Raw genomic sequence first — 57,671 nt, 5'->3', positions numbered from 1 at the left:
ATTTTCCCTGTAGAAGCCGTTGGATTTTCATTCATGATTTCTGATGTATGATTCGTAACTTGTGCTGTATAAATGGTTACCACTACAGCTGTTCCGACCGCTCCTGCAAGTTGACGTACAGTATTAACAACTGCAGAGCCATGTGACCCTAACTGTCTAGGTAATGCGTTCAATGCAGATGTATTGAGTGGCATCGTAATGAAACTTAAACCAATACGTAAAATGATGGTACGTATCATTAAATACATGAAAGAGGTCGAAGCTGTTAAATCCGTTACAGCCCACATCGATGGAATCATAAATAAAAGCCCAATAATAAATAATGGTTTTGCACCAATTCTGTCATATAACTTACCAGTGACTGGAGACAACATGGCATTGATGATAGCCCCAGGTAATAATAAAAGACCTGCTTCAAATGCTGTAAAACCTCTACCCGTTTGGAGGTATATAGGTAATAAGATCAAATCCGCATACATGATCATGGTTACTAACACATTGAGTAATGATGTTAAAGTAAATACTTTGAACTTGAATACTGATAAATTTAATACTGGATCCTTTGATTTTATTTGGCGAATACAGAAGAAAATCGTAAACAACAATCCAATGATTAATGAAAAGATAACAATCGAAGCACTCCAGCCTTTATCACCAGCACTACTGAAACCATATAATATAAAGCCAAAACCAATAGTTGATAAAATCACACTGGGGAAATCCAGTTTTGATTTTTCTGTTTCGGATACATTCACTAAAAACTTTAATGCTAATAAAATAACAATGAATATAAGTGGTGCCAAACCAATAAATAACCATCGCCATGATACATAATCAATAATAAAACCGGCTAAGGACGGAGCAATGGCAGGGGCAAATATCATAGCAAACCCAATAAATCCCATTGCACTACCTCTTTTTTCAGGGGGGTAAATAAACAGAATCACACTCATCATCAGAGGAATGATAATCCCTGCTCCAACGGCTTGAATCATCCGTCCGATTAATAAAATTGTAAAGTTAGGGGCTATTGCACAAATAACGGTGCCCAATAATAAAAACAGCATGGAGCTGATAAATAATTGTCTCGTCGTAAAACGTTTCATTAAAAATGCTGTTGTTGGAATCAACACGCCGTTTACAAGCAGAAAGCCTGTTGAAAGCCATTGAACAGTTGTGGCTGTCACATCAAATACATCCATTAAATTACTTAATGCCACATTTAACAATGTTTGATTCAATACCGATAAAAAACAACCCGATATGAGTACAAATAATAATATTCCTTTTTTTATTTCTTTTCTCTCGTTTTCCACAAATAAACTCCATTTCTATCATTGCTTGACTTTTTAACTTTGCTTTCCCTGTAATCACATTTGGAACATCATACTTGGGACAAGCTACATACGCCTGCATTTTCTAAATCTATTGATTTTATCCTCACAAAATCTGCCATTCCTTGATCCTCCTTAATGAAAGAAAAAAATCTTTATATTTAGATTTGCATTCTCAACACTGTGTCGATAAGATTAATACTAACAAAACAACACGTTCCTGACCATGAACAGTTTTATTAAAAATGTTCACTAATCGACATATGAAATATATGATGTTGATAAAGTCGGATAATAATCTATAAAGGAGTTTGAAATGTCTATACAAAAGAAAGAAGATCCTCGTATCATTCGTTCAAGAGAAATGTTTAAAAATGCTGTCATTTCTCTTCTAAGCGAGGATTCCACTATTTCAAATTTAACAGTTCAAAAAGTCGCAGCCAAAGCAGGATTAAATAGGACAACATTTTACCTGCATTATCATGATATTCAAGATTTACTAACACAAATAAACGATGGGATTTTAAATGAGCTTTCAGATAAAATTATTGCTTTAATACATGCAAAAAATTTATCTGAAAAACAGCAGCTAACACAATTACTAGATTATTTATATACCCAACGGAATCATTTATTTACTTTATTTAATATAAGTCAGTTTGAGGAGCAATTGTTTTTATTTATAAAGGAGTTAGTAGAAACAAGAAGGGAGAATACCATGGAGGAATTGCCTGCTGATTATGTTGCTATTGAGATTAAAACAGCCTCATTGGTAGGTATTATCATGTGGTGGATAAAGAAGGGGATGCATTTTAGTTCAGATTATATTACAAATCAAATTTATTTAATGTACAAGGTATATTGATCCGAAATCATTCGATAATAAATTGAATTATTTTATTACTTTCTTATTAATGGGAAGGTTTTTAAACCGATCTGCAAAAGCTGAACAAGTGAGAACAAATAAGATCATCAAATGGTGGTCTTTTTCTTTTGTTATTAATTTCAGAAGTTTACAATTATTCCGTTGGGATTATGTTATTATTTGTTTATAGATACTGAACTAACGTAAGCAGGATAATGGAATAGTAAGACAGAAATAAAATTATTATTTGGGGCGTGGCCATATGTTAAGTGTTCATGATAATAAAATCATTTCCTATAATGTAAATCTTAAAAATAAAGTTATAAAACTACAAACTCAATCAGAGGAAGGTAAACTGATAAATATTGTTTTTTCAGATGTATTAACACATGTGTTTGAAGACCAACTATACGGCAGTATTATTTTAGACATAGAGAAACAAGACCTTGAGCAGTTTTTTTACAAATATAAGGATTTGCTAGAGGATAAAAAAGCTTACTGTTGGCCGATTGATTATAATGAAAGCACAGAGTTAGAACGTAAGCTAATAGAAGAAAAATATGCTTATTACATCATTTTTGCCTCCTATGGATTGAATGGATGGGTTTTAGCAAAAAAACTTGATATTTCAGAAGGTTAGTATGTATGTTGCGTTACCGGAGTATGCAAGGAACTTTGCTTTATTTGCATGAAAAGACCATATTCTGGAATATTAAGTATCGTACACCAAGGAAGCTTCACCCAATTAAAAATCAAGTAAATAAGTTATTCATACTTTAGAGAGAGAAAAAGGAAGTGCGATATGAAAGATTATGGACTTATGGTGTTGGGTACTTTTTTCTTTGCTTTTTCAGTAGCAATATTTTCAATGCCTAACTCGCTCGCAGAGGGCGGTATCCCCGGATTATCCCTTTTACTTTATTTTGGGTTAGGTTGGTCTCCTGCATTGGTGACATTCACCCTGAATGGACTCATTTTATTAATTGGTTATCGCTACTTACCCAAGGCGATGATCATAAAGTCGATTGCTGCCGTTCCTTTATTTTCAATTTTTCTGTTCATAATGGAGGACTTTGGATCTGCAATGGAGGATCCTCTTCTTGCTGCGCTTTATGCAGGAGTGTTTACAGGAGTTGGTTTTGGTTTTATCTTTCGTTCGGGAAGTACTATTGGTGGAACATCCACAATTGCAAAAATGCTTAATTATAAATTTGGTTGGGAGCTAACAGGAACAAACTTTGTATTAGATGCTTTAGTTGTTGCAGGTGGGATATTAGTTATTGGTCCAATTTTAACATTATACACTGTAGTGGCTTTATTTATTGGAAAACGAGTGACTGACTATGTCTTAGAAGGCTTTGAGTCAAAAAAGATCGTTCATATATTCTCGGATTACAGTGAATCAATAGCTCGTTCTATCAGAGAGAATCTTGGTGCCCATACTACGATCCTGCAAGGTAAAAATGATGGGAATGGAAACGATGAGAATCTTATTTATGTTGCAGTTCCAAAACAGCAATTATTTTATTTAAAAAAATTGATCCGTGAGGTTGATGAAGATGCGTTTACTGTTGTTAATACAGTAAAAGATGTGAGTGGTGGTTCGCTTGCAAAAGCTCACTATCCAACACAAAAAACGTTTAGTAGTGCAAAGGAAGAAAAACAGTACTATAAAGAAAAAGCTGAAGAATGACTTCAGTAGCATCATCAGTCTGACATAGACTATGATGCTTTTTTATATTCCTTATAAAATCCCCGGGTTACTAAGAAAAGAAGTATAATACCGATCAATGCTACAACTATTCTGTTTATCACATTAGGTTCACCAAATATAAAAGCTAATACGTCTGAACCAGAGGGTAGACCGAGCCAGTTTAATATTGCTGGCAGAATAAATAACCCAATGATTAAACTCAAAGTTGAATAAAGAATTAAGCTTTTTTTACTCATATCTATTCTCCTTGTAATGATTTTTAATGTCCCGATTATCTGGCTTAATCTTACCAGACAATTCAATCAACTAAAACATATTTGTGGAATTCAGAAGAGATCATGCAGTCACTCTTTTTTCAGATTTGATTTAAGTCACAGCGCTTTTATTAGCCTAACTATATAATGATGGAAACAATGTTAGAGGTGATTCTGATGGTGCTGCATATTAAGACAAATAATTTACAAGCTTATCTAGAGGAAACAAGTATTATAGATTACAGTCATCCAATTATTCAAGCAAAGGTTGAAGATTTTAAACGAATGGAAAAAACAAAAAAAGAACTTGCAGAAATTGCATTTTATTTTGTCAGAGATGAGATTGGGCATTCTTTTGATTTGAATAGCACTCTAGTTACGATTACCGCTTCAGAAACTTTAGAGCAAAAAGAGGGTATCTGTTTTGCGAAATCTCATTTACTTGCAGCTTTTTTGAGAGCAATGAATATACCTGCTGGCTTTTGTTATCAACGGGTTACACGTAATGGAACAAAAGAATCCGGCTACGCATTACACGGGTTAAATGCAATTTATTTAGAGGAAGAAGATATTTGGTTTCGGATTGATCCACGTGGAAATAAAGCTGGAATTTCCTCGGAGTTTAGCATCAATCCGGAAAAACTTGCCTATCCGATTCGACCGAAATTGGAGGAGATAGATTACCAACATGTTTATAGTGACCCATTAGAAAAAGTGATTACTGCTATGAAGGAATCAGCAGAATGCAAGGAGTTATTTTATAGCCGACCTGCGTTTATATAATAGAGTTAAACAGTAAAAACATGGTGTGCAATTTGATGTACACCATGTTTTTTTATTTATTAAGCTCAACTTCGATATCGATTTCTTCACCAATATAGTCATCGCTACATGCGAATAAAAATCAATTTTCACGATCTTTTATTAACTTATAGATTTATCAAATGATTAAGAGTATTAATAAACAGTTATAAATTAACGGAAAATTAGTATAAATAGACTAAGCTCCTAATTTGTTTTCATTAAAACAACACGATATGCTTTTTTCTTTAATATATAAGCGCCAATACAAGGAGTGATAAATACAGTTTTAAAAAGGGGAAAATTTATGAGCAAAAAGAAATTATTAAATTTCACTACATTATTGTTGAGCATGATCCTGTTACTTGCAGCTTGTGGCGATGGTGAAAAAAATATTGCAATTGGGCCACCTGCCAGTGAGACAAATTCAATTTCTACGTTAATTTTAGAAGCATATGGGATAGGTGAGGATGATTATAGTGCATATCAGGAAGGATTTGGTGATGCTGCTGATGGGGTTCAAGATGGAAATATAGATATTTCAATTGGGGTTCTTGGTTTACCAGCTGGTAGCATTGAGGCACTACAAGCATCAGCTGGTGATGTGAAAATGTTAGATCTTTCGGATGAAGCAATTTCCTATATAGAAGAAAATAGTGGGTACATGCGTCATACGATTCCGCAGGATACGTATGACTTTCTTGAATCAGATGTAGAGACAGTTACTGCATATGCTATTTTAATGGCAAGCACAGATACGATTGACGAAGAGCTTGGTTATGAGCTTGCTAAAAGTATGGTAGAGGATGCAAGTGAAAATACACATGCACAGGCAGCACAAATGACATTGGAAAATGCGCTCAAGGGTTCAGAAGGATTACCAATTCACCCAGGTGCGAAACGTTATTATGAAGAACAAGGACTGACAGTTGATAATCCTGTAGCTGAATTAGCTGCAAATGAACGAAAAAGTGAACTTATTTTAGGAACAGGAAGTCAGGGTGGTACCTATTATCCACTTGGTGGAGAGATGGCAACCATCTGGGGCAACAATATTGAAGGAATAAATGTAACGAATACAGAAACCGGTGCATCCATAGAAAATTTGGCTAGTATCCGTGATGGTAATATGGATCTTGGCATGGCTGTCCACGTTCCAGCGCAAGATGCTGTAAATGGAGCAGGCGACTTTGAAGGTAATGAAGTTCAAAATACTGCATTTATTGGACATATTTATCCTGAGGTTATTCAAATTGTTACACGAGAAAACACTGAAATCGAAAGCTTAGACGATTTGAAATAGGGTTTTCAAACAGGGAAGGGGTTCAAGTAAATTGAATTCCCTTTCCTTCAATTATTATTAAGGGATGTGGTTAGATGGAAGAAAATCAAAAAGTGGATGCAAAGGAAGTCCTGGAAAAATACGATAAAGAAAGTAACTATCGTGTAAATATTGGGAAGTGGGCTATCATTGTTACATTTCTTGGAGTTGGTTTAACATTCTTCCATTTATATACAGGTTATTTTGGAACACTGCCTTCCCAACAGCAAGGAGCTGTCCATTTAGGAACAGCACTTGGAATTATCTTTCTGCTTTTTCCTGCAAAAAAAGGTCTGCATAAAAAGCAAAAGAACATTCCGTGGTATGATGTGATTCTGGCATTTACTGCGATATATGTAACCTATCACAAAATCATCTTTTTTGAATCAATCCTGCAAAGCCGTATATCCGGATATGGTGCCATTGATGTGATTGTATCTGTTCTTGGGATATTGTTATTGCTTGAGGCAACACGTAGAACCGTTGGTGTACCTATTGTTATCGTTGCAAGCATTACAATCTTATATGCTATTTTCGGAAATTTTATTCCAACACAAATTCTGTCACACCCCGGTTTTGATGTTGACCGAATTACAACTAATCTATGGTTCCGTGAGAGTGGTGTATTTGGTACACCTATCCAAATTTCATCCAAGTTTATTTTCCTATTCTTATTTTTTGGTGTAATTCTTGTACATACGAAAGTCGGTAAGTTTTTTAATGATTTAGCCTTTGCGCTTACAGGAAGATATACTGGTGGGACAGCGAAAGCGGCAGTAGCAGCAAGTGCCCTGCAAGGTATGGTATCGGGCAGTTCGGTTGGAAATACAGTAGCGTCGGGGTCATTTACAATTCCAATGATGAAAAAAGCGAGGTTTAAGCCGGAATTTGCGGCGGCAACAGAGGCCTCTGCTTCTACAGGTGGACAAATCATGCCACCACTCATGGGTGCTGCAGCGTTTATTATGATGGAATACCTTGGTGTATCCTATGGTGCCATTATGCTGGCAGCTATAGTACCTGCAATATTATATTTTTTCGGAATTTTTGTTGGTACTCATTTTGAAGCAAAAAAACTGGGTATTTTTGGATTGCCGAAGTCTGAACTTCCAAGTTTTACTAAATTAATGATTCATTATGGATATATGCTACTTCCATTATTCATCATTATTGGAACAATTATGGTAGGTTTTACACCTCAACGGGCTGCCATAATGGGTATTGTAGCTGCTTATCTGGTAAGTTTAGTCCGAAAAGAATCCCGGATGAATTTTAAAAAAACAATATATGTGCTGGAACAAGGAGCGCGAGTTGCACTTCCTGTTATTGCGGCAGTTGCAACAGCTGGAATTATTGCAGGTGTGATAAGTATTACAGGTCTTGGGGCAAAGTTTGCTTCCGGTATTATCGCATTGTCGAGTGGTCATTTATTTTTGGCTCTTTTCTTTACGATGATTGCTTGTATTATTTTAGGAATGGGATTACCGACAACAGCAAATTACGTTGTTACAGCAACGGTTGCTGCACCTGCTCTTATTAATGAGTTTGGAGTCACCCCAATTGCTGCCCACATGTTTGTCTTTTATTTTGGTATTGTAGCTGATATTACACCACCTGTTTGTTTAGCTGCATATGCCGGTGCAGGGATTGCTCGGGCAAATCCATTTAAATCCGGGGTTAATGCTGTCAAACTCTCAATAGCAGCCTTTATTATTCCATATGTATTTGTCTACAATGATATTTTAGTTTTAGTTGATGTTACGCCTATCCCTCTCATTATAGCTTTAACAACAGCAATACTGGGAATGACTGCAGTAAGTAGTTCAGTCATTGGATTCTTCATTCGAAACTCGTATTCATGGGAAAGACTCATTCTGTTCGCTGCAGGAATCCTGTTAATTGTTCCAAACATAGTTAGTAGTTTAACCGGACTATTATTAGTAGTAGGAATCTGGTTCATTCAAAAACAACGGAAAGATGATGCGGGGAAAATGGAGTTAAATGCTTCTATGTAACTAGCAGTTTTAAATTAAAAGCAGATTAGGAGTAATCATTCCGTGTGATTGCTCCTAATCTGCTTTTGAGAGACTTTCCCGGTATGCTGTCAATAAATCTGTACGGATGCATCTCTCATAACTAAGTAGAATGTAGTAAAAAGGCCTACATCATATATCTTTTCCTCAGGCATTAAGACACCACTCCTTATGATCTCCAATAATATATGACAATATTTAAACGATATTAATAATTATATTATATAAATGGTAATCAAATAACAAATTAATGTAAACAAAAATTGAAAATTGTATTATATTTACTTTTTAAAAATTCTAAATACGATTGACATCAACATAATAGAGATCTATTATTATAGATAACGAATTTATTACGTTGTTTAAATTTTATGTCATACTAAATCTGTCAGGTTTGGGATTGCAATAGTAATAGATGGTTGCACAAGAGAAAACTTTAGAAGAGGGGAATGTTGCTTAAGATGGCAAATTTTAAAATGAGTGATTTCCAAAAGGTTGCTGACCGGAAAATAAAGCCACCACCTTGTGACGATACGATGCAAATCACGGTACATGAATCCTTTGATGGAATTGCCTATGGGACCTGGAAGGTTGATCGTAAATATATCAATGGAATTGGTGTAGCAATGGGGGGCTTTTTGTCGTCCGCAGCGGATATTATGATGGCCTATGCGATTTCATCTAAATTAACAGATCAGTATGGATTTGCGTCTATTAATCTCGATACAACGTTCCATCGACCGGTTGTAGAGGGAGAAGTGGACATAACTGCAAGGGTAGAAAGACTTGGCCGAACATTGGCTTATGTGGTGTCAGAATTAAAGCAAAACAATAAAATAGCAGCAACATGCATTTCCTCCATACTTATTAAAAAGTTGGAAGAATGAGAACGCTAGTTAAAAGGTTATCGTACTTTGTTTAATGCCAGCTGGCTCACGATACCGCTATAAAAGAAAGGATGTTTTTACGGATGATTTATCGTTACAAAGATCACACACCGGTTATTCATGATACGGTTTTTATTGCTGACGGTGCCAAAATTATTGGAGATGTAAAGATTGGAGCTCACTCGAGTATCTGGTTTAATGTGGTGCTTCGGGGTGATGAAGGGCCGATTAGGATTGGTGAGCGTTGCAACATACAGGAAAACAGTATGTGTCACCTGTATGAGCAGTTTCCTTTAACACTGGAAGATGAAGTGTCGATAGGGCATCATGCAATTGTTCATGGTTGTACACTCCGAAAAGGTGTATTGGTCGGGATGGGGACAACCGTTTTGGATGGAGCTGAAATTGGTGAGTATTCGATTATTGGTGCAAATAGTCTTGTTCCGTCCGGCAAAAAGATTCCACCACGCTCTTTAGTCTTAGGATCCCCGGGGAAAGTAGTCAGAACTTTAACAGATAAAGACATGGCCATGATTGAAGAAGCGATTACTACATATGCAGATAAAGGCCAGGAGTTCCAGCAGAAAAAATTATTCGAAAAGATTAGATAAGAAATTATCCTGAAACAAAGCAGGAAATCTAGAATACACTCCAACCTTGAAGAAGTATCACTTTATCTAAAGCACTATCTACACTAACAAAAAATGGTCAGCCTCTTTAAGCAAGGAGCTGACCATATTTCACTTTATTATTTATTAATTGTTGGAACGTTACCAAGTTCAAATACAGATTCAAAAAAACGGGTGGCAGGTGTTTGAAGTAATTGATTATAATCCGTAAACAGAGAAGCTGCTGAATCTCCCAGCCATTTCATTGGCAGCAGTTCTTCGGGAAGGTTTGGGTCAATAAATAGGAATTTTCTATATTGATGTACAAGTAATGCGCTCTCAACAAAACAGCTTCCATCACTCATTTCCCCTTTTTCAATTTTATTTCGATCAATGACAAACTTTTGGCTATACTCCTGGATGAACTGGTAGTAGCGATCATTTACATCATCAATGTCCCAGCATTTCGTGACAAGGTCTGAATGTTCACTCATCCCTTCATATGTTGACAAGAAGAAAGAAACATAATCACTGATGTCATATTTTTCAATTAATCGATTGACTTGTTCCTCTAATGGATTTGGTGTAATCCAACAGCTATTGGAGAGAAGTCCGAATCCACTCCAGACCAATTCTTTACGCAATTCATCACGTAGATGGCGCTTTTCTTCAGGTATACTGTAAACAAGCATGCGCCACTTGCCATCCCATGTGGGGGATTTTGATTTATAAATTCTTTTTGAGGCTTCCTCCATACGGGCTGTTCCCCGTTCAGTCAATGAGTAATAGCTTTTGTTTCCAATCTTTTCCGATTGCACCCATCCCTGTTTGTTCATACGGGAAATAGCTGCTCGTACGGATTGTTCATTATGACCGAATTCCTCCAGCAACCGAATCAAACTACCAATCCAGATGACATTGCCATAATGACGTATGTAATCCCCATATAGGGTAAAAATCATTGAACGTGTATTAAATTGTTTTTCCATGGAACGATCCTTTCCCTCATGTACTACACTGTTTTTTATTGTGTTAGATAAATAATTGCCCATTTATATGTAATAAAAAATAAACGATAAATATAAATATGTAATATAAATAGTATATTTTATCAACGATTCTGTCAATAAAATAAATGTTCATAGGTTACTCACTTATCCTTACTTTCCAGGTGATTAATGAATTGCGAATGATAAGTATTATTAAAATTATTTGAAAATTGACTTGAACATAATATAACGAATTGGTATAATGACGTTAATAAAACGTAATGAGGAGTTGTTGCGATGTATAACTACATTCCTGATGGAGACTCCGTAGCTAAAGCGTACACAGAGGAAGACCAGGGGAAATATGAGGTCTTTATGGAGCGTATCAACAATGGGGAAAAAATAGAGGCAGATGACTGGATGCCGGAGGACTATCGTCAAGCACTTATCAAACTAATTTCCATGCATGGGATTAGCGAAATTATGGGAGCATTGCCGGAAAAAGAATGGGTTCCAAAGGCCCCAACCTTGAAACGTAAACTTGGTATTATGGCAAAAGTACAGGATGAAATGGGGCATGGTCAATTACTTCTCCGGGTGGCGGAAGATTTAATGAAGCCATATGGGAGAACAAGGGAAAATTTAATAGAAGATCTATTAAATGGAGATTTGAAGTTTCATAATGTTTTTCATATGCCAACAAAAACCTGGGCTGATGCAGGGATGGTGGGCTGGATGGTAGATGGGGCTGCCATCATTTCACAAACTAATATGCTTGATGCATCCTATGGTCCATACCAAAGAGCACTTCAGCGCATATGTGCGGAAGAGGTCTTTCATGCACAGCATGGGGAAGCGATTATTATGGCACTTGCGGAAGGAACTAAAGAACAACGGGAAATATTGCAGGAGTCATTCAGTCGCTGGTGGCCCTCATTGTTGATGTTTTTCGGACCAGCTTCTGCAGAAACAACTGGTTCTTCTAAACAGGATATTATGATTAAATACCGCATTCGTAAAAGCAATAATGAAGAATTGCGCCAGGTATTTTTAAATAAGTATTTGCCTCGTGCGTTTTCACTTGGATTAACTGTTCCTGATGAAACTGTCCACTATGACAAGGAAAATGAACGGTGGATCTACCAGCAGCCGGACTGGAATGAATTCAAACAAATTATTAAAAATAAAGGGCCTATGTCAAAAGAGCGGTTGCGATTACGGGAAATTGCCTATGAGAAAAACCGCTGGGTTAGGCAGGCGTTGGCACCACAGGTAATTAGCTCATAATGTTTTGATGGGAGGGGGGATTAGGATGACAGCACAGGACGAGTCAAATTTTTATAAAGAATATGAAGTTTTTAGTAAGCGAAGTACAAAAGCACCAATCCAGCATCAATTCAGTCTATTGGCACCAAATGATGAATTAGCAATGATGATGGCACAGGAAAACTTTATGCGCAGGGAAGATGTAATCGATGTATGGGTTGTACCGAGAGCGCATATCCGCTCCATGACAAGTGAGGAACGATCAACATGGACAAAGCGGTTGGATAATAAATCATATCGAACAACAAAAGGCTATGGATACTTAAGAAAAAAATGGCGTGAAAAGGAGCAGGGTATGCTCGATGAAAAAGAAATCATGTCCTGGAAAGAGGTGAATAAGTCATGACAAAACGAATCGAAACAGCAGATGAAGCAAAGCAGGATGCTGCATATTCAGAAGCTTTGAAGGAATTGATTTATCAAATGGCTGACGATGATTTCATTGTTTCGTTTCGTGGGTCTGAATGGCTTGGTTTAGCACCACATATCGAAGAGGATGTTGCTTTTTCGTCCATTACACAAAACACGATGGGGCATGCTGTCATGTACTACAACCTTCTGGAGGAACTGGGAGAAGGTGACGCGGACGCCCTCGCACATGCACGTCCCTTGGAAAAAAGGCGAAATGCTGTTTACCTGGAAAAACAAAATGGAGATGGATCATATCTCAAGGAACCATACTTTGATTGGGCACTCACTGTTGTGCGTCACTATTTCTATGAAGTGTTAAAAAAAGTTAAGCTGGAGGCACTGACAAAAAGCTCTTATGTACCTCTGGCAAATATTGCCCAAAAAGTATTGATGGAACAGCCTTATCATTTGGCACATTGGAAATTGTGGATCCGGCAGCTGCAAAATTCAAACGAAGATGCAAAGTCCCGGATTAACATGAGAATAGTAGAAGCCTGGAAGGAATTCGGTGATGCTCTGGAACTCGGTACGAAATCCTCAGAAATGGTACAACATGAGCTGATTGCCGGTGAAGAATTTTTGCAAAAACAATGGCTGAACGAAGTGAAAGCAACTGTCATGTCTTTGCCGACTTATCCTTTAGAGAAGGGGCTGGGCAATGGGAGAAATGGTAAACATTCCGCAGACCTCAAGCAGGCGATAAAGATATTTTCCGAAGTGTATGAAAGTGATAGAGAAGCAGTTTGGTAGGGTGCAAATAGCCAAAATTTGAAGTTGAGCGGGGAGCAGCGCGAAGTTGAGAGACAGCATCGCGAAGTTGAGAGACAGCATCGCGAAGTTGAGAGACGGCATCGTGAAGTTGAGAGACAGCATCGCGAAGTTGAGAGACGGCACCGAGAAGTTGAGAGACGGCACCGAGAAGTTGAGAGACGGCACCGAGAAGTTGAGAGACAGCACCGAGAAGTTGAGAGACGGCACTGCGAAGTTGAGAGACAGCACCACACGGGAGGGGGGAGTGGAATGCAAGGAAAAAGTAAGGAGGATGAGATTCTCGCTATCCTTAGAACGGTTGATGATCCGGAGCTTCCAACGGTTAGTGTTTATGACCTGGGAATGGTTCATGAAATTAAGATAGTCCTTAATAATGTTGCTATTACGATGGTACCAACATTTGCAGGCTGTCCTGCCCTGGATTTCATTGAAAAAGATGTTAAAGAAGCTGTTGAAGCGTTGGACTGGGTTGATGGATGTCAGGTGGAATTTTCATTTCAGCTCAGATGGACAACAGATAGCATTACAGATAAAGGGAGGGAAAATCTGAAAAAGCTTGGGATTGCAGCTCCTCCAGAAACCTATCAGCCAGGGGATTCCTGGACTGTAAGTTGTCCATATTGTGACTCAGCATATACTTCGATGGAGAATGTGTTTGGACCGACAGCTTGCCGCAGTATTTTATATTGCATGGAATGCAGAAACCCATTTGAGGCAATGAAACCAGTTGTGGAGTATTCCATTTCTTAATAAAAAGCATAATTGTAAGTGCCTTCAATGGAATTCAGCTTCCAACTTTAGTGCAGCAAAAAGTTGAAAGGCAATACCACAGAATTGAGAGAGTGCACCGCGAAGTTGAGAGACAACACCACAAAGTTGAGAGGCAACACCACAGAGTTGAGAGAGCGCACTACAAAGTTGAGAGACCGACTCGCAAAGTCGAGAGACCACAACATCACAAAGTACAACTAAACAATTAACTATACAAAAAAGAAAGGATGATTTAGATGGTTAAATTAATAGCTTTGTATAAACAGCCGGAGGATCCAGCAAAATTCGATGAACATTATTTCAATGTACACACACCAATTACAAAGAAAATACCTGGTCTGAAGGATATGAAAGTAACTAAAGTTGTTGGGTCACCAATGGGTAAAAGCGATTATTATCTTTTATGTGAAATGTTTTACGATACCCATGAATCATTGCAAAAAGCGATGAAAACAGATGAAGGAAAGGCGTCTGGAAAAGATGTAATGCAATTCGCTGGTGATATTGTAACACTCATGATTGGTGAGGAAGTCGATGACTGATCGATCCTATATTAAGGTTTCCAGGGAGAACGGTGTAGGTGTGATTCAGCTTCATCGTCCTGAGGTTGCTAATGCTTTGAACCGAAAAATGGTCGATGAAATTGTTGAAGAAATGGAAGCTTTTGATCGAGATGCCTCCATTCGTGTCATTGTGGTGAAAGGGAATAATAAGGCGTTTGCTGCTGGTGCGGATATTGAAGAGATGTTGGAAGATACGCCGTTATCGATCGAGCTTTTGGACCCATTTGCAATTTGGGATCGCTTGACATTGATAAAGAAGCCGGTGATCGCGAGCGTCAACGGTTTTGCCTTAGGGGGCGGATTTGAGCTGGCCCTTCATTGTGATCTCATCATTGCCGGTGAAGATGTCCGGTTTGGTTTTCCTGAAGTAAAGCTAGGAGTCATGCCAGGGGCTGGGGGTACACAGTTTTTAACAAAGGCAATGGGAAAGCGGAAAGCACTTGAATGGATTTGGCTTGGTGAATTTATGGATGCAAAGGAAGCCATGAATTATGGTGTTATCAATCGGGTTGTTGCACCTGAAATGGTTGTGGAAGAGACGATGCGATTGGCAGAGAAACTCTCAAAACAGCCTCCGATCTCTTTACGCCTTATTAAGGAAGCAGTGGGTAAAGCCGAGGAATTATCCTTAATGGATGGGATGAAACTGGAACGGAAAAACTTTTACCTTGCTTTTGACTCACAGGATCAAAAAGAGGGAATGAATGCTTTTATTGAAAAAAGATCCCCTTTTTTCAGGGGGGTGTGAGAAATGGAATCTATTGATTATCAAACAATTACTTATGAACATAAAAATGGTGTTGCAACAATCGCACTGAATCGGCCGACAGCCTACAATGCATTTACAGCTGAAATGAATAAGGAAATTATAAAGGCATTGAAGGTGGCGAGTAAAGATAGAGACGTACGGTGTATTGTCATGACGGGAACCGGGAAAGCATTTTGTGCGGGTGAGGATTTGGGTGGAGTCGATGAAAATACGGACCATGCTGCATTCCTTCGTAAGCGCTATCATCCGATGATGAAGGCAATTAAAGAGGTGCCAAAGCCGATTGTGGCTGCGGTTAATGGTACTGCTGCGGGGGCAGGGATGAGCCTGGCGCTGGCAGCTGATTTCAGGCTTGTTCAACCAAAAACTAAGTTTGTTAGTGCATTTATGAATATCGGTTTAATACCTGATTCGGGTTTTATGTATGTACTTCCCCGCCTGATTGGTTATGCTAAAGCACTTGAAATCGCTGTTTTAGGAAAACCGATCACAGGAGAAGAAGCATATAAATTAGGACTTGCAACGAAAATGATCGAGCCTACCGAATGGGATGAGAAGGTGCATGAGTTTGCGTTATCCATGGCCGGATTATCGACCAAAGCATTTGGGTTAATCAAACGGTATATGATGGACGGAATGAACCTGTCGTTTGATGAAGTATTGGAGCAAGAAGCACAAGCGCAGCGAATTGCCGGTATGTCTCAGGATCATCTGGAAGGATTAAATGCTTTTAAAGAAAAAAGAAGGGCCGAATTCTCAGGAAATTAAGCAGATATTACGCTGGAAATTGATGATGATTTTACAATATGGGGAGGAAATATAGACCATGACACAAACAGTAAACAAGGAAATAATTACTGAGGTTGGACCACTGAAGCGTGAACATTATTCAATGATTATTAATGGAGAGCGTGTTGAAAGCAGTTCGGACGAAATATATCAGACATTCAACCCTGCCAAAGGAGAAGTTTTGGCTACTATAGCAAAGGCAAACGAGGAAGATGCGGAAAAAGCTGTACAAGCGGCAAGAAACGCTTTCGATCATGGAAAATGGCGTAAATACCCAGTTGGAAAACGTTCCCGTGTGTTAAATAAAATCGCAGAAATTATGCGAGGAAGATTTAAGGAATTGGTGGAAGTGGAAGTCCTGAATAGTGGGAAGTCAATTGGGGCAGCTCAGGTTCAGGTCAATCAGGCGATCGAGGATTTTGAATTTTATGCGGGAGCAATTGTTGGACACCGTGGAACAGTGAATAATATGCCATATGGATTTTTCAACTATACACATAAAGAACCAGTCGGGGTATGTGCACAGATTATTCCATGGAATTATCCAATGATGATGGCCGCTTGGAAAATAGCACCAGCGATTGCTGCAGGCTGCTCGGTTGTTATTAAGCCGGCAAGTCTCACACCGGTTACGGCAATCCTGTTAAATGAAATCTGCCACGAAGCAGGAGTTCCGGAAGGGGTTGTCAATACGATTCCGGGTTCCGGTCAAGTGGTAGGTGATTACCTTGTAAAACATGAAGCAATCAATAAGGTTGCTTTTACAGGATCGACACCAACAGGGAAAAATATTATGGGGAAAGCTTCAGAAACATTGAAGCGCATAACACTGGAGCTTGGTGGAAAATCACCAAACATTGTCTTTGAAGATGCAGATTTGGAGGCGGCAGTCCCGGGATCCTTGTTTGGTATTTTCTTTAATACAGGACAATCCTGTGAAGCGAGGTCACGTATGTTTGTTCATGAATCAATCTATGATACATTCATGGAACAATTCATTGCAAAGACGGAAAAGCTGAAGTCCGGTGACCCATTTGATAAAGGAACACACTTAGGTTCGATAATCAGCAAGGAGCAGGTGGATGTAATCGATGGCTATGTCCAATCAGCCAAAGCCGATGGAGCTACAATCGCCACAGGTGGGAAAATCATGCAAATTGAAGGATTTGAAAACGGCCATTGGTATGAACCAACTGTCATAACGGACGTAACTCCCGATATGAAAGCAGTGAAGGAAGAGATTTTTGGTCCTGTCGTTGTTGTTGAAAAATTCACAGATGAAAAAGATGTCATCAAGCGTGCCAATGATACTAAATATGGATTGGGTTCAGCAATCTGGACGACAAACCAGGCCAGGGCAACCCGTGTAGCACACCGGATTCAAGCTGGAATCGTTATGGTGAACAGTCCATTTTCTGCGTTTCCGGGAACTCCTTTTGGCGGCTATAAAGAATCGGGATTCGGCAGGGAGCTTGCCGTGGAATCGCTGGATCTTTATATGGAAGACAAAAGTGTTCTTTCATACTACGGATCTAAACCGTTAAATCCGTTTGGAGTTTAATTTTTTCTATTTAATTCGGGGGTCATCATAAAAACAGGCAGCAGTCAAAGAAAAATCAGCTGGTCCACGGAAATCTTTGGCTGCTGGAAATTGGTGGGAAATGTCTTTTCATCAATTTGGAAGTAAAGGAGGAAGTTAAGTGAATCCCATTTGCAAACTGCTCAATATAAGCTATCCAATCATTCAGGGAGGAATGGGCAATATCAGTAATGCACCACTTGCAGCAGCAGTTTCAGATGCCGGTGGACTGGGAATGATTGGCTGTGGAACAATGACACCGGATGAAGTTGAAAAAATAATTATTGAAACAAAGGGACTTACGAATAAACCATTTGGAATCAATATTGCTATTAATGTGACAGCCCATGTTGATCAATTAATAAAACTGGTAATTAAACATCAAATCCCTGCAGTTTCATTATCTGCTGGAAATCCTGCAAATTATATTCCAATTCTCCATGATAATAATGTAAAGGTGCTTACCGTTGTTGCTTCTGTCAAGCATGCAAAAAAAGCGGAGATTGCCGGTGCAGATATTATTGTAGCGGAAGGATTTGAAGCGGCAGGCATTAATTCCGGTCTGGAATTGACTACGTTTACATTGGTTCCTCAAATTTCTAACCATGTCACTATACCCATCCTTGCTGCCGGTGGCATTGGTGACGGAAAAGGCCTGGCAGCGGCTTTAATGCTTGGGGCAAGTGGTGTTCAGCTTGGAACTATTCTGATTGCAACAAAGGAATCACCTTTTCATGATGTCTATAAACAGCAGTTAATTGAATCGGATGGAACTGGAACTGCTATCGTTGGCAGATCCTTAGGAAGAACCAGACGTATCCTGAACACACCGTATGCAAAAAAGCTTGAAGCGCTTGAGAACAGTGGTATAACGCTGGAACAATATAGTTCATTTACTTCTGAGGCTCACCACCGAATAGGAGCGCTCAATGGAGACCTTGAGAATGGCTTCATGAATGCCGGGCAAGTGATAGGACTAATCACACGTATAGCCAGTGTGAAAGAAGTCATCGAAGGAATGGTCCATGATGCAAATAAACAAATGAACCGTAAAATGGATTTATTAAATGGAAATTCAAATGTAACCCATTCATAGGCTAGTTGTTAGGGTTTTTGTAATAGATATACTTTTCTAAATATATTGACTACATTATACCCCAATGCTAAAATGACGAATAAATATGGGCATAAAACATCATTTAAATGTAAGCGCTTTACTATCGGTCGAGTTTGTCTTGAAATTCACTTTTGATCGACTATAAATACTATACATACAGTGAAAATAGAATTTTAGTAAGGCTGTATGATCAATTAAATTTCAAACAATATAAATGAATAGACAGGAAACAGGTAAATACTCCCAAAAAGTTATTCGGAAAAACTTTGGAGGAAAAGGAAGATGTTATTCCTGAGTAGATCTCTTTCATATCAAAATTTCACCTTTTTAGGAGGATTTTTATGGGATTAGTTAAAGAGTCATCGATCACTGATGATTTTGCTTTGCTTGATAAAATGTCAGAACATGAACAAGTGGTATTTTGTAATGATCCTTCCACCGGACTGCAAGCAATCATTGCAATACATAACACAACACTTGGCCCTGCACTTGGTGGATGCCGGATGGAAGCATATCAGAGTCTTGATGAAGCGCTTGAAGATGTGCTTCGCCTGTCAAAAGGAATGACGTATAAATGTGCTGCAGCTGATGTCGACTTTGGTGGTGGAAAAGCAGTTATTATCGGGGATCCCAATACAGATAAAACCCCTGAGCTTTTTCGCAGTTTTGGCCAATTTGTCGATTCACTTGGTGGACGTTTTTATACAGGAACAGACATGGGGACAACGATGGATGATTTTGTGCATGCAATGCGGGAAACGACTAACATTGTTGGTATTCCTGAAGCCTATGGGGGTGGCGGTGACTCTTCTATTCCTACATCCAAGGGTATTTTGTATGGAATAATGGCTACAAATAAAATGCTTTTTGGAAATGATGATTTAAACCAAGCAACATATGCTGTACAAGGTCTTGGCAAGGTAGGTTTCAAAGTTGCTGAAGGTCTTTTGCAGGCAGGAGCGAAAATTTATGTGACAGATATTGATGAGGAAAATGTAGCTGAAATCCTGGAAAAGGCTAAAGAAACATCTGGATCTGCTCACCCCGTTTCAAGTGAAGGGATCTATTCACAGAATGTTGATATATTTGTACCATGTGCATTTGGTGGTGTTATTAATGATCGTACAATTGAAGAACTAAATGTAAAAGCGATAGCTGGTTCAGCAAACAATCAATTACTATCAGAACAGCATGGGGTGGAGCTGGCTGAAAAAGGTATCCTTTATGCCCCTGATTACATTATTAATTCAGGTGGACTTATCCAGGTTGCAGATGAATTATATGGTGCAAATAAAGAAAGAGTCCTAATAAAAACAAAGGAAATTTACAATGTACTTCTGAATGTGTATCGACAAGCAAAGCTCAAGCAACAATCAACAATGGAAGCAGCAAATCACATATGTGAAAACGTGTTGGAAAACAGAAAACGGAGAAACAGCTTTTATACTCGTTCCACCAAGCCTAAATGGGATATTCGTAATTAATAGGGAGGGAAGCTGATGGAAGCTAACTATCCAATAAAAACAATCATCGATGATCAAGGAGATTTTATCGATGATTTGTACAAGGATCAAATTGACGAGCAACTTGTGGAAAATATGTATTACCATATGTACCGGATTAGGACATTTGATAAAAAAGCAATCAGTCTCCAGCGGCAGGGACGGATTGGAACATACCCGCCATTTGGAGGGCAGGAAGCAGCCCAGGTTGGCAGTGCACTCGCACTTGGGGAGAATGACTGGATTTTTCCAACGTACCGTGATCATGGAGCAACACTGACCTATGGTGCTGACATGACAAGCATGTTCCTTTATTGGAACGGCCGGGTGGAAGGATGTATCCCGCCAGAAGGAAAAAACATATTCCCTGCAGCGGTACCAATAGCAACCCAGATTCCGCATGCGGTTGGAGCATCCTGGGCAGAGAAAAGGAAGGGAACAGACCGGATTGCAGTTGCCTATTTTGGGGATGGTGCAACATCCGAAGGTGATTTCCATGAAGGTCTTAATTTTGCAAGTGTGTTTAAAACACCAACAGTCTTTTTTAATCAAAATAACGGTTATGCCATTTCTGTGCCGATAGAAAAGCAAATGAACTCTGAAACAATTGCACAAAAGGCTGTCGCCTATGGAATGAGAAGTGTCCGTATCGATGGTAATGATTGTTTTGCCGTTTACTTTGAGACGAAAAAGGCAGTCGATTTAGCACGTGCAGGGAAAGGACCTACGTTAATTGAAGCTGTTACCTGGCGAACAGGTGCACATACGACAGCAGATGACCCAACTAAATACCGTCCGGCTGATAAGGGTAAGGATATTGTTGAGCCATTGAGCCGCCTGGAGCAATTCATGAAAAAGAATGGCTTCTGGAAAGAGGGGAAAATATCTGAAATGCAGGCTCAATTGAAAGAAGAGGTTGATGCAGCGGTTGATGCAATGGAAAATTATCCGGAAGCTAATGTGGAAGACTTGTTCGATCATGTATTTGCCGAGTTACCTGAGGAGCTTGTTAAGCAAAAGGAAACTTATCTTGAGCTGCTGGAGGAATACTAGAGTGGAGGTTTTATAGACTTGCAATGTGGACATTTTTAAATGCTCATTTCGTGAGTTTTGTTGTTTTAATCCTCGCAGTGGATATAAAGTGCAGCGTAAACTGCTATAAGTATTTGCTATAATCACCGTTCGGGATCGCTCCGGGCGGATGCTTTCCGCGGGCACGGCCTTAGCCTCCTCGAGAAAATCACTCTGCGGGGTCTTCGGACACGTGCTATTCCCGCAGGACAAGGAAATCTGCGACAGCGTTACATCGCACGAAGAAAATGGATCTGTATTTTCGAGGAGTCACCGCCCTTCGCTCACCCGAACTGGTTAGGTGGTTCGATGTTTTGAATATTGATTACTAATGCAGTTCATTAGCAGTAACCGGAATACCAGCGGAAGAAATACACGGAGACTCCAGCGGGAGGATAGGCCTAGGTGAGACCCCACAGTGCGTAGCACGAGGAGGCTCACCAGCCGCCCGCGGAAAGCGTAGTGTGTTTCTGGAGCGCTGAATTAGCACTCATCTTCTAAAGGGTGGGAGGAAGTCACACTAAAGTTACGTTATCTTTTATATCTTTTATGGCAAAACAACAGATCTTTTTGGTGGGGTGAGTAATCGCAGTCCCAATCTTTTAGAAAACAGTCTTTCAAAAATATGTAAGGGGGGATTATCTTGGCGGTAGAGTTGAGAAGGAAGACACGGCAAAATATAACAGCAAAAAACCTGACCATGATTCAAGCGATTAATGATGGAATGAAAACAATGCTGGAATTGGACGATACGACGTTAGTTTTGGGTGAGGATGTTGGGAAAAACGGTGGTGTTTTCAGGGCAACAGAAGGACTTTATGAAGAATTTGGTGAAGACAGGGTTGTTGATACACCGCTTTCGGAATCAGGTATTATTGGAACGTCAGTTGGTCTTGCTGTAAATGGCTTCAAACCAATTGCTGAGATTCAATTTATGGGATTCATTTATCCGGCATATAATCAAATAATGACACATGTATCCAGAATCCGCATGAAAACAAGAGGACATTTTTCAGTGCCAATGGTTATTAGAGCACCATATGGAGCGGGAATAAGAGCACCTGAAGTGCATTCGGACAGCACGGAAGCACTATTCACTCATATGCCCGGCTTGAAGGTTGTATGTCCATCCTCGCCTTATAATGCAAAAGGATTACTAATTTCAGCTATTGAAGATCCTGATCCTGTACTATTTCTGGAACCGATGCGTAATTATCGTGCAACACGTGAAGAAGTTCCTGCTCAAAAATATACAGTAGAAATTGGAAAAGGAAGAAAATTACATGAAGGGGAAGAAGTCAGTATCATCGCATGGGGAGCGATGATTCCGGTTGCAGAGGAGGCCAGGGAGCAAGCAGAACAAAAAGGAATTTCCTGTGATCTCATTGATTTACAGACATTATATCCACTGGATCGGGAAATGATTTCTGAATCTGTAAAAAAAACGGGAAGAGCGGTCATTGTTCATGAAGCACAAGCAACAGGCGGACTTGGAGAGACAATTGTTTCCACCATTAATGATACATCATTCCTGTATTTACGAGCACCGATTGAGCGTGTCACAGGTTTTGATGTACCGGTACCATTTTTTGCACTGGAAGATTATTTTCTCCCAACTGCTAAACGTGTTTTGAAAAGTATTGAAAAGGCTTTTAATTTCTAGGGGGTGCTAGCATGTTGGAAGTAAAACTGCATGATATCGGGGAGGGAATGACAGAAGGAGAAATCATCCATTATTTGATCAAAGAAGGGGATAATGTCACAGCTGACCAGCCGCTTGTTGAAGTACAGACAGATAAAATGGTTGCTGAACTCCCCTCTCCCGGAACTGGAAAGATAAAAGAAATAGTTGTTAATACAGGTGAGACAGTTCAAGTTGGAACAACCCTCCTTTACATTGAGGCAGAAGGAAATAATAAGATAAAAAAGCTGACCACTCAAGCGAAAGAGGGTAATGCTCCAATGATAACTGTAACGAATCAAAAAGAAGTCCAAAAATCACCTGTCCGTTTGATTAATCGTATTTTAGCAACACCATACACACGAAAAATTGCACGTGACAACAATATTAATATCGAAGACGTTCAAGCGTCCGATCCTTCAGGAAGAGTAACAGAGGATGATGTATACCGGTTTATAAAAGTCCGACAAAAACCGATAAAATCAACTGCTGTATCCCAATCAAAAAATACTGCAAAAGAAGAAATGAACAAACCCACTCAAACTACACATCCAGATGAAATTCCATTTCGTGGTATCCGAAAACAAATTGCGAAGAACATGACGAAGTCTTTATTTACGATTCCACATGTCACTCATTTTGATGAGGTTGATATGACGAATTTATTCAAGCTTCGTGAAGAATTAAAGGCTGATAATATGTACGTTTCTGTTCCAGCCTTTCTCGTTAAGGCACTTGTCATTGCATTAAAAGATTTTCCGGTATTCAATGCAGAGCTGGACGAAGAAAACGAAAAAATCCTTTTGAAAAAAGACTATCATATTGGCATGGCAACAGATACGGAAGATGGTTTGATGGTTCCTGTTGTGCATGAAGCAGACAAAAAAACAATTCAAACAATCCACAAAGAGATCAAGCACCTAACCACGAAGGCAAAAAATAGTGACTTAAAGCCGGCAGATATACAAAAAAGTACATTTACAGTTAGTAATGTAGGTCCACTTGGGAGCACAGGGGCAACGCCAATTATTAACTACCCGGAAACAGCACTAATCGCTTTTCATAAAACGAAGAAAATGCCTGTTGTGAATGAAAATGATGATATTGTTATCAGACAAATCATGACACTTTCCCTATCCTTTGATCATCGTGTTGCAGATGGTGCAACTGCTGTTATGTTTACGAACCGTTTTTCCAAATTGATCGAACAACCTTATAAATTAATGCTGGAGATGATGTAAATGGTTGTAGGTGAAATTAGCCAGGAAAGGGATCTTGTTATTATTGGTGGTGGCCCTGGTGGTTACAGTGCTGCCATACGAGCTGCACAGCTGGGCATTCAGGTTACATTGATCGAGCAGGGGAACTTGGGAGGTGTCTGTTTAAACAAAGGCTGTATTCCATCAAAGATTTGGACATATGCAGCAAAGAAACGTTCTGAAATACAGCATATGGAAGAACTTGGCATAGAATCCTCAGGTGAGGGGTTTCATGTGGGAAAATTGCTTGATTATCAAACAAAGGTAACCAAGCAACTTCGAATGGGTGTTGAAAAACTATGTAGTGAAAATCAGGTGGAAGTGATTAAGGGGAAAGCCACGTTTACGAGAAGTGATCGTATTGGTGTAGAAAATGGTCATCAATTTGACACATACACATTTAAACAAGCAATTATTGCAACAGGAAGTTTTGCAGAATTACAGGCGAACATTCCTCGTGAAAGTAATCGGATTTTACTATCGGATGAAATTTTTAAGCTGGCAAAAATACCGGATCATCTTATCGTCTATGGCAATGATTATATTGCATTTGAAATTGCATCCACCTACAGGGAATTCGGATCAAAGGTTACTTTGCTGCTTGAGAATGAAAGGGATTTCCCTTATGATTCTGCCATCAACAAGGAACTAACCCGTCAATTTAAAAAGAAAAAGATTCAAATCATCAAGAATGCTCAACTTAACTCCGTAAAGGAAATGAATGATAGCATTATTACTATAACTTATGAAAAAGATGATGATACTGAGCATCTATTGGAAGGTACACATCTATTCACACCTGGTATAAGAAAACCAAATGTTCAATCATTGGGTATTAATCGATTAGGAGTAAAACAAAATGAAGAAGGTTTTATTACTGTAAATAAAAACCTGCAGACAACGATACCTTCCATCTACGCAATTGGGGATGTGGTAAAAGGGCCTATGCTTGCCGTAAAAGCAATCAAGCAGGGAAAAGTGACTGCAGAGTTGATTGCAGGTGGTAAACCTGAAGTTGATTTAACCTTTCTGCCAGCTGTTGCCCATACAATTCCACCGATTGCTTCTGTTGGATTAACGGAAGAAGAAGCAGTGGAACATGATTTAGATATCCGTATTAGTCAATTTCCGTTCGGAAGTAATGGTTATGCTATGATCTCGGGTAAAAAGGATGGTTTTATTAAAGTTATTTCGGATAAAAGTAATGACATTATTCTGGGCATTCACATGATTGGCGAGGGGGCAATTGAGCTTTCCGCCAGTTTTGCTCAATTACTGGAAATGGCTGCAAAGGAGGAGGACGTGAAGTTTCCTTTATATGCTCACCCAAGTATGAATGAAGGATTACTGGAAGCAGTGGAAGGATTAATTGGTGAATCAATACACATGGTACCAAAAAGAAAAGATGAGCGAGTTTCTCACGTATTCACATGAAATTAGGATAACAATTGAAAATTTTTGATAAAATATTTATCTAATTATTCAGATGAGTACTTGACTAATTAGCTGGATATGTTATAATTTCTCAAATTTCAAAAAGTTTAAAAGGGAGGAATACGTTATGAAGAAATGGCTATTAATGGTAATCGCAGTACTGACAATATTTGTACTAGCTGCTTGTGGTTCAAATGATTCATCCGATGCTCAGGAGCCTGATGACAGTGGTGAAAAAGCAGAAGATACAGAAGAGGAAACTTATCAGGTTGGAGCAACCCAGATTTTGGAACATCCCTCACTTGATGCAGCATACGAAGGTTTCAAGGCTGCGATAGATGAGGCTGGATTAAAAGTGGAATATGACTTTCAAAGTGCACAAAACGATCAGAATAATGTAAGTACAATCAGCAATAAATTTGTTGCAGATGGCGTTGATTTGATTTTTGCAAATTCAACACCCAGTGCTCTAGGTGCATTACAAGCTACCAGTGAGATTCCAATCCTGTTTACATCGGTAACAGATCCGATTGGTGCTGGTTTGGTGGAAGCTATGGATAAACCCGGAGAAAATATAACGGGTGTAACGGATCTTCATCCGGACGCAATCAAGGAAACAGTTGGGTTCATCGATAAAAATTTTGAAGGTGCTTCTGTAGGCTTGATTTATAATGCAGGTGAACAAAATTCTGTTTCACAGATTGATACAGTCAAAGAAGCTGCTGAAGGAACTTCCATCAGTTTTGTTGAGCGTACAGTTGCTAATTCTGCAGAGGTTCAGCAAGCTGCAGTAACAATAGTAAGTGAAGTGGATGTAATCTACATTGTAACTGATAATACAGTTGTATCTGCATTGGAAACAGTTGTTGGAGTTGCAAATGAACAGGATATTCCATTGATTGTCGGGGAGCCCGATTCAGTAGCATTAGGTGGATTTGCAACATATGGAATTGACTACTATACAATCGGTTACCGGACAGGTGAAATGGCTGTTGAAATTTTAACAGGTGAAAAATCACCAAAGGACATTCCAGCTGAATACCCGCCGAAAATCGAATTATTCATTAATAAGCAAGCTGCTGAGGAACAGGGTATCGAGTGGCAGAGCGAATGGGATGAAGCAAAATTAGTAGAGCAAGATTAGGATAATTTAGAGAATTATATATTGTTTGACATAAGGCAGACGGTTGTCTGTCTTATTATTCCTATTATTAATCGGGATAAAAGCCTGATTTTCGTTTTTAAATTAGGCTGTTTTCACATAGATTGGGACTACGCACTGCTCATCCCACCAAAAGGCTTGTTGTTATCTGATTCGTAGTCGATGTAAAATGCGACATAGTGAAAATTCATTTGCAAACGTTGGTTGAGAGCAGGGATTCGCTACGAAAACACATTTCGCTTTTCCGCGGGCGGCTGGTGAGCCTCCTCGTGCTCCGCACTGCGGGGTCTCACCGATGCCTTTCCTCCCGCAGGAGTCTTCATGTGTTTCCTCCGCTGGACTTCCGGTTACTGCCGATGACCTACATTAGTAATCAATATTCAAAATATCGAACTACCTCACCAGTCCGGGTGAGCGTAGGGCGGTGACTCCTGCGGGAACAGCACGTGTCCGAAGACCCCACAGAGTGGTTTTCTCGAGGAGACTAAGGCCGTGCCCGCGGAAAGCATCCGCCCGCAGCGATCCCGGACGGCGGCAATAGCACATGTTATTGGAATCAATCTCGATTTACGTCGCAGTCTATAGAAACTATGAAAGTTAATAAAGCGACAATATTTTGATGGGGCGAACGAGGTGCAGTCCCAAAGTTTTGAAAAGGGCCTTTACTAAAGATTTGTTGCGACAAGGAGGAAAATATGCTTTTATCATTATTTAATGCAGTAGAACTGGGTATTATTTATGCAATCATGGCTTTAGGGGTCTACCTATCCTTTCGCATTTTGGATTTTCCCGATTTAACTGTTGATGGTAGTTTTGTAACAGGGGCTGCAGTCGCAGCAATTTTAATTATGAATGGTGTATCTCCCATAACGGCAAGCTTTTTGGCGGCACTGGCCGGATTCCTTGCAGGCTGTGTCACGGGTATACTTCATACGAAAGGGAAAATTAATGCCCTGCTGGCAGGGATTCTCATGATGATTGCTCTATACTCTATTAATCTAAGAATCATGGGACAACCTACTTTATCCCTTTTAAATGAATCAACCATTTTTAAGCAGCTTGAATCAATTTGGGAAGCAACAGGAATTGATGCAGCATTGAATGGCATGTTAACATTCTTTGGCGCGGACCGTCTTCCACCTACCTGGAGTGTTGTTATTGTTATGATTCTGGTAACACTGGCTATCAAACTACTGACAGATTATTTGTTAAAAACAGAGGTTGGCCTTGCACTACGGGCTACAGGTGATAATCAGGTGATGATCCGGAGCCTTTCTGCAAATACAGATTTTTTAATAATTGTCGGCATCGGTTTTTCAAACGCACTTGTAGCTTTTTCGGGAGGTCTGATTGCCCAACATGGGGGATTCGCAGATGTAAATATGGGAATTGGAATGATTATAATTGGTCTGGCTTCCGTTATAATAGGCGAAGCATTATTTGGGGTCAAAACCATCGCCATAGCTACATTAGCTGTAGTTGGTGGTGCAATCATTTACCGAATTGTTGTAGCTATGGCGCTACGGGTTGAATTTTTGGAAACGGGCGATATGAAAATGATAACTGCATTGCTTGTAATTATTGCTTTGGTTGCCCCAAAACTATTGCAGGCAAGAAAAGAGAAAAAGCGTAGGCTGGAAAAACGTGCCAGGCTGAACCAAGAAAAGGTGGGAGAGGTGTAGCTATTGCTTAAAATGAAGAATATATCCATTACATTCAATGAAGGTACCCCGGATGAAAAAATAGCATTGAGAGATACCGATTTGGAACTGGGAAAAGGGGAATTTGTTACGGTAATTGGAAGTAATGGGGCAGGAAAATCCACACTAATGAATGTTGTATCTGGGAATCTTATACCCGATATTGGTGATGTGTTTATAAATGACAAGCAGGTTGTTCACTTGCCTGAATACAATCGCTCAGCATTTATCGGCCGTGTTTTTCAGGATCCAATGGCAGGTACAGCACCATCCATGACTATTGAGGAAAATCTGGCGATGGCATATGCCCGTAACAAAAAAAGAAAGCTTAAACCAGGTGTTACGAAACAAAGAAAGGAATTGTTCAGGGAATTCTTAGCGACTCTGAATTTAGGTCTGGAAGATCGTTTGAACGCTAAAGTTGGTTTTCTTTCCGGTGGTGAACGCCAAGCACTCTCATTATTAATGGCTACTTTTACAGAACCGAATATTTTACTGCTTGATGAGCATACAGCAGCACTTGATCCTTCCCGTGCGGAGTTAATCACCAAGCTCACTGGTGACGTCATTCGTAAATTTGATTTAACGACATTAATGGTTACGCACAACATGCAACAAGCACTCGATCTGGGAAATCGACTGATCATGATGGATAAAGGTCAAATCATTCTAGATATAGATGGAGAAGAAAAACAGAAGCTGACAATAGAAGATCTGTTAAAAGAATTTCAACGTATACGTGGAACACAATTTGAAAATGATCGTGCTGTGTTGGGGTGAGCTTAGCTGCAATATTACTAAGGAATAGAAGTAATCGCTTGATCTTTCCAGGTTGAGCGATTACTTCTTTTGGCGTTATTATAATCACTTCCAGTAATGTTGTTCAGCTGGATAATGTTTTGGTTTCTTTATTTGTAAACAATTCAATAAAACGACCTGCACTTTTTGAAAGATAACGATCTTTTAACCATATAAGGGAGGATTCCGAAATTATCGTTACACCTTCTAATTTCAGTACTTTGATATTTTGCTGGTGCAGCCTTGTAATAGCAGATTCCGGTACGATTGTTGCACCAATTTCTTCATTTACCAGCCCTATAATCATATCTACGTCAGGGCATTCACAAACGATGTTTGGTTTTAATCCACTATTTTCAAATTGATCCATAATAAGCTCATATTGTCCGATACCACTAATTCGATGAAGAAGCAGTAAAGGCATTTTGGCCAGTTCCTTCAAAGATATGTAATCTTCTTTTTTGTGGGAAATCCAGCTTTCAGGAACTATCGCCACATATTTTTCATTTGGCAGAGGATAAAATGAAAATGGCTTCAATTCAAGTGGCAGGCGAACAATTGCCAAATCAATGTTACGGTTATGCAGTTGTTCAGTAAGTCTGAATGTATCTCCTTCTCTTAATTCAATGGAAACGTTTGGGTACAGATCCCGAAAAAGTTTTAAGCGTTTAGGCAAAAGTGAAAAACATGATTTGACACATCCAATGGAAAGCTTTCCTTTTATGCCTTTTCCCGTTTCTTTTACCTCGGTTTTCGTCTCATCCAAAAAGTGGAGTAGTCGTTCCGTTTTTCTGTACAATATCAATCCCGCTTCTGTAAGTTCCATTTTTCTCCCATTTCTATCAAACAATTTCACACCTAAATTATCTTCAAGCGATTTCAGGGACTGACTTAACGGAGGTTGGGCCATATGAAGTTCTTTGGCAGCACGGGTTATTTGCCCTGTTTTTGCAATGGTATAGAAATAACGCAACTGTCTTATATCCATAGGTTTCTTCCTCCTATATATTTTACATATACAAAAGCAAATAAATAAATGATTTACATATTGTATTATAACATAGCAACTATATGAATAGTTAAAATAGTCAAAAACCATTTCAATTATTTTAGGCCAACAATTTCGTGTTTTTAGCAATATTTTATTTGAATTCAAATGACGCATAGGTGTTTGCCCTAAATTAAGTATATCTATTTCATATAGCTGGACAACAAAATAAATATTATTCATATAACTACGGTGATGATAGTATAAAGATAATACACATAATTCTAAAAATTATAAAAGGGAGAAGGTAATATGTCCGTGTATGAAGAAATTAAACAGCGCTTACGTGGTGTGTCCATCGTCCCGGTAATTACGCCATTTAATGAAAATGGTTCCATTGATTTTACAACACTTGAAAATTTAATCGACTGGCAAATTAAAAGTGGAAGTCATGCGATTTCTGTTTGTGGTACAAGTGGCGAGCCAAGCTCACTGACGATTGAAGAGCGTGTCAGTGTAATGGAAGCAGCGATGAAGGCGATTGATGGCAGGGTACCTTTTCTGCCAGGAACAGGGTCAACAAATCATGATGAAACGATGTATCTGACCAAAAAAGCAGTAGAAATTGGGGCAGATGCTGCAATGGTCATTGTTCCATATTATAACAAACCAAATCAAGGAGCACTTTACAAGCATTATAAAACAGTTGCTGATTCTGTGGATCTACCGATTATTGTTTACAACATTCCAGGTAGAACAGCTGTAAATCTTGAAGTGGATACATTAGCAAAATTAAGCAAAGATTGTCCAAATATTATTGGTGTTAAGGAATCAAACAAAGACTTTGAACATGTTAATCGCGTTTTACTTAACTGCGGCAGAGACTTCCTATTATTTTCCGGTATTGAGTTATTGTGTTACCCGATGCTAGCAATTGGAGGGGCTGGATCGATCAGCGCAACAGCAAATGTTGTCCCTGACAAGGTAGCTGAAATGCACAATGCATGGAATAAAGGGGATTTAAAACGTGCGCAGGATTTACATTATGAATTGATGCCACTTAATGATGTGTTATTTAAAGATACAAATCCGGCCCCGGTGAAAGCAGCATTAGGTATACTTGGCAAGATCAGCCCTACATTACGGATGCCAATGGATATACCGTCAAAAGAGCTAAAGGCTGAAATAAAGAATGTCCTGAAAAATTATGCCGATATAAATGAAAGCGTTACGAATAAGTAATGTAAAGAAATAAAACTTTTTACTAAAAGCTGTAAGGCTTACCAAAAAGGAGTGAATCATTCGAATGACTGCAAAGCAACTCGATAAAGAGCAACTGGTAAACGACCTGGAAACGAAGGATATTTCTCTCTATATCAATGGAGAATTCATTGATGCAGAATCTGGCAAGCGATTCGAAAATTTAAATCCATTTACAAATGAAGTGATTAACCATGTTGCAGAAGGTGACAAAGCTGATATTAATAAAGCAGTTGATGCTGCGAAAAGAGCGTTTAAAGGGCCATGGGGCAAGATGAAGGCAGCAGATCGATTGGAACTGATCGGGAAAATTGCAGATGTGATCGATGAACATGTGGATGAAATTGCACTGCTTGAATCTTATGATACAGGATTACCGTTAAGTCAAACTAAAAAAATGGCAGGCCGTGCTGCGAAAAACTTTCGATTTTATGCAGAAATGGTTGCAAGCAGAATGGTCGGTGAAGCATATCAGGTTGATGATGAATTTATTAATTATACGATTCATAAACCACTTGGTGTAGCAGGTTTAATTACACCATGGAATGCGCCATTCATGCTTGAAACATGGAAAATTGCCCCTGCACTGGCAACAGGAAATACAGTTGTTTTAAAACCCGCAGAATGGTCTCCGTTAACTGCTAGTAAACTTGCGGAGCTAATTGATTCAGTCGGGCTTCCTGAAGGAGTCTTCAATGTCGTGCACGGTTTTGGTGAAACAGCAGGAGCATCCCTTGTTGCACACAAAGATGTCAAATTAATTTCATTTACAGGGGAAACAAAGACTGGTTCGGAAATTAACAAAAATGGCGCAGATACATTAAAACGGGTTTCCATGGAACTGGGAGGAAAATCACCAATTATTGTTTTTGAAGATGCTGATTTTGAACGTGCGCTTGATGCCTGTACATGGGGGATCTTCTCGTTTAATGGGGAGCGGTGTACAGCAAATTCACGCCTGTTTTTACAGGAAAACATTTACGAAGAATTTGTGGAAGCTTTAAAGGAACGGGTGGATAACATCATTGTTGGGGATCCAATGGATGAAAGTACTGAAGTGGGGCCGCTAATTCATACAACACATTTTAATCATGTAAAGCGTTACCTGGAAATTGCCAAAGAAGAGGGTGCAACGCTTTATAGCGGGGAAGTGCCAAGGGAGTTTGAACAAGGCAATTTTGTAGCACCAACAATTATTTTAAACGTTACAAATGATAAAACTGTTGCACAGGAGGAAGTATTTGGTCCTGTTCTAACGGTGATGAAATTTAAGGATGAGGATGAAGTTATCGAGTTAGCTAATGATGTTATTTATGGTCTTGCCGGATATGTATGGACAAAAGATATTCAGCGGGCCCACCGTGTTGCGCAAGCGGTTGATTCCGGAATGCTATGGATTAATTCGCAAAATGTTCGGGATTTAAGGATTCCATTCGGTGGTTCCAAATCAAGTGGAATTGGCAGAGAAGGTGGTCATTATGCGTTTGATTTTTATACGGAAACACAAGTAATCCATGTAGCACTCAAAGACCATCATATTCCACAATTCGGGAAGAAAAAGGATTAAATAAAGGAGGTTATCAAATGCCAGCTAAAACAGGCAAACAATATATAGACCGCTTAAAGAAGGCAAATAATAATGTCTACATTCATGGGGAACGGGTGGGAGACGTGACAACACATCCAGCATTTAAAAATATCATTGGATCTATGGCGAAGTTGTATGATATTCAATATGAAAAACCGGATAAAATGCTTTATACCAGTCCGACGACAGGGAACAAAGTTGGTAAAACATTTATGGTTCCAAAAACCATCGAAGATTTAATTGCGAGACGTGAAGCCATGATGGAGTGGCAGGAGTTTACAAATGGATTAATGGGCCGTTCCCCGGATTATCTCAATGCTGACGTGATGGCAATGGGGGAAGCCAGTGCGTTTTTTGCAGAAGGAGATCCGATGTTTGCTGATAATGCAAAGAAATATGCTGAATATGCACGGGAAAATGATGTCAGTTTAACCCATACACTAATCCATCCACAGGTTAACCGTGCAAAAATCCAGGCTGAACAAAAGGATGCAAATGTTGCCCTTCATCTTGTGAAGAAAACAGATGAAGGAATTATTGTTGACGGGATCAGACTGTTGGCAACGCAAGGCGGCATAACAGATGAGATTCTTGTATTTCCATCAACTGTTAAAAAATCCGGTGAGTTGGATGATCCTTATTCACTGGCATTTGCATTGCCAAATAATACCCCAGGGCTCAAATTCCTATCACGGGAATCATTTGATTATGGGAAAAATAAATATGATCATCCACTTGGCTCAACATTTGAAGAAGGTGATACAATTGTCGCTTTTGATCATGTACTTGTACCTTGGGATCGCGTATTTGTTTGTGGGAATTCGTCTATTTGCAATCGGGCATTTGCCGAAACGAATGCTGTTGCCCATATGTCCCATCAGGTTATTGCAAAAGATGTTGCCAAAACAGAATTTTTGCTTGGTGTTGTGCTTACACTGATGGACTCCATTGGCATCGATGGTTTTCAGCATGTCAAAGATAAGGGAACGGAAATTATGCTGACATTGGAAGCGATGAAATCCCACCTGTTTCGTGCAGAATATAATGCGAAGGTTGATAAATGGGGAATGATGACACCTGACTTTGAAGCGCTTGATGCGGCCCGTAACTGGTACCCACGTGTTTATCCGCGGATGGCGGAAATTTTACGAATCCTTGGTGCATCAGGATTGATGGGAATTCCTTCTTATGATGACTTTAATCACGAAGAAATCGGTCCAATTCTGCATAGGGCAATGCAAGGTAAAAATGTGGAAGGGTATGAACGTGTTCAGATTTTCCGGTTAGCATGGGATTTAACAATGAGTGCATTCGGTAGCCGACAGACACATTATGAATACTACTTCTTTGGCGATCCGGTCAAAATGGGAATGGCTTATTTTGATAAGTACGATAAGGATCCATATAAAGAGAGAGTTCGCGATTTTCTTAATGGTTTAAATGTTGCGAAACCAGGCCTTGTGAAGGCATAGGGAGGGGGGATCCTGGTGCATGATTTTAATATAACAAGGGCAGCTCGTGCAGTTGTCAGGGTGACCGATTTAAATACAGCCAGGAATTTTTATGTTAATGGATTAGGGTTCATTGAAACAGAATCAGATGAAAATCATATCTATTTAAGAGGGCTGGAAGAACGGGGGCATCATAGTTATGTTCTTAAAAAAGCTGAACAGCCGGGTGTTGAGGTTATTAGCTATAAAGTAGAACAGGATCGGGATTTGGATAGCTTGGCAGCATTATTTGAGGGAAAGGGAATGAAGCTAAAGTGGTTTGCAAAAGGAAGCCAGCAAGCACTTGGTCGTGCTTTTCGTGTACAGGATATTTCCGGTATTCCTGTTGAATTCTTCTGCAGTATGGATACGGTCGAACGCCTGCTGCAGCGTTATGATTTATATAGGGGTGCCAGAATGCAACGGATCGATCATTTTAATTGTATGGTACCGGATGTGCAAAATGCGTATGATTTCTATCGTAATGAACTTGGTTATGCCTGCTCGGAATATACTATGACAAAGAATAATGACATTTGGGCGGCATGGCTTCACCGCAAGCCTGCCGTTCACGATATTGCGTTTATGAATGGCAAAGGCCCAAGGCTTCATCATGTAGGATTTTGGTTAAGTGACCCGATGAGTGTGATTCATACATGTGACGTACTTGCATCATTGGGGTATGCAAAGAGTATTGAAAGAGGACCTGGCCGTCATGGGTTATCCAATGCCTTTTTCCTTTATTTACGTGACCCTGATGGTAACCGTATTGAATTGTATACAGGGGATTATTTTACAGGCGATGCTGATTTTGAACCTATACGTTGGGATTTGGATGACCCACAGCGTGCGACATTTTGGGGACATGAGCCGCCCGACAGCTGGTTCAATGAGGCCATGCCTTTTGTTGATTTCAATACAGGTAAACCTGTTGTTGTTCAGGAAGCAAAGCTGGAACAAAGAAAGCCAGATTTTATTGTATAGATTCTAGCTAAATTATTGGAAAGGAGAATTATTTTGGATGATAGATTTTTTCGAAGTGCAATGGGGAAGTTTGCGACTGGTGTGACGGTAATTACAACAAAAGTTGGAACCGAAGTCCGTGGAATGACTGCTAATGCCTTCATGTCTGTATCAATGGATCCCAAGTTAATTACTGTTTCAATTGATAATAATGCAAATATGCTGAAGAAAATTAAAAAGTCTGGAAAGTTTGCTGTCAATGTTCTTTCTGATCAACAGCAAGCTATTTCGATGCATTTTGCGGGACAGAAGATAGCAAAAAAAGAAATAAATTTTGATTTTAAAAATGAAATTCCTGTCATAAAAAATGCCTTAGCTTCCATTGTCTGTGATGTGGATCGAACCTATGTTGTTGGTGACCACACCTTAATTATAGGGAAAGTGCTGGAGCTTGATATGAAGGATGGCGATCCATTAACATTTTATGGCGGAAAATATGGCAGCTATCAAGCTACCGGAATGTATTTGAATAATGCTTTATAAATAAGCATTAAAATAAGCTTTATGGGCCAGTAAAGTACTGGTCTGTTTTTCTTTTATAGCCCATTTTGGCAGTTAAGAAAGTATAACTACTTTCTTACTGCATAAGTGCAAGCTATGAGCATACGCCTAACCTAAAGCGTATGCCAAGTTTTCTAAAAAATGAAAGGAGTGTCCTGATGATTAGTGTGAAGCTAAAATTAAAGGGAATGCAGCAATTTATGCGCGGTACTGTGGATTTTAAGGAAGGTATAGTGGGTATCAATGGTGATCAAATAACTGTGGATAAGCTTCCTTTTGATATTCCATTATCAGGAACCGTTTATGGAACCATATTAAACTACAAAGGTGCATATGAAACTTTGAAAACTTCGATGCACAAGGAGCCATACAAAGAACCCCCAAAAGCGCCAATTTTATATATTAAGCCAGCTAATACTTTAATTAGTTCTGATGCAGTGATTCCACTGCCGGAGGATATCTCTGAACTGGAAATGGGTGCAGCTTTAGGGGTAGTAATTGGTACACAGGCTACAAAGATTGCCGAAGATGAGGCATTTGACTATGTATTTGGATACACGGTTGTTAATGATGTGAGTATTCCACATGAGAGTGTCTATCGCCCGGCAGTGAAGGAAAAAGCTCGTGATGGTTTTTGCCCGGCGGGTCCATGGATAATTGAACGTGAAGCTGTGAAAAACCCGGATGAGCTGAATATCTATGTATATATTAATGGTCAACTAAAACAGGAAAATAACACAAGTAATCTCATACGGCCAATTGGTAAACTACTAGCAGATGTCACTGCATTTATGACACTTTACGAGGGAGACACGCTACTTGTCGGTATTCCGGAGAATGCACCACTGGCGAGTGTTAATGATCATGTTCAAATTGAGATAGAAGGTGTTGGGAAATTACAAAATACGATCAAAAGCGAGAAGAATTTGCTGGGAGGGCTGTAGAATGAAACATGCCAGAGTTGTTTATAATGGCTCCATCCATCATGCTATTGAAAAGAAAGGCAATATGCAATTGAATGATGGTCAAATTGTAAAGGAGAATGAAGTAATATGGCTCCCACCAGTAGGACCCCGTACCGTTTTTACGTTGGGTCTAAATTATGTCGACCATGCAAAAGAGTTAGATTTTAATGTGCCAAAAGAACCTTTAGTTTTTTTAAAAGGGCCAAATACATTTACTGGTCACCTTAGTAAGACATATCGCCCCAGTGATGTTTCTTTTATGCATTATGAGTGTGAATTAGCAGTGGTAATCGGTGATACTGCAAGGAATGTGAGGAAGGAAGAAGCGTATGACTATGTAGCTGGTTATACGGTTGCGAATGATTATGTGATGCGTGACTACCTGGAAAATTATTATCGCCCCAATCTCCGGGCGAAGAACCGTGATGCCTGTACACCACTAGGACCCTGGCTGGTAGATGCTCAGGACATAAGTGATCCGATGAATCTGACATTGCGGACGTATGTTAATGGTGCAGTAACACAGGAGGGTACTACTGCTGACATGATTTTAGGTGTACCAGAATTAATAGAATACTTAACTAGCTTCATGACATTAAGTGCAGGAGATATTATTCTTACCGGTACTCCCAAAGGGTCTGTTGATACAAAGGTTGGAGATGAAGTTGTAACTGAAATTGAAGGAATTGGCAGGCTTGTTAATACCATTATAGGTGAGGATACATTGACTAAGACCAAATAAGGTGGGGGAGAATATATGCCGCATTTTTACATTGAATATACGAATAATCTTAAGACGGAAGCAGATATTCCACAATTACTTCAAACAGTAAACGAAGTGTTTCGTTCCCATAATCATATAATTCCAGTTGCAGGCTTACGGATTAGAGCTATTGAGCTGACTGATTATCTCATAGCAGATGGTTCAGCAGATGATGCGTTTGTCCATGCGACCCTGAAGCTTGGAAAAGGACGTTCGGAAAAAGATAAAAAGAATCTTTCTGATGATCTGTTTAAAAGGATGGAAAATCATTTTGCAGACTTGTTTGTAAAACGCTATTTAGCACTTTCCATGGAAGTCTATGAATTTAGCAATCCTACTTATAAGAAAAATAATATTCATACAAGGTTTGAGAGTTGAAAACCTCAAGTGTTGCTGAATTATAAATATATTCAACTAAGCATGCGATACTTTATAAAGGTATCGCCATTTTTTTGCTATCGAATAGCAGAGAGAGGTTGTGTAGCAGGCTGTTTTTTCGCATAGTTGGGACTGGATGTTCATCCCACCGGAGTGATTTGGAACTGCGATTACTCGCCCCACCAAAAAACTTGTTGTTATCTGCCCCGTAGTTGATGGGAAATGCGACGTAACTTTAGTGTGATTTCCTCCCACCTTCTAGAAGGTGAGTGCTAATTCAGCGCTCCAGAAACACATTTCGCTTTCCGCGGGCGGCTGGTGAGCCTCCTCGTGCTTCGCACTGTGGGGTCTCACCTATGCCTTTCCTCCCGCAGGAGTCTTCAATGTGTTTCCTCCGCTAAAATTGTGTTTTAACTTTTTGAAAAATTCTTGTTTAATTCAACAAATGATTGTACATTTGTGGCAGTTGTTTGGAGCTGCGGACCGTTGACTCCTGCGGGAATAGCACGTGTCTGAAGACTCCGCAGAGTGGGTTTCTCGAGGAGGCTGAAGCCGTGCCCGCGGAAAGCAACGGTCCGCAGCGGAAAACGACCTAGCGCTTAAGTCTTTTATAGAAACTAAGAAGGTTAAATAATAACAGTATTTTGTGGGGCGAACGAAGTGCAGTCCCAAAGTTTACGAAATGTGCCTTGTAGAAAAGAAAAGTCAGGGCTGGCTAATATTAACATGGAAATGAAACTTTCTTAATCTCTTAATCGTAAATGTATATAGAAGCAGTATTAATTAACAAGGGGGAAATACATATGTATAAAGATCTGAATGGTCAACTTGTTCAAATAAAGGGGAAAATGAGCAAGAAGAAAAAATGGGAGACACAATTGACAGATTACAGAGTTGAATTATCAGGAATAGAGGATACGATTACTGAACTCGAGGGCCAGCTTACTGAAGAAATGAAGGATGTTAAGAAGCTGGAAGGCATTGGGTTAACCAGCTTATTTCAAACATTTTTTGGAGAAAAAGAAGAAAAGTTGCGAAAGGAAAAGCAGGAAGTAGTGGGTGTTCAACTGCAACTGAAAGAAGCCGGTAAAACAAAAAAGGAAATCAATGAATCTATAATGGAACTGGAAAACAAATTACAAGATGTGGTGACTATTGAAAGTGAATATCAAAATATATTAGCCGTAAAAGAAGAAATGATTCATGCAAGCAATTCTGCATCTGCCCGTGAATTATACGATTTAAGTGAAAAAGAAGGGGACATACAGGCATATATTACAGAACTGAATGAAGCTATAAATGCAGGGGAAACTGTCAAATATGCGCTTGCCAATGCTGTAACTTCACTTGAAAGTGCTTCAGGATGGGGAACCTTCGATATGTTTGGTGGTGGGATGATCTCAGGTGCAATCAAACACAGTCATATTGATGAAGCTACAGCATATATCCATCAGGCCCAGACTAAAATGCGAAGCTTCCAGAAAGAATTGCTAGATGTTAATGAGACTGCTCAATTGCATGTAGATATTTCCGGATTACTGAAATTTGCCGACTTTTTCTTTGATGGCATATTGTCCGACTGGATGGTTCAAGGAAGGATTCAGGATTCATTGGAACAAGCCAGAAGTCAACAATCCAACATCGGTCGGATAACGAGTAATTTAAATGTGGAAACAGGAAAAAAAGAAGCCGATTTAGCAGCACTGGAAATAGAGAGAAATGCATTGATTGAGAGGTTTTAAAGTACCTGAAAAAATATTCGTATCATGGTAGAGTAAATCGTTTTTAGCCTAAATGAAGGTTTTTTGTCTGATAACATTAAAGTTAATAGATCAATAATAGGAGCTGGGTATATGAAAGATCAATTAATGAAAATGCTTGAATCACGAAAAAGTGAAATCATTGAAATTCGCCGTTATTTACACGAACATCCCGAGCTTTCTTTTAAAGAGGAAAAAACAGCAAAGTATATTGCCGATTTCTACAAGGATAAAGATGTACAAGTCCAAACAAACGTCGGAAATGGATATGGCATTATTGTCACAATTAAAGGTGGAAAGTCTGGCAAGACAATTGGACTCCGGGCTGATTTTGACGCATTGCCAATCCATGAAGAGACAGATGTTCCGTTTAAATCAAAAAAAGAAGGAGTTATGCATGCTTGCGGACACGATGGTCATACAGCATATTTGTTGGTTTTGGCGGATTGTCTCATTCAATTAAAGGAATTGATTCCAGGCACAATCAAAATCATTCATCAGCATGCAGAGGAAACGCCACCAGGTGGTGCAAAAAGTATCGTTGAATCGGGCGTACTTGATGATGTTGATAATATTTTTGGGGTACACTTATTCCCAACTGACCCGGCTGGTGTTGTGGGTTACCGGAGTGGATACACGATGGCTGGGAGAACTTATTTTAAACTGGGAATTCAAGGCGTTGGTGGACACGGTTCATCACCGCATAAGGCGAATGACTCCATTATTGCAGGGGCCCATTTTGTGACAGCTGTACAGACAGTCATCAGTCGCCGATTAAATCCATTCGAAATGGGCGTTGTAACAATTGGTTCCTTTGACGGGAAGGGAACATTTAATGTTATTAAAGACCGTATAGAGCTCGAGGGTGATGTAAGATATATGAACAGTAAAACACAACAATTGATCGATAAAGAAATTCACCGACTTGTTCCAGGCATCGAAACCGAATTTGGCGTCCAGTGTGAACTTACCTATACTGCAGATTATCCACCCTTATATAATGATCCGGAAATGACTGAAGTCGTGCGAAGTAGTCTGGAGGAAATGAATGATCCCGATATAAAAGGAGTTCGTGAATTTCCGAAACTTTCCGGTTCGGAGGACTTTGCTTACTATGCGGAAAAAGTTCCAAGTACATTCTTCTTTATCGGATGTAAACCAAAAGGGATGGAGGAAGCCTATTTTAATCATCATCCAAAATTTGATATCGATGAAGATGCCTTACTTGTAGCTGCAAAAGCGGTTGGACAAGTAGTTTGTGATTACTTTGAGATAGGGTGAGCATAGATATAAAAAGTGAAAAGGCAATACCGGGCAATAGTAATGAAGATCATTTCCCGGTACTGCCAGATTGCTATAATGGCCGAGCACAGTATCTATCTAATCAGAATCCCGACTTCCTCTAATGTTTTACATGCTGCTTCAATTTTATCCATTGTATTTGCTTCTAATGTGTGGAGATGAATGCCTTCTGTCAGCGTTGATAAATAGGAAGCATTGGTCTCGTTTATTTTCTTTATAAATTGATCCACTTCTACACGACTGCTTACCATAATGGAAGCAGTTAAATCGCCATAAATAGCATGTTCCACAATTACGTCCTTAACAGTAACACCATGATCAACAATACTATAAAGTTCTTTTTTCGTTTGTTCAGGTGTGTGATTACATACAATAACCATTCGTTGTAAATCTTCATTCATTTGTTGATTGATGAGCAAATAGCCTTGGCTTGTTGCGATAATGGGCTCATTTTTAGCCTTCAAAATAGATACATCCTGAACGATTACCTGTCTGCTCACATTCGTTTTATTGGCAAAATCACTGCCGGTAATAGGATGCTCTGCTTGATTTAACATATCCATGATAAGCTTCTGCCGGTCTGTAGAAGACATTTTGCTTTTATCATTCATAATGATCCCCCTTAAATAATGATCCGTTTATTTTATTTTCGCTCTCGAGCCCAGTACCATATCTGATGGGCATTGGAGAGTTATCCCCTAAACAAAAAGTGACGAAATTCTTCTGGAGTCGAAAAAATTCTCTTGCTATTATAATAATCTTATGTAAATATAGATGTCAAGACAGGTGGATATACTAATCAAGCTATTAATCAATGGAAAAGATTTATTAGGAAGTAACTGAGATAATAGAAAGACAGATTTACAGTATTTAATCACGAAGCAGTGACTTTAATGTGAATGTTTTCACGTAGTGGACAGCATGTTACTTCATAAAAAAGGGAGAATAGAAAATGAATCAATTAAAATTACAAGCACTGCTCCAATCCTTTTTACTGGAGGATATTGGAGATAATGATATAACAAGTCAAGCTATTTTTCCGCTGGAAGAGATAGGAAAAGGCGTATTTATCGCAAAAGAGGATGGGATTATTTCCGGTCTGGACATCATTAAAGCAGCTTATCAAATACTTGATTCCTCTATTGAAGTTACTTTGTATTTTACAGATGGCGATAGGGTGGCAACTGGTGAGAAAATTGCGGAAGTTAACGGTCCCATTGCTCATTTGCTCACAGGGGAGAGAGTTATTTTAAATTTGATACAGCGTATGAGTGGGATTGCGACGATAACAAATGAATGTGTAGAAGCATTAAATGATCCTTCTATTCAAATTTGTGATACAAGAAAAACCATCCCTGGACTCAGGATGTTTGACAAATATGCTGTTCTTAGCGGTGGTGGAAAAAATCATCGACAGGGCTTATATGACGGTGTGATGATTAAGGATAATCATATTTCTTTTGCTGGATCGATTACGAAAGCGGTACAAGCTGTTCGAAAGAAAATTGGTCATATGGTAAAAGTGGAGGTAGAAACAGAAACCAGGGAAGAAGTGCTGGAGGCAGTTGAAGCTGGTGCTGACGTGATTATGTTTGATAACCGTTCACCAAAAGAGGTAAAGGAATTTACAATGTATGTACCGGAATCAATCGTAACCGAGGCATCTGGAGGAATTACACTTAAAAATTTGCCTTCTTATCAGAGTACAGGTGTCAATTATATATCTTTAGGATTTTTAACACATTCTGTAAAGGCATTAGATATTAGTTTGCAAGTTAAAGAGGGAAATAAAAAGTGAGTATGTTAGGAGAGGACTAACATGTTAAATAAAGGGTTTAATAGACTTGGATTTGTACTGCTGGGTTTGCTATTTTTAGCAGGATGTGGAGAGGAAGAGGCTTTTATTTCTGAAGTGACCTCAAAATCAGAAGCAAATGATCCATTTCAAACAACAATTATTGGTGGGCGAACTGGTGGTGCATGGTCTGTGTTCACGGAAGGTGTAGCAGAATCAATTCGGCGGGAGCATGACGGGTCTATCATTACCGTTGAACCAGGTGGGATCGTAGAGAATCCGCCAACAGTAGGTACAAATACTGTTCCTTATGGATTGTCCTATGCCATGACTGCATATGCTGCCTACATTGGAGAGGAACCATACAATAAAGCCTATGAGGATATTCGGGCTATAAGTGTCGTCATCCCTGCAAACTATTACCAATTTATTGTAAGCGCTGATACGGAATATGAATCTATTGATGAAATGATTGAAAACCAGGTTCCGCTTCGCTTAGCAGTTGATCAGAAAGGATCAGCTGGTGAAATTATTACACGGAATATTTTACAGGAGTACGGTGTTACCTATGAGGATATCATTTCCTGGGGAGGATCGATTGACCATTTAGGTGGATCTAAAACATTTGAATTGATGGCTGATAATCGAATTGATGCTACTGGAGATGCGGTCTCTGTTCCTTCGAGTGATATTATCGAGGCATCAACGACAACTAATCTTAAATTATTTTCATTAAATCAGAAAGTAATTCAGGCGGTGTCAGAAAATCTGGGAATGGATGCAGGTACAATTGAGGCTGGTAGTTACAATTTTTTGAAAACAGATATTGATACGGTTAATACTCCAGCAATATTAATTGTACATAAGGATGTGCCAAAGGAAGAAGTCTACCAAATTACGAAAGCAATCTACGATAATTTCGACTATCTGGGTACAGTCCATGAGGAATTTAAAAATTTAACGCTTGAAAATGTTGCGGATATTGGTAATGTTCCACTTCATCCTGGAGCTGAAAAGTTTTTCAAGGAAAAAGGATTAATCGACTAGACTGGCTTAAAAATCTTTAAATGAATGCTCAAATAGCTTTTTGCTTTAGAAGGAAGGTTTTGAATCTTGAACTATAAAAATAGACTAACAGCATGGTTTAAAGAAGGGGATAAGCGTACATTATCAGGCTATCATTTAAAATTATTTTCTGTTTTTGCATTCATATTATCTGTATTTCAAATTTGGTCTGTTGTTTGGGGAAGATTAAATCCAATTAACCAAATGGCTATTCATTTGGCTTTCATATTAGGAATAACCTTTTTAGTTTATGGCTATTCCAAAAAAGCTAGGCAAAGGAAGCTGCCAACAAGTGTTGATTATATTTGTACTTTCTTAGCTTTAGGTGCTGGAATTTATTTCACATTTCATGCAGAGCGAATTGCAGTAAGAGTTCCAATTATGGATCCATTAACGAATTTGGATATATTCTTCGGACTGGTATTTGTGCTTCTAAGTATTGAAGCTGCACGTAGAACGATTGGTTTGCCAATTATCGTTATTGTTTTAATTGGTATCAGCTATGCATTATGGGGTCATCATTTAAATGGACTTATGTGGCATCGGGAATTTTCAGCTGTAGAAGTTTTAGATGATCTGGCTTTTAGTTTTAATGGTCTATGGGGTTCACCAATTGCAGTAGCGGCTTCGTTTGTTTTTATGTTTATGTTATTTGGATCATTTCTAAATAAAGCAGGAGCGGGAGAATTTTTCTTTAAGCTCTCTACAGCTGTAGCAGGAAGGTCAAAGGGAGGGGCAGCTAAAGTTGCAGTTTTGGCCAGCGCATTTTTTGGTTCCATATCAGGAAGTCCAACAGCGAATGTTGTTACAACTGGTGCTTTTACGATTCCTGTGAGTAAGAAAACAGGCTATAAACCATCATTTGCAGCTGCGGTGGAAGTGGCTGCCTCAACAGGAGGAAGTATATTACCACCAATTATGGGGTCATCCGCTTTCCTAATGGCTGCAGTAACACAAATGTCCTATGGATCCATCGTTATCGCAGCAATTATACCGGGAATACTTTACTATGTTTCGTTGTTAACGATGGTTCATTTCGAGGCACTCAGACTGGACCTGCCACGTACTGCTAAAGAAGATATTCCTCAGATTTCTCACGTACTGAAGGAAGGATGGTACTATTTTATTCCTTTAGTAGTTTTGCTCTTTTTCCTGATACAAGGCTATAGTGCATCAAGAACTGGATTTTATGGTATTCTGTCAATTGTTATTGTAAGTTGGTTCCGTAAAAATAAACGAATGGGGATCAAAGCAATTGTGGCTGCAATGATCGATGGAGCTAAATCTTCTATTCCCGTTACAACTGCCTGTGCAGCAGCTGGCTTAGTCATAGCTGGAATTATGTCCACTGGTCTTGGAGGGAAATTAACAAGTATAGTACTTGGATTAACGGAAGGGATGCTACTTCCTACATTATTATTAGTCATGATTATTTGTATTATCTTAGGGATGGGAATGCCTGTAGCTGCAGCGTATATTTTAACAGCAATGCTGGCAGCACCAGCTTTAATTGAATTAGGTGTATCTACTTTGTCAGCACATTTATTTATCGTTTATTTTTCTATCTTTTCAGCAATTACACCACCGGTTGCAGTGGCAGCCTTTGCAGCAGCTGGGATTTCAGGCAGCAATCCGAATCGAGTGGGATTTGAGGCTGTAAGATTAGGCATAGTTGGATTTATTGTACCATTTATGTTTGTGCTGGAACCTTCATTGCTGATGGATGGGTCATTAGCTCAGATCATTATTGCTTTCATGTCTGCAGTAATTGGTGTGGTCACATTGGCAGCTGGGATTATTGGTTGGATGATAACGAGGGCGACTATTCTTGAGCGGCTGTTATTAATTGCTGGTGGTTTTATGATGATGTATCCAGGATTATTGTCTGATGGGATTGGAGTAGGATTGATTATTTTGGTGATGGTAATTCAGCGAAAACGGGAACCTGAGTTATCAGAGAAAAAATTCAGTCAGTCTTTGGAAAAACAAAAAATTGAAGATGGGAAATCGATTGGGGTAAGTAATTGATTTTGATAAGAAGTAATCGCATGTAAAGTTCAGGAGCGGTTACTTCTTTTTGTTTGGCTAAACGATTTTCAGTAGTACCGAATAAGAATTTCTATTCATTAATAAAAGAGTTGGTTGAATCCAGTTCTCCTTTTATCCGTTTTACAGATAGCTTGTTACCATTTAACCATTTTTGGAAGTCCAATATTAATGGCCATCGGTCTCCACCAAGTGCGATCCAGGTTTTCATTTCTTTTGGTAAGTAAACAGCTGTATGCAATGTTCCTGCCCATGCTCCATATTTTTTGGAGAAAATTCCTTTATCCGTGTCATTCAACATTCGAAAAGCTTTATAAGGGTCAGTGATGTTTCCTTGCTGTTTTTCCATTTTCTGCTGCCTCTGAATAGAATCATCCATCCGGTAGCGGTTTTCATCTGTTAATTGCTCAAAATGATTGGTGCATATATTAGCCTTGTGAAAGGTAACACTTCTTGGAGACGCTTCTACAACGATTGATGCACCTGTTTGATCAAGTAAAGCATAATTAAAAGAATGGCGGTGTGGAATTTCCTTTAAAAGCGAAATAGCTTTGTCGACATTTGCGCAGTTTTCCAATATAATCCGGCCAATCATATTGCAAACAAACCCATCATCCGACTTTTTACGATTAATAAAGTTATAACCCATTACCAAACCTTTTTCATTCATTCCATCTGTTCGTCCTGTTATTTGCATGGATGGGCCGATTACTGCATAACCACTGTCTGTTGGCTCATAAAGTAAGTAACGTCCTTCGTATGAGATTGGTTCATTATCATAATTGCGAACCATATAATCGGAATCGGAGAAAATGGAGCATCCTGATCGACCGTATTCGTAATAATACCCGCCAAATTCCCGAATAGCATCTTCCATATCCATAGATAAAGCATCTGCTAGACCGTGAAGTTCTTCCCAAATTGCAGGGGCAAAACGAGAAAACGCCTGCTGCACCTCATTTTTTTCAAATAGAAAATGTCTCCATTGTTTATCCCATTGTTTTTTACGAGCAGGTAGTATTGGGGAATTTCTCAGTAGTTCACCCTGCATATATCCAAAATCATAATGGTTTCCTCGAAACTGTATGATATCACTAAATACTTTTGTCATTGTATTTCTCCTTCAATCTTCAATATTCCATTAGAAAATTCTTCATTAATATTAAAGCTGCCGACTGGAAAAATAAATGTCCATGGCATACTTGTTTGCTTCTCAATTGTTATAGGAGGAGAAAAAGTGTGTTCAGCGAAAATTTTATCATGTATAGAATAGGTTAATTTTTGATTGTGGAAGGAAATGTCCTGTTTACAGGTGTTATGGATTAGAGAACAGCAATCAATAGTTCTCCGCGATGGTTTTTTGCCTGCCAAAGTGAAGTGAATTGGATGCTTTTTTCAGCTGTTAAATTTACTTTGTCAAAGACCTGTTTGATATTTTCCCTATCCTGTTCTGCAATTGTTTTATCCCATGCGGATTCAAATATAAGCTTCTGCATTCTCTCATACCTTCCATATTCGACTTTCTTATGATTATAAAGCTTTTTGCAAATAATATATACTTATTTACGCTTAGTGGGAATTTCTATTTAAACAAAATGGTGGAGGATACTGGAATTGAGTTAAACCCCAACACTTGAGGATGTCCCCCTGTATTCAGGAGATGGTTCTGTTTAATGAATTCCCACCAATTTAGCGAATAACTCGTAAGACATGTTAAAAAAGGCTTGACTACTCTCGCGGTCAATCTTTTTAAACTTTTTTGAAAAGTGAAGCTTCATGGTAATTATGGCATTGATAAGTTTATTTTGTTATAATATGTATCCATAAATATTTTTTTACTTTAACTGAATAGTCATTCAGTTTTGTCGGAAAAGGAAGATTTCTATGAAAAAAAGCTGGAAAATATTTTTAAATGATTTAGGGAATATTGGAACAAACTGGGTTGCGGCTATTCTGATAGGTGGACTTGTTTTCCTGCCTTCATTATATGCATGGTTCAATATCGGGGCTTCTTGGGATCCGTATGGCAGAACAAATCAAATCCCTGTTGGTGTAGTTAATGAGGACAGTGGTACTGTTGTTCGTAGCCAGGAAATCCATGTAGGTGATGAACTTGTTGATACTTTGAAGAAAAATGACTCAATGGACTGGCAATTTGTTGACAGAAGCAAGGCCATGGATAAATTGGAATACGGTGATTATTTTGCTGTAATTGTCATCCCCGAGAATTTTTCTGAAAACCTGGGCACAGTCATTAATGATAAGCCTGAAAAAGCTGAAATGGAATATTATGTGAATGAAAAGATAAACGCTGTTGCCCCAAAAATCACGGAGAAAGGTGCGAGTGTTATTGTCGGGCAAATCAGCAGTAATTTCATTTCTACGGTAAACGGTGTTATTTTTGATATGTTTAATGAAATTGGCATTGAAATGGAAAAGGATCTTCCAGATATAAAGCGTTTTGAGAATTATGTTTTTAAAATGGAAAAAAATCTGCCGGAAATTAATAAGCTGCTAAGTAAAACATTAACAGATGCAGAAAGTGCTCAGGAAATAATAAACAAAGCCCAAGGACTGATACCAGAAGCGAAAAGTGTATCAAACGATGGATTAAAGACGATTGATGATACGACAGCCTTTCTGAATGATGCCGAGAATCGTCTTAATGAAATGGCTCCTAAAATTGAAAAGGACTTAAAATATGTGCAGGAAATTGCAAATGATATGAATGAATTTATTACTGAAATTCAGGATACGAGTATTGACTTCAGTAATGGTGATGAGCTAATAAACCAGCTGGATCAGAAGACGACGGAAGCGGTTGGGACGATTGAAATAATCGAGAAATCCTTGCAGCAGCTTAAGGAGCAACGTCCTGGAGATTCTCCGGAAAACGAACAGATAAATCAAGCCTTGGAACAATTGGCTGTATTGAAGACCGGAATGAAGGAAATACAGACAAATAGTTCGGATCTCAGATCTTTTGTTGATGAAAAAAGCAATGAAGTGAATGATGTTCTTACGAGTTTGAACGAGGTTTCTAAAATTACGTCGGAAGGAATTGATGCATTTATAAAAGAATACAAGGAATCCATTGAACCAACTGTCTTGAATGAAATTGCCAATGCGAAATCTACACTGGGCCGAGCAAGAAATATACTTGCGGAAATACAGGAAACCATACCCGTGGTTGAAAAGATCTTATCCAGGACCCAATCCAATATGGTTGAAGGGAAAGGCACACTGGAACAAATACTTGATGAGTATCCATATGTAAATGATAAAGTGAACGAATTGGCTGACAGGATACGGGAAATTCAGGGTGAAACAGATATAGATCAAATAATAAAGTTACTTCAGAATGACCCGGAAGCAGAAAAGGGATTTTTCTCTGAACCAGTTCTTCTAAAAGAAAATAAAGTCTTTCCTATAGAAAATTACGGTACGGGAATGACACCGTTTTATACCGTTTTGGCAATATGGGTCGGTACGCTGCTATTAATTTCATTATTAGCCACAGATGTGAATGGGAATGAAAGCTTCAGCGGTAGGCAGGTCTACTTTGGCCGATTGTATACTTTTGTAAGCATTGGTTTTCTGCAGACTTTAATTGTAACTTCAGGGGACATGCTGCTGATGAATGTCGCAGTGGCGCATCCAGTCTGGTTTATATTATTTGGACTGCTTATCAGCCTGGTATTTATGCTGATTGTTTATACGCTGGTTAGCGTATTTGGAGATGTCGGAAAAGCTATGGCAATCATTTTACTTGTATTGCAAATTGCAGGATCTGGAGGTACCTATCCGGTAGTGCTCCTGCCAGAATTCTTCCAGTTTATCAATCCATTTCTGCCATTTACGTATGCGATTGATTTAATGCGGGAAGCCGTTGGAGGCATTGTATGGAATAGAGTGTTTCAAGATCTTATCTTTCTCTCGTTATTTGGTTTGGCTGCAGTCATATTTGGCACCTTTTTAAAGCAGACAATCAATAAACAAACCAATAAATTAATGAAAAAATCAAAGGAATCAGGGCTGTTTCATTAGTGTGAATTCTATGCCCGGACTTCCTTATAGGGAGTATTTAATTTTTTCACTGCATAAGTAATACTTCGGAGCATATTCAGGTCGCAGATGATAAGTATTTTTCGCTTGAATTAAGGAATTTGCTCAGGAAGCCTGCACTCCAGAGTATAAGGGTTTCTAAGTAAGCAAAATACGCTTTCAAGATTCCTTTTAACAAATGCCAAGTTTTCTAAGCAAAATTCAAACGAAAGGAGAATTCTCAATTGAATGTCCGAATCGAAATAACCTATCGAACGCCGAAGGGTACGGAGGCAGTTTTTAGTTCAGAAGAAATGCGAGCGAAACATGCCCTGCTTATTACAGAGGATTTAGAGAAAACTGGGCGCATCAAAAATTTAGTATTCATCGATACTCATGACAATACATGGAACCTGAAGGAATTTAAAAAACTGATCGAGGAAATCCAAACAGAACCACATGATGTAACAGTTTATTTTGATGGGGGTTTTGATTTTAATACAAGAAAATCAGGTCTTGGCTGTGTTATATATTATGAGCAAAATGGAAAGTCACTTCGGCTTCGGAAAAATGCTTTAGTGGAAGAGCTCGAATCTAATAACGAGGCAGAGTATGCATCACTTCACCTGACTCTTAAAGAATTGGAACATTTGGGTGTCCATCACCTGCCAGTTATTATCTTAGGAGATTCTCAGGTTGTAATTAACCAGTTGAAAGAAGACTGGCCATGCTACGAAGAGAATCTGGCAAGATGGGCTGATCGAATTGAAAATAAAATTGATAAAATGGGATTAGATGTAACATTTAAACAGATACCAAGAAAGACAAATCAAGAAGCAGATCGATTAGCAACACAGGCTTTGCGGGGGATTGATATTTTGAGCACATCTGAAGTGGATTAACCAGTTGTTGAAAAATAAATGGAAAGCGGATCTTTTCCACCTGCTCCTTGATGGATAATAATAGTTTTTTTACACAAAATACCTTTTGGAGGTGTTTTGATGAGTGAAAAGAAAAAAGACAGTGGGTTTAGTGATGAACAGGCTGTAAGAAAAAATTTACCTAAGCAATTTGATCATGAATTAGCGAATGAACCCCTTACAGCAAACGAAAGATTAAATAATAAAAAAACAAAAAAGCGACAGTAATCTATAAATGAGCTATTTGGGCTTGAATTTTAAGTGTTACTCTGTTACATTAAGCATATCAATAAAAAATCTAATAATTTCTTATTTTAAAGTAATTTTTTAAAGTAAGGGTAGAGGTGCAAAAACCATTAGTACTTATGTGGAGGAGAATGAGCTCTGAAGAAACATGAGGAAAGGGGAATTTGCCGAAGTGAAAGGATGCTCATCATCCTGTAGCTGGTTCTGTTATTGAATAAATGCGGAATTGTCATATAGGAAACTAACTATATGGAGGGCTATCTAGCTAAGAACTATAATATATGTTCTTTTAAGCAGCAGCGGCTCTCGTTGCTGCTTTTTATTTTGGCTCTCCACACCACAAATATATAGGAAAAGGTGTGATGTTAAGATGAATTTTGGTAAAGTATTGACGGCAATGGTGACACCATTTGATCAGAGTGGTGAAATTGATTTTGTAGCAACAGAAGGTCTAATAAATTATTTGATTGCAAATGGATCAGAGGGCTTGGTGGTTGCAGGAACGACTGGTGAATCACCAACCTTGACACATGAAGAAAAACTGAAATTATTTAAATTTGTTGTAAAAAAAGTAGATGGAAGGGTATCTGTCATCGCTGGAACAGGATCGAATAATACAAAAGCTTCCATCGAATTGACTAAAGAGGCAGAAGCTGCAGGTGTTGATGCAATTATGCTTGTTACACCTTATTACAACAAACCATCCCAGGAAGGAATGTATCAGCATTTTCGGGTGATTTCAGAAAATACATCATTGCCTGTGATGCTTTATAATATTCCTGGTCGAAGTGTAGTAAACATGGAGCCTGAGACGATTATCCGTCTTTCCAAAATAAAAAACATTGTATCAGTTAAAGAAGCAAGTGGGGATTTAGATGCAGCAGCTGAAATCATCAGCAAAACACCCGATAACTTCAGTGTGTATAGTGGGGATGATAGTTTGACATTACCGATGCTATCTATTGGCGGAACAGGTATCGTATCTGTTTCTTCTCATATAATTGGCAATGAAATGCAGGAGATGGTTCAACATTTTCAAAAAGGGGAAGTCATCGATGCGGCAGCAATTCACCGTAGTCTGCTACCAATTATGAAAGCACTATTTGCAGCTCCCAATCCAACACCTGTAAAAGAAGCATTGAATCGGATTGGTATACCGGTTGGAAGTGTACGTTTGCCACTCATACCATTAAATGAATCGGAGCGGACTTCGTTATACAAAGTAATTTCAGGATATGAACTAAAAGAAGCTGTTGGGTATTAATTACAGGAAACTCGGGTATTCAACGTAAGATAATAAGAACACCACCTACAAAATTGGGTGGTGTTCTTATTCATTAAATCGAACGCAACAACAACCGCTTCAACAGTGGCGCAAAATGTTCCGGCAACTCCGCTACACTTGGAATCATCAACCGTTCCTTGCCATATATATTTTTCATTATTAGGTCATCTCTTTCATCAATTTCTCCATCTGCCAGAAACATCCCGATAACATCAATGCCTTGTTTGCGTGCATCTGAAACAGCTAAGTTTGTGTCAACAATTCCGTTTTGATCGTAATTATCAGCTGCTGGCTCACCATCAGAGAATACGAGGAGAAATTTATTTTTTTCTCTTTTGGCTGCAAGCTCTTTTGTGATGACACGAATGCTGAATCCATCCCGATTATCTTCTTGGGGTTCAAGCTGCATAATTCCGGCGCCGGTATTTTGATGAAAAGAGTTGGTAAACGAATGAATGATGTGAAAATAGTTCGGTTGATAATTTTCCTTTACGTCATTTGCATCCTCCCAAAATCCGATTATGGAATGAGGGATTCTTAATTGGTTTAATACTTCATGAAATAGAACAATGCCTCGTTTTGTTTCTTCCATTTTATTATGCATGGAGGCAGAACAGTCTACCAGCAGGGTGAAAGCAGCATCTATTTCATTGGATTCCTGGTTTTTCTTGTAAAACACCCTTGGATTATCGTCGATTACAATTGGGAGTAATTTTTTTGAAAGACGTCCAATGATTAAATCTTTTCGGGGAGCATTCTTTTTATGCTCCAGTGTTTTTTCAATCGTAGCTGCAAGCTTTCTTTTAAAATTTTCGATATCCCTGACATACTCCTGATAAAGTTCCATATCCTGGATTGAAGGTGGGTTAGCTTCTTTAACAATTGCGACAGCATCTCTATTTTCCTTGCCATACACACTTTCATTTTGATTGCTTCCACGATTAGCTTCCTGTTTTTCCAGTGATTCCAGCTCAGAATAATCATTTCTTTTACTTTGTCCAGAAGCACCCTGAATTGTCCCCATTGCCTGGTCAGCATCTTCCGTTTCTCTTGCGCCACCGCCCTGGATATTAGTTTTAGTTCCTACATCCAATTCAAATTGGAGAAAGGTCTGCTTTCTGTCACTATTTTGGTTTTCCCGATGCCAGGTGGAAAAGCGTTGATCGATATACTCATTATTTTCCTCATCCACTTCCTCTTTGTCATCATTCGCCACATCATCAGTGCGGGTTAATTCGTCAAATAATGTATTCATCGTAAAATCTTCAATATGGGAAATTGGAAAAGTGAAATATTCATTTAGGCTGTCCTTATAATATGGCTCTAATTGAAATACGATTTCCTTGGATAAACGAACAATATCCTTTGTGTTTTTTGCTTCAAAAATGGCATATAGGATCGGTTTTAGTTTTTCCATTTGACCAAGTTGCCTCACGTTTGCCTGAGGAAAATCAGGATCCGGCTGATCTGCCTGAACGTTTAAATAGATGAGACAAAATAATTCATCAAGTGGGTAGCTCTTGGTTACATTTGTATTTAATTGTGTTTCAAAATAATGCTTGAAAAATTTTTCCCTAACAGCAAAGTCCTTATTAGTGCCTGGTCTAGCTTTCTTCACGGTTTCTTCAAGTCGTAAATCCTCCAATAAAGTAATGAGCTGAGAAGCAAATTTTGGCAGACTTGAATCCTTCATGTTTTCTAAATAAGCCTTCATTGCCGGGACATTTGAATGATTTAGTGTTCCTATTGTTCGCAGGAAAACATCTGTTTTATAACCAGATTCCTTGATCTCATGATTATTAATATCCCAGAAACGACTGCCGGCAATTTTTCCGTTAATAATATCAATAAATGATCCATAGTTATATTCGAATTTTAAATCAGGATTATCCGATAATACCGTGGCTAGATCCTGCAGCTGCAGAAAAAGGTTTGTATCTACCTTGGAATCATCCCAGCGGTTATACTTCATCTAAGCATCCTCCTTCCTTAGAAAACTTGGCTTATCGCCAAGCCTTAATGGCGAAAGCCTTAGTTGCCCTTATACTGATTTCCTGAAAAAAGTTATACTTTCCTATCAGTGTAAAATAGAGTTTCTGCTAGATTTCTCACAAATTCTTTTTCTCTTTCTTCATCCAATTTATCCACAATTGAACGGAGAACAGCACGTTTTGGAGGAATAATTACACTCATATCACAGGCGTCAAGCAATGCACGAATGGATGCTGCATCTTCGGACAGCTTACCTTGAGAGACAGCATTAATAAGATCAGAAGATAATTTGACAAACAAATCGATCATCGTTTCGTTCGATAGTTTTGTATTTGATTGGATCAATTGCTTTAATTGTTCTCCCTCAATATACGGTACTTCAATGACAATAAAGCGATTTTTTAGTGCTTCGTTTAATGGGACAGTGCCAATATATCCCTCATTGATCGCCGCAATGACGTTAAAGTCATCTTTTGCAGTAATAATTTCGTTTGTAAATGGGTTGGTGACTGTCCTGCGGTAGTCAAGAACTCCATTAATGAGTGGTAAAGTCTCAGGCTTGGCCATATTAACTTCATCTATATATAAAAAGGTTCCATTGGTCATTGCATTTGTCACAGGACCTGGAATGAATTCAATTACTTGTTTTTCGTCTTCATAAGCTAATGTTTTGAAGCCCAGCAAGCTTTCGGCATCCAGATCAACTGAACAGTTGACACTGAACATAGGTTGATTAAATAGATTTGACAGTGTTTCAGCAAATTTTGTCTTTCCAGCACCTGTTGGGCCTTTTAATAGAATATTTTTACCCAGGCTTAATGCTGTGATTGCATCAATTAATAAATCTATGGAAGGTGGTACATAGCCACCATGTCGGATTAGATCTTGATATGCATCATTGCTTTTTTTCTGATTTGAATTTAGAATTTCATTTATTTCTTCTGGCAGGTTGTAATGTGTGTTCATCTGTGAGCTCCTTTCAGCAATATTGTAAACCTAATTCAGTGGAATAACAAAGATTTAAGGATTAGCAATGATGTGTGCTGTTGTTGTTAATTATACTGGAATATAAGATGTCCTATTAATTGTTATTGTTGTTTTTACCAGTAAATTATATTACCATTTATAGTGTTGTGGTAAAAATATACCCCATCATTTGTGAATAATATCACTTATCATTAGAAAACTTGGCTTGTCGCCAAGCTTTAATGGCGAAAGCACAAAGCCTGCACTTATACTGATTTCCTAAAAAGGTTATACTTTACAATCAGTATAAAAAAAGAAAATCAGATAGATAAGAAGGAGCAGAACAGTGAAAATAGGCATAGACAAAATAGGATTTCATACACCACATTTATACGTTGATATGAACAATTTAGCAGTAGCAAGAAATGTAGAACCTGAGAAATTTACGATTGGGATTGGGCAGGAAAAGATGGCTGTACCTCCGATTACGCAGGATCCTGTGACATTAGCTGCAAATGCTGCATTGGAAATTTTAGACGAAGAGGATAAGGAAAAGATTGACTTTGTTATTTTCGGAACAGAATCAGGCATAGATCATTCCAAATCGGCAGGGGTTTATGTCCATCATTTGCTGGGTCTTGATTCACATGCTCGTACCATCGAAGTGAAGCAGGCCTGTTATGGAGCAACTGCTGCGATACAAATGGCAAAAGGACATATCGCATTAAATCCAAAAAGCAGGGTATTGGTACTCGGTTCAGATATTGCAAGATATGGATTAAATACATCCGGGGAAGCGACACAAGGAGCTGGCGCGGTTGCATTAGTTATTAGTGCAGATCCTAAAATCATGGCATTGGAAGATCAAAGTGCTTACTTAACCGCTGATATTATGGATTTTTGGCGACCAATATATTCGGATAAGGCATTTGTTGATGGGAAGTTTTCCAATGAGCAATACATTTTATTCTTTTCAAAAGTCTGGGAGGCGTACAAAGAAAAAACAGATCACGGACTAAAAGACTTTGAAGCAATCTGTTATCACTTACCATATACAAAAATGGGAATGAAGGCATTAAAAACGATTTTGGATGAAGGAACAGAAGAAGATAAAGAACGTTTATCGGCAAACTATAAAATTAGTGCAGATTATAACAGGAATGTTGGAAATATTTATACGGGTTCCTTGTATTTGAGTTTACTTTCACTTCTTGAACAAAAAGAAGATTTAGAGGCAGGTTCAAGAATTGGCTTGTACAGCTATGGTTCAGGAGCAGTAGGGGAGTTCTTTACGGGAATTCTGCAGCCGCATTATCGAGAGTATTTACATGTGGAGCAGCATACGAAGTTATTTTCATCAAGAACTGAAGTAACGGTTCCGGAATATGAAGAGATATTTGAAAAAACTTTACCAATTGATGGATCGAGCCTTGAATTGGATATCGAAAAGGATCCTGCGAATATTTGTTTAGCAGGAATAAAGGACAATATGCGTCAATATGTTAATAAATTGAGATAATAACGTTGCTGCATTTGTGCAGGATTATCAACGGAGGTGCAATTCACATATAGAATGCACCTCTTGTTTTTTGTTAATCTTCGTAGTTGATAGAAAGTGCGACGTAAGATACAAATTCAGAAATGCACAGTATGGATCTTAAGTCTGGAAAAAAGTGGGTGCAAACTAATGGAAAGCTATGATATATGCCCAGTCGAAGCCAAACTAGGTACAACCGGTCACATATAATGCTTCTATATCCCCGGATGAAGCCGAACCAGTTGCAA

General features: G+C 38.8%; 54 protein-coding genes and 1 riboswitch (1 of these 55 cut by a window edge). Of the genes, 44 read left to right on the top strand and 10 right to left on the bottom strand.

Annotation, left to right across the window (positions count from 1 at the left end; genetic code table 11):
* On the bottom strand, positions 1-1,316 hold the 5' portion of the coding sequence (locus CIL05_RS14970) for a DHA2 family efflux MFS transporter permease subunit (protein ID WP_095656358.1). 142 nt of this gene lie to the left of the window's left edge; 1,316 of the gene's 1,458 nt are visible here — the first part of the coding sequence; the start codon lies at positions 1,314-1,316; its stop codon lies off the left edge, out of view.
* 334 nt (positions 1,317-1,650) lie between these two features.
* Here CIL05_RS14970 and CIL05_RS14965 point away from each other — a divergent pair, with 334 nt between their 5' ends.
* The 3 genes from CIL05_RS14965 (at position 1,651) to CIL05_RS14955 (ending at position 3,892) form a co-directional block, all read left to right on the top strand.
* Positions 1,651-2,199 (top strand): TetR/AcrR family transcriptional regulator, encoded by a 549-nt coding sequence (locus tag CIL05_RS14965; protein WP_095656357.1) that lies wholly within the window; start codon positions 1,651-1,653, stop codon positions 2,197-2,199.
* Positions 2,200-2,461: 262 nt separating this feature from the next.
* On the top strand, positions 2,462-2,839 hold the full coding sequence (locus CIL05_RS14960) for a hypothetical protein (protein ID WP_095656356.1): 378 nt from the start codon (positions 2,462-2,464) through the stop codon (positions 2,837-2,839).
* 162 nt (positions 2,840-3,001) lie between these two features.
* Positions 3,002-3,892, top strand: a complete 891-nt coding sequence (locus tag CIL05_RS14955; RefSeq protein WP_095656355.1) for a YitT family protein — start codon at positions 3,002-3,004, stop codon at positions 3,890-3,892.
* Between the two features lie 29 nt (positions 3,893-3,921).
* On the opposite strand, the gene CIL05_RS14950 is transcribed toward CIL05_RS14955, so the two are convergent.
* Positions 3,922-4,149, bottom strand: a complete 228-nt coding sequence (locus CIL05_RS14950) for a hypothetical protein (protein WP_095656354.1) — start codon at positions 4,147-4,149, stop codon at positions 3,922-3,924.
* Positions 4,150-4,326: 177 nt separating this feature from the next.
* Here CIL05_RS14950 and CIL05_RS14945 point away from each other — a divergent pair, with 177 nt between their 5' ends.
* From CIL05_RS14945 to CIL05_RS14925, 5 genes are all read left to right on the top strand, one after another.
* Positions 4,327-4,950 carry a transglutaminase-like domain-containing protein gene (locus CIL05_RS14945; RefSeq protein WP_240510206.1) on the top strand — a complete coding sequence of 208 codons (624 nt, stop codon included), beginning with the start codon at positions 4,327-4,329 and terminating at the stop codon, positions 4,948-4,950.
* Between the two features lie 325 nt (positions 4,951-5,275).
* Entirely contained in the window at positions 5,276-6,271 is a 996-nt protein-coding gene (locus CIL05_RS14940; protein WP_095656352.1) for a TAXI family TRAP transporter solute-binding subunit, read from the top strand.
* A gap of 74 nt (positions 6,272-6,345) precedes the next feature.
* A complete protein-coding gene (locus CIL05_RS14935) occupies positions 6,346-8,304 on the top strand; it encodes a TRAP transporter permease (protein WP_095656351.1) in 1,959 nt (652 codons plus the stop codon).
* A gap of 479 nt (positions 8,305-8,783) precedes the next feature.
* A complete protein-coding gene (locus tag CIL05_RS14930) occupies positions 8,784-9,209 on the top strand; it encodes a PaaI family thioesterase (protein ID WP_095656350.1) in 426 nt (141 codons plus the stop codon).
* 83 nt (positions 9,210-9,292) lie between these two features.
* On the top strand, positions 9,293-9,820 hold the full coding sequence (locus CIL05_RS14925; protein ID WP_095656349.1) for a gamma carbonic anhydrase family protein: 528 nt from the start codon (positions 9,293-9,295) through the stop codon (positions 9,818-9,820).
* Between the two features lie 137 nt (positions 9,821-9,957).
* On the opposite strand, the gene paaX is transcribed toward CIL05_RS14925, so the two are convergent.
* Positions 9,958-10,806: a phenylacetic acid degradation operon negative regulatory protein PaaX gene (gene paaX / locus CIL05_RS14920; RefSeq protein WP_095656348.1), complete on the bottom strand. Its 849-nt coding sequence runs from the start codon at positions 10,804-10,806 to the stop codon at positions 9,958-9,960.
* A 297-nt stretch (positions 10,807-11,103) separates the two neighbouring features.
* Between paaX and paaA the strand changes: the two genes are divergently transcribed.
* The 18 genes from paaA (at position 11,104) to CIL05_RS14830 (ending at position 29,491) form a co-directional block, all read left to right on the top strand.
* Positions 11,104-12,093: a 1,2-phenylacetyl-CoA epoxidase subunit PaaA gene (gene paaA / locus CIL05_RS14915; protein ID WP_095656347.1), complete on the top strand. Its 990-nt coding sequence runs from the start codon at positions 11,104-11,106 to the stop codon at positions 12,091-12,093.
* 25 nt (positions 12,094-12,118) lie between these two features.
* Positions 12,119-12,478 (top strand): 1,2-phenylacetyl-CoA epoxidase subunit PaaB, encoded by a 360-nt coding sequence (gene paaB, locus CIL05_RS14910; RefSeq protein ID WP_095656346.1) that lies wholly within the window; start codon positions 12,119-12,121, stop codon positions 12,476-12,478.
* Positions 12,475-13,293 (top strand): 1,2-phenylacetyl-CoA epoxidase subunit PaaC, encoded by an 819-nt coding sequence (paaC, locus tag CIL05_RS14905; protein ID WP_095656345.1) that lies wholly within the window; start codon positions 12,475-12,477, stop codon positions 13,291-13,293. Before paaB ends, paaC begins: the two co-directional genes overlap by 4 nt.
* Positions 13,294-13,396: 103 nt before the next feature.
* The gene (locus tag CIL05_RS22940) at positions 13,397-13,678 is read left to right on the top strand and encodes a hypothetical protein (protein ID WP_369126509.1); all 282 of its coding nucleotides are present in this window, start codon (positions 13,397-13,399) and stop codon (positions 13,676-13,678) included.
* Positions 13,564-14,064 (top strand): 1,2-phenylacetyl-CoA epoxidase subunit PaaD, encoded by a 501-nt coding sequence (gene paaD / locus CIL05_RS14895; protein WP_095656344.1) that lies wholly within the window; start codon positions 13,564-13,566, stop codon positions 14,062-14,064. The genes CIL05_RS22940 and paaD overlap by 115 nt, the downstream gene beginning before the upstream one ends.
* A 257-nt stretch (positions 14,065-14,321) precedes the next feature.
* Entirely contained in the window at positions 14,322-14,627 is a 306-nt protein-coding gene (locus tag CIL05_RS14890) for an EthD family reductase (protein ID WP_095656343.1), read from the top strand.
* Positions 14,620-15,396, top strand: a complete 777-nt coding sequence (locus CIL05_RS14885; protein ID WP_095656342.1) for an enoyl-CoA hydratase/isomerase family protein — start codon at positions 14,620-14,622, stop codon at positions 15,394-15,396. Before CIL05_RS14890 ends, CIL05_RS14885 begins: the two co-directional genes overlap by 8 nt.
* A 3-nt stretch (positions 15,397-15,399) precedes the next feature.
* Complete coding sequence (locus tag CIL05_RS14880) at positions 15,400-16,185, top strand: enoyl-CoA hydratase/isomerase family protein (RefSeq protein WP_095656341.1); 786 nt, start codon at positions 15,400-15,402, stop codon at positions 16,183-16,185.
* Between the two features lie 58 nt (positions 16,186-16,243).
* Positions 16,244-17,767, top strand: a complete 1,524-nt coding sequence (locus CIL05_RS14875; protein WP_095656340.1) for an aldehyde dehydrogenase family protein — start codon at positions 16,244-16,246, stop codon at positions 17,765-17,767.
* Positions 17,768-17,906: 139 nt separating this feature from the next.
* Positions 17,907-18,881 carry an NAD(P)H-dependent flavin oxidoreductase gene (locus CIL05_RS14870; protein ID WP_095656339.1) on the top strand — a complete coding sequence of 325 codons (975 nt, stop codon included), beginning with the start codon at positions 17,907-17,909 and terminating at the stop codon, positions 18,879-18,881.
* Positions 18,882-19,243: 362 nt separating this feature from the next.
* Positions 19,244-20,386: a Leu/Phe/Val dehydrogenase gene (locus tag CIL05_RS14865; protein WP_095656338.1), complete on the top strand. Its 1,143-nt coding sequence runs from the start codon at positions 19,244-19,246 to the stop codon at positions 20,384-20,386.
* Between the two features lie 15 nt (positions 20,387-20,401).
* Positions 20,402-21,457 (top strand): pyruvate dehydrogenase (acetyl-transferring) E1 component subunit alpha, encoded by a 1,056-nt coding sequence (gene pdhA / locus CIL05_RS14860; RefSeq protein ID WP_095656337.1) that lies wholly within the window; start codon positions 20,402-20,404, stop codon positions 21,455-21,457.
* Between the two features lie 718 nt (positions 21,458-22,175).
* Positions 22,176-23,138 carry an alpha-ketoacid dehydrogenase subunit beta gene (locus tag CIL05_RS14855; protein ID WP_095656364.1) on the top strand — a complete coding sequence of 321 codons (963 nt, stop codon included), beginning with the start codon at positions 22,176-22,178 and terminating at the stop codon, positions 23,136-23,138.
* 11 nt (positions 23,139-23,149) lie between these two features.
* Positions 23,150-24,397 carry a dihydrolipoamide acetyltransferase family protein gene (locus CIL05_RS14850; RefSeq protein ID WP_095656336.1) on the top strand — a complete coding sequence of 416 codons (1,248 nt, stop codon included), beginning with the start codon at positions 23,150-23,152 and terminating at the stop codon, positions 24,395-24,397.
* Positions 24,398-25,849, top strand: a complete 1,452-nt coding sequence (lpdA, locus tag CIL05_RS14845) for a dihydrolipoyl dehydrogenase (RefSeq protein WP_095656335.1) — start codon at positions 24,398-24,400, stop codon at positions 25,847-25,849.
* A 127-nt stretch (positions 25,850-25,976) separates the two neighbouring features.
* On the top strand, positions 25,977-26,993 hold the full coding sequence (locus CIL05_RS14840) for an ABC transporter substrate-binding protein (RefSeq protein WP_095656334.1): 1,017 nt from the start codon (positions 25,977-25,979) through the stop codon (positions 26,991-26,993).
* A gap of 713 nt (positions 26,994-27,706) precedes the next feature.
* The gene (locus CIL05_RS14835) at positions 27,707-28,693 is read left to right on the top strand and encodes an ABC transporter permease (RefSeq protein ID WP_095656333.1); all 987 of its coding nucleotides are present in this window, start codon (positions 27,707-27,709) and stop codon (positions 28,691-28,693) included.
* A 12-nt stretch (positions 28,694-28,705) separates the two neighbouring features.
* Complete coding sequence (locus CIL05_RS14830; RefSeq protein WP_439144843.1) at positions 28,706-29,491, top strand: ABC transporter ATP-binding protein; 786 nt, start codon at positions 28,706-28,708, stop codon at positions 29,489-29,491.
* A 103-nt stretch (positions 29,492-29,594) separates the two neighbouring features.
* Here the strand turns inward: CIL05_RS14830 and CIL05_RS14825 are convergent, their stop codons facing one another.
* Complete coding sequence (locus CIL05_RS14825; protein WP_095656331.1) at positions 29,595-30,497, bottom strand: LysR family transcriptional regulator; 903 nt, start codon at positions 30,495-30,497, stop codon at positions 29,595-29,597.
* Positions 30,498-30,809: 312 nt separating this feature from the next.
* On the opposite strand from CIL05_RS14825, the gene hpaI reads away from it, so the two are divergent.
* The 10 genes from hpaI to CIL05_RS14775 all read left to right on the top strand — a co-directional run bounded on the left by hpaI (position 30,810) and on the right by CIL05_RS14775 (position 41,506).
* Positions 30,810-31,739, top strand: a complete 930-nt coding sequence (gene hpaI / locus CIL05_RS14820) for a 2,4-dihydroxyhept-2-ene-1,7-dioic acid aldolase (RefSeq protein ID WP_095656330.1) — start codon at positions 30,810-30,812, stop codon at positions 31,737-31,739.
* Positions 31,740-31,803: 64 nt separating this feature from the next.
* Entirely contained in the window at positions 31,804-33,324 is a 1,521-nt protein-coding gene (gene hpaE, locus CIL05_RS14815; RefSeq protein ID WP_095656329.1) for a 5-carboxymethyl-2-hydroxymuconate semialdehyde dehydrogenase, read from the top strand.
* Between the two features lie 17 nt (positions 33,325-33,341).
* A complete protein-coding gene (gene hpaB, locus CIL05_RS14810) occupies positions 33,342-34,817 on the top strand; it encodes a 4-hydroxyphenylacetate 3-monooxygenase, oxygenase component (RefSeq protein ID WP_095656328.1) in 1,476 nt (491 codons plus the stop codon).
* A gap of 15 nt (positions 34,818-34,832) precedes the next feature.
* On the top strand, positions 34,833-35,819 hold the full coding sequence (gene hpaD, locus CIL05_RS14805; protein ID WP_095656327.1) for a 3,4-dihydroxyphenylacetate 2,3-dioxygenase: 987 nt from the start codon (positions 34,833-34,835) through the stop codon (positions 35,817-35,819).
* Positions 35,820-35,852: 33 nt separating this feature from the next.
* On the top strand, positions 35,853-36,341 hold the full coding sequence (locus CIL05_RS14800) for a flavin reductase family protein (RefSeq protein WP_206207786.1): 489 nt from the start codon (positions 35,853-35,855) through the stop codon (positions 36,339-36,341).
* Between the two features lie 176 nt (positions 36,342-36,517).
* Positions 36,518-37,303: a fumarylacetoacetate hydrolase family protein gene (locus CIL05_RS14795; protein WP_095656326.1), complete on the top strand. Its 786-nt coding sequence runs from the start codon at positions 36,518-36,520 to the stop codon at positions 37,301-37,303.
* 1 nt (position 37,304) lies between these two features.
* Complete coding sequence (locus tag CIL05_RS14790; RefSeq protein WP_095656325.1) at positions 37,305-38,066, top strand: fumarylacetoacetate hydrolase family protein; 762 nt, start codon at positions 37,305-37,307, stop codon at positions 38,064-38,066.
* A gap of 15 nt (positions 38,067-38,081) precedes the next feature.
* Entirely contained in the window at positions 38,082-38,465 is a 384-nt protein-coding gene (locus CIL05_RS14785) for a 5-carboxymethyl-2-hydroxymuconate Delta-isomerase (RefSeq protein WP_095656324.1), read from the top strand.
* Positions 38,466-39,268: 803 nt separating this feature from the next.
* Entirely contained in the window at positions 39,269-40,207 is a 939-nt protein-coding gene (locus CIL05_RS14780; RefSeq protein ID WP_095656323.1) for a hypothetical protein, read from the top strand.
* 111 nt (positions 40,208-40,318) lie between these two features.
* Positions 40,319-41,506, top strand: a complete 1,188-nt coding sequence (locus CIL05_RS14775) for an amidohydrolase (protein WP_095656322.1) — start codon at positions 40,319-40,321, stop codon at positions 41,504-41,506.
* A gap of 95 nt (positions 41,507-41,601) precedes the next feature.
* Here CIL05_RS14775 and CIL05_RS14770 read toward each other — a convergent pair whose 3' ends face one another.
* Complete coding sequence (locus CIL05_RS14770; RefSeq protein WP_095656321.1) at positions 41,602-42,138, bottom strand: transcription repressor NadR; 537 nt, start codon at positions 42,136-42,138, stop codon at positions 41,602-41,604.
* Positions 42,139-42,479: 341 nt separating this feature from the next.
* Here CIL05_RS14770 and nadC point away from each other — a divergent pair, with 341 nt between their 5' ends.
* The 3 genes from nadC to CIL05_RS14755 all read left to right on the top strand — a co-directional run bounded on the left by nadC (position 42,480) and on the right by CIL05_RS14755 (position 46,415).
* Complete coding sequence (gene nadC, locus CIL05_RS14765) at positions 42,480-43,325, top strand: carboxylating nicotinate-nucleotide diphosphorylase (RefSeq protein ID WP_095656320.1); 846 nt, start codon at positions 42,480-42,482, stop codon at positions 43,323-43,325.
* A 21-nt stretch (positions 43,326-43,346) separates the two neighbouring features.
* A complete protein-coding gene (locus CIL05_RS14760) occupies positions 43,347-44,369 on the top strand; it encodes a TAXI family TRAP transporter solute-binding subunit (protein WP_095656319.1) in 1,023 nt (340 codons plus the stop codon).
* A gap of 66 nt (positions 44,370-44,435) precedes the next feature.
* Positions 44,436-46,415: a TRAP transporter permease gene (locus CIL05_RS14755; RefSeq protein ID WP_165769142.1), complete on the top strand. Its 1,980-nt coding sequence runs from the start codon at positions 44,436-44,438 to the stop codon at positions 46,413-46,415.
* Between the two features lie 91 nt (positions 46,416-46,506).
* Here CIL05_RS14755 and CIL05_RS14750 read toward each other — a convergent pair whose 3' ends face one another.
* From CIL05_RS14750 to CIL05_RS22295, 3 genes are read right to left on the bottom strand one after another with little or no spacing between them, the layout of a single operon-like run.
* Entirely contained in the window at positions 46,507-47,544 is a 1,038-nt protein-coding gene (locus CIL05_RS14750) for a C45 family autoproteolytic acyltransferase/hydrolase (protein ID WP_095656317.1), read from the bottom strand.
* On the bottom strand, positions 47,541-47,804 hold the full coding sequence (locus tag CIL05_RS22935; RefSeq protein ID WP_165769141.1) for an SLAP domain-containing protein: 264 nt from the start codon (positions 47,802-47,804) through the stop codon (positions 47,541-47,543). Before CIL05_RS22935 ends, CIL05_RS14750 begins: the two co-directional genes overlap by 4 nt.
* Complete coding sequence (locus CIL05_RS22295) at positions 47,756-47,929, bottom strand: hypothetical protein (RefSeq protein ID WP_165769140.1); 174 nt, start codon at positions 47,927-47,929, stop codon at positions 47,756-47,758. The genes CIL05_RS22935 and CIL05_RS22295 overlap by 49 nt, the downstream gene beginning before the upstream one ends.
* Before the next feature lie 388 nt (positions 47,930-48,317).
* Here CIL05_RS22295 and CIL05_RS14740 point away from each other — a divergent pair, with 388 nt between their 5' ends.
* The 4 genes from CIL05_RS14740 to dapA all read left to right on the top strand — a co-directional run bounded on the left by CIL05_RS14740 (position 48,318) and on the right by dapA (position 52,907).
* Positions 48,318-50,480, top strand: coding sequence for a YhgE/Pip domain-containing protein (locus tag CIL05_RS14740; protein ID WP_095656315.1), 2,163 nt, complete (start codon positions 48,318-48,320; stop codon positions 50,478-50,480).
* 242 nt (positions 50,481-50,722) lie between these two features.
* Positions 50,723-51,379: a ribonuclease H family protein gene (locus CIL05_RS14735; protein ID WP_095656314.1), complete on the top strand. Its 657-nt coding sequence runs from the start codon at positions 50,723-50,725 to the stop codon at positions 51,377-51,379.
* A 99-nt stretch (positions 51,380-51,478) separates the two neighbouring features.
* Entirely contained in the window at positions 51,479-51,625 is a 147-nt protein-coding gene (sspO, locus tag CIL05_RS14730) for a small acid-soluble spore protein SspO (protein WP_095656313.1), read from the top strand.
* A 103-nt stretch (positions 51,626-51,728) separates the two neighbouring features.
* A riboswitch (Lysine riboswitch) is annotated at positions 51,729-51,911 on the top strand.
* Between the two features lie 102 nt (positions 51,912-52,013).
* A complete protein-coding gene (gene dapA, locus CIL05_RS14725; RefSeq protein ID WP_095656312.1) occupies positions 52,014-52,907 on the top strand; it encodes a 4-hydroxy-tetrahydrodipicolinate synthase in 894 nt (297 codons plus the stop codon).
* A gap of 73 nt (positions 52,908-52,980) precedes the next feature.
* Here the strand turns inward: dapA and CIL05_RS14720 are convergent, their stop codons facing one another.
* Together CIL05_RS14720 and CIL05_RS14715 are read right to left on the bottom strand one after the other, a co-directional pair.
* Positions 52,981-54,900, bottom strand: a complete 1,920-nt coding sequence (locus CIL05_RS14720; RefSeq protein WP_095656311.1) for a vWA domain-containing protein — start codon at positions 54,898-54,900, stop codon at positions 52,981-52,983.
* A 92-nt stretch (positions 54,901-54,992) separates the two neighbouring features.
* Positions 54,993-55,886 (bottom strand): AAA family ATPase, encoded by an 894-nt coding sequence (locus CIL05_RS14715; protein WP_095656310.1) that lies wholly within the window; start codon positions 55,884-55,886, stop codon positions 54,993-54,995.
* Between the two features lie 346 nt (positions 55,887-56,232).
* Between CIL05_RS14715 and CIL05_RS14710 the strand changes: the two genes are divergently transcribed.
* A complete protein-coding gene (locus CIL05_RS14710) occupies positions 56,233-57,405 on the top strand; it encodes a hydroxymethylglutaryl-CoA synthase (RefSeq protein ID WP_095656309.1) in 1,173 nt (390 codons plus the stop codon).
* Positions 57,406-57,671: the final 266 nt, after the last annotated feature.

The organism is Virgibacillus profundi (assembly GCF_002287375.1).
Lineage (GTDB): Bacteria > Bacillota > Bacilli > Bacillales > Amphibacillaceae > Virgibacillus_K > Virgibacillus_K profundi.
Note: the sequence above shows the minus strand (reverse complement) of the source record. Positions and strands in the feature narration are given on the sequence as shown.

Excerpts from the sequence above, each read along its gene's own strand:
- CIL05_RS14965 (WP_095656357.1), top strand. The coding sequence starts at position 1,651 with ATGTCTATACAAAAGAAAGAAGATCCTCGTATCATTCGTTCAAGAGAA.
- CIL05_RS14960 (WP_095656356.1), top strand. The coding sequence starts at position 2,462 with ATGTTAAGTGTTCATGATAATAAAATCATTTCCTATAATGTAAATCTT.
- CIL05_RS14955 (WP_095656355.1), top strand. The coding sequence starts at position 3,002 with ATGAAAGATTATGGACTTATGGTGTTGGGTACTTTTTTCTTTGCTTTT.
- CIL05_RS14950 (WP_095656354.1), bottom strand. The coding sequence starts at position 4,149 with ATGAGTAAAAAAAGCTTAATTCTTTATTCAACTTTGAGTTTAATCATT.
- CIL05_RS14945 (WP_240510206.1), top strand. The coding sequence starts at position 4,327 with ATGTTAGAGGTGATTCTGATGGTGCTGCATATTAAGACAAATAATTTA.
- CIL05_RS14940 (WP_095656352.1), top strand. The coding sequence starts at position 5,276 with ATGAGCAAAAAGAAATTATTAAATTTCACTACATTATTGTTGAGCATG.
- CIL05_RS14935 (WP_095656351.1), top strand. The coding sequence starts at position 6,346 with ATGGAAGAAAATCAAAAAGTGGATGCAAAGGAAGTCCTGGAAAAATAC.
- CIL05_RS14930 (WP_095656350.1), top strand. The coding sequence starts at position 8,784 with ATGGCAAATTTTAAAATGAGTGATTTCCAAAAGGTTGCTGACCGGAAA.
- CIL05_RS14925 (WP_095656349.1), top strand. The coding sequence starts at position 9,293 with ATGATTTATCGTTACAAAGATCACACACCGGTTATTCATGATACGGTT.
- paaX (WP_095656348.1), bottom strand. The coding sequence starts at position 10,806 with ATGGAAAAACAATTTAATACACGTTCAATGATTTTTACCCTATATGGG.
- paaA (WP_095656347.1), top strand. The coding sequence starts at position 11,104 with ATGTATAACTACATTCCTGATGGAGACTCCGTAGCTAAAGCGTACACA.
- paaB (WP_095656346.1), top strand. The coding sequence starts at position 12,119 with ATGACAGCACAGGACGAGTCAAATTTTTATAAAGAATATGAAGTTTTT.
- paaC (WP_095656345.1), top strand. The coding sequence starts at position 12,475 with ATGACAAAACGAATCGAAACAGCAGATGAAGCAAAGCAGGATGCTGCA.
- paaD (WP_095656344.1), top strand. The coding sequence starts at position 13,564 with ATGCAAGGAAAAAGTAAGGAGGATGAGATTCTCGCTATCCTTAGAACG.
- CIL05_RS14890 (WP_095656343.1), top strand. The coding sequence starts at position 14,322 with ATGGTTAAATTAATAGCTTTGTATAAACAGCCGGAGGATCCAGCAAAA.
- CIL05_RS14885 (WP_095656342.1), top strand. The coding sequence starts at position 14,620 with ATGACTGATCGATCCTATATTAAGGTTTCCAGGGAGAACGGTGTAGGT.
- CIL05_RS14880 (WP_095656341.1), top strand. The coding sequence starts at position 15,400 with ATGGAATCTATTGATTATCAAACAATTACTTATGAACATAAAAATGGT.
- CIL05_RS14875 (WP_095656340.1), top strand. The coding sequence starts at position 16,244 with ATGACACAAACAGTAAACAAGGAAATAATTACTGAGGTTGGACCACTG.
- CIL05_RS14865 (WP_095656338.1), top strand. The coding sequence starts at position 19,244 with ATGGGATTAGTTAAAGAGTCATCGATCACTGATGATTTTGCTTTGCTT.
- pdhA (WP_095656337.1), top strand. The coding sequence starts at position 20,402 with ATGGAAGCTAACTATCCAATAAAAACAATCATCGATGATCAAGGAGAT.
- CIL05_RS14855 (WP_095656364.1), top strand. The coding sequence starts at position 22,176 with ATGATTCAAGCGATTAATGATGGAATGAAAACAATGCTGGAATTGGAC.
- CIL05_RS14850 (WP_095656336.1), top strand. The coding sequence starts at position 23,150 with ATGTTGGAAGTAAAACTGCATGATATCGGGGAGGGAATGACAGAAGGA.
- lpdA (WP_095656335.1), top strand. The coding sequence starts at position 24,398 with ATGGTTGTAGGTGAAATTAGCCAGGAAAGGGATCTTGTTATTATTGGT.
- CIL05_RS14840 (WP_095656334.1), top strand. The coding sequence starts at position 25,977 with ATGAAGAAATGGCTATTAATGGTAATCGCAGTACTGACAATATTTGTA.
- CIL05_RS14835 (WP_095656333.1), top strand. The coding sequence starts at position 27,707 with ATGCTTTTATCATTATTTAATGCAGTAGAACTGGGTATTATTTATGCA.
- CIL05_RS14830 (WP_439144843.1), top strand. The coding sequence starts at position 28,706 with ATGAAGAATATATCCATTACATTCAATGAAGGTACCCCGGATGAAAAA.
- CIL05_RS14825 (WP_095656331.1), bottom strand. The coding sequence starts at position 30,497 with ATGGATATAAGACAGTTGCGTTATTTCTATACCATTGCAAAAACAGGG.
- hpaI (WP_095656330.1), top strand. The coding sequence starts at position 30,810 with ATGTCCGTGTATGAAGAAATTAAACAGCGCTTACGTGGTGTGTCCATC.
- hpaE (WP_095656329.1), top strand. The coding sequence starts at position 31,804 with ATGACTGCAAAGCAACTCGATAAAGAGCAACTGGTAAACGACCTGGAA.
- hpaB (WP_095656328.1), top strand. The coding sequence starts at position 33,342 with ATGCCAGCTAAAACAGGCAAACAATATATAGACCGCTTAAAGAAGGCA.
- CIL05_RS14795 (WP_095656326.1), top strand. The coding sequence starts at position 36,518 with ATGATTAGTGTGAAGCTAAAATTAAAGGGAATGCAGCAATTTATGCGC.
- CIL05_RS14790 (WP_095656325.1), top strand. The coding sequence starts at position 37,305 with ATGAAACATGCCAGAGTTGTTTATAATGGCTCCATCCATCATGCTATT.
- CIL05_RS14785 (WP_095656324.1), top strand. The coding sequence starts at position 38,082 with ATGCCGCATTTTTACATTGAATATACGAATAATCTTAAGACGGAAGCA.
- CIL05_RS14780 (WP_095656323.1), top strand. The coding sequence starts at position 39,269 with ATGTATAAAGATCTGAATGGTCAACTTGTTCAAATAAAGGGGAAAATG.
- CIL05_RS14775 (WP_095656322.1), top strand. The coding sequence starts at position 40,319 with ATGAAAGATCAATTAATGAAAATGCTTGAATCACGAAAAAGTGAAATC.
- CIL05_RS14770 (WP_095656321.1), bottom strand. The coding sequence starts at position 42,138 with ATGAATGATAAAAGCAAAATGTCTTCTACAGACCGGCAGAAGCTTATC.
- nadC (WP_095656320.1), top strand. The coding sequence starts at position 42,480 with ATGAATCAATTAAAATTACAAGCACTGCTCCAATCCTTTTTACTGGAG.
- CIL05_RS14760 (WP_095656319.1), top strand. The coding sequence starts at position 43,347 with ATGTTAAATAAAGGGTTTAATAGACTTGGATTTGTACTGCTGGGTTTG.
- CIL05_RS14750 (WP_095656317.1), bottom strand. The coding sequence starts at position 47,544 with ATGACAAAAGTATTTAGTGATATCATACAGTTTCGAGGAAACCATTAT.
- CIL05_RS22295 (WP_165769140.1), bottom strand. The coding sequence starts at position 47,929 with ATGCAGAAGCTTATATTTGAATCCGCATGGGATAAAACAATTGCAGAA.
- CIL05_RS14740 (WP_095656315.1), top strand. The coding sequence starts at position 48,318 with ATGAAAAAAAGCTGGAAAATATTTTTAAATGATTTAGGGAATATTGGA.
- sspO (WP_095656313.1), top strand. The coding sequence starts at position 51,479 with ATGAGTGAAAAGAAAAAAGACAGTGGGTTTAGTGATGAACAGGCTGTA.
- dapA (WP_095656312.1), top strand. The coding sequence starts at position 52,014 with ATGAATTTTGGTAAAGTATTGACGGCAATGGTGACACCATTTGATCAG.
- CIL05_RS14720 (WP_095656311.1), bottom strand. The coding sequence starts at position 54,900 with ATGAAGTATAACCGCTGGGATGATTCCAAGGTAGATACAAACCTTTTT.
- CIL05_RS14715 (WP_095656310.1), bottom strand. The coding sequence starts at position 55,886 with ATGAACACACATTACAACCTGCCAGAAGAAATAAATGAAATTCTAAAT.